At 64.3% G+C, this 56,406-nt stretch carries 53 protein-coding genes and 1 pseudogene (1 of these 54 only partly in view); 22 read left to right on the top strand and 32 right to left on the bottom strand.

The window, feature by feature from the left end; translation table 11 throughout:
* Positions 1–852: 852 nt before the first annotated feature.
* From G3480_RS06410 to G3480_RS06420, 3 genes are all read right to left on the bottom strand, one after another.
* On the bottom strand, positions 853–1,116 hold the full coding sequence (locus tag G3480_RS06410) for a hypothetical protein (protein ID WP_164652872.1): 264 nt from the start codon (positions 1,114–1,116) through the stop codon (positions 853–855).
* 63 nt (positions 1,117–1,179) lie between these two features.
* Positions 1,180–1,437, bottom strand: a complete 258-nt coding sequence (locus tag G3480_RS06415; RefSeq protein ID WP_164652874.1) for a hypothetical protein — start codon at positions 1,435–1,437, stop codon at positions 1,180–1,182.
* Positions 1,438–1,912: 475 nt separating this feature from the next.
* Positions 1,913–2,374 (bottom strand): cytochrome P450 family protein, encoded by a 462-nt coding sequence (locus G3480_RS06420; RefSeq protein ID WP_164652875.1) that lies wholly within the window; start codon positions 2,372–2,374, stop codon positions 1,913–1,915.
* A 333-nt stretch (positions 2,375–2,707) separates the two neighbouring features.
* Here G3480_RS06420 and G3480_RS06425 point away from each other — a divergent pair, with 333 nt between their 5' ends.
* From G3480_RS06425 to G3480_RS06440, 4 genes are all read left to right on the top strand, one after another.
* Positions 2,708–3,262, top strand: coding sequence for a DUF427 domain-containing protein (locus G3480_RS06425; protein WP_164652877.1), 555 nt, complete (start codon positions 2,708–2,710; stop codon positions 3,260–3,262).
* The gene (locus tag G3480_RS06430; protein ID WP_164652879.1) at positions 3,262–3,852 is read left to right on the top strand and encodes a hypothetical protein; all 591 of its coding nucleotides are present in this window, start codon (positions 3,262–3,264) and stop codon (positions 3,850–3,852) included. Before G3480_RS06425 ends, G3480_RS06430 begins: the two co-directional genes overlap by 1 nt.
* A gap of 261 nt (positions 3,853–4,113) precedes the next feature.
* Positions 4,114–4,767 (top strand): 3'-5' exonuclease, encoded by a 654-nt coding sequence (locus tag G3480_RS06435; protein WP_164652881.1) that lies wholly within the window; start codon positions 4,114–4,116, stop codon positions 4,765–4,767.
* Positions 4,760–5,251 carry a hypothetical protein gene (locus G3480_RS06440; RefSeq protein WP_164652883.1) on the top strand — a complete coding sequence of 164 codons (492 nt, stop codon included), beginning with the start codon at positions 4,760–4,762 and terminating at the stop codon, positions 5,249–5,251. Before G3480_RS06435 ends, G3480_RS06440 begins: the two co-directional genes overlap by 8 nt.
* Here the strand turns inward: G3480_RS06440 and G3480_RS06445 are convergent.
* Positions 5,186–5,809: a DUF4184 family protein gene (locus tag G3480_RS06445; RefSeq protein ID WP_164652884.1), complete on the bottom strand. Its 624-nt coding sequence runs from the start codon at positions 5,807–5,809 to the stop codon at positions 5,186–5,188. The genes G3480_RS06440 and G3480_RS06445 overlap by 66 nt on opposite strands.
* Before the next feature lie 305 nt (positions 5,810–6,114).
* On the opposite strand from G3480_RS06445, the gene G3480_RS06450 reads away from it, so the two are divergent.
* The 4 genes from G3480_RS06450 to G3480_RS06465 all read left to right on the top strand — a co-directional run bounded on the left by G3480_RS06450 (position 6,115) and on the right by G3480_RS06465 (position 9,268).
* On the top strand, positions 6,115–6,561 hold the full coding sequence (locus G3480_RS06450) for a DUF29 domain-containing protein (protein WP_164652886.1): 447 nt from the start codon (positions 6,115–6,117) through the stop codon (positions 6,559–6,561).
* A gap of 178 nt (positions 6,562–6,739) precedes the next feature.
* On the top strand, positions 6,740–7,126 hold the full coding sequence (locus tag G3480_RS06455) for an HPF/RaiA family ribosome-associated protein (protein WP_164652887.1): 387 nt from the start codon (positions 6,740–6,742) through the stop codon (positions 7,124–7,126).
* Positions 7,127–7,190: 64 nt separating this feature from the next.
* Positions 7,191–8,195 carry a hypothetical protein gene (locus G3480_RS06460; protein ID WP_240905631.1) on the top strand — a complete coding sequence of 335 codons (1,005 nt, stop codon included), beginning with the start codon at positions 7,191–7,193 and terminating at the stop codon, positions 8,193–8,195.
* A gap of 380 nt (positions 8,196–8,575) precedes the next feature.
* Complete coding sequence (locus G3480_RS06465; RefSeq protein WP_164652891.1) at positions 8,576–9,268, top strand: DUF2202 domain-containing protein; 693 nt, start codon at positions 8,576–8,578, stop codon at positions 9,266–9,268.
* A gap of 141 nt (positions 9,269–9,409) precedes the next feature.
* On the opposite strand, the gene G3480_RS06470 is transcribed toward G3480_RS06465, so the two are convergent.
* From G3480_RS06470 to cobM, 8 genes are all read right to left on the bottom strand, one after another.
* Positions 9,410–10,744, bottom strand: a complete 1,335-nt coding sequence (locus G3480_RS06470; protein ID WP_164652893.1) for a sigma-54-dependent transcriptional regulator — start codon at positions 10,742–10,744, stop codon at positions 9,410–9,412.
* A 10-nt stretch (positions 10,745–10,754) separates the two neighbouring features.
* Positions 10,755–12,323, bottom strand: coding sequence for a sensor histidine kinase (locus G3480_RS06475; RefSeq protein ID WP_338114076.1), 1,569 nt, complete (start codon positions 12,321–12,323; stop codon positions 10,755–10,757).
* The gene (locus tag G3480_RS06480; protein ID WP_164652895.1) at positions 12,313–12,645 is read right to left on the bottom strand and encodes a hypothetical protein; all 333 of its coding nucleotides are present in this window, start codon (positions 12,643–12,645) and stop codon (positions 12,313–12,315) included. Before G3480_RS06480 ends, G3480_RS06475 begins: the two co-directional genes overlap by 11 nt.
* 55 nt (positions 12,646–12,700) lie before the next feature.
* Entirely contained in the window at positions 12,701–13,777 is a 1,077-nt protein-coding gene (locus G3480_RS06485) for a porin family protein (RefSeq protein WP_164652897.1), read from the bottom strand.
* A 133-nt stretch (positions 13,778–13,910) separates the two neighbouring features.
* Positions 13,911–15,749 carry a hypothetical protein gene (locus tag G3480_RS06490; RefSeq protein ID WP_164652899.1) on the bottom strand — a complete coding sequence of 613 codons (1,839 nt, stop codon included), beginning with the start codon at positions 15,747–15,749 and terminating at the stop codon, positions 13,911–13,913.
* A 304-nt stretch (positions 15,750–16,053) separates the two neighbouring features.
* Positions 16,054–17,013, bottom strand: a complete 960-nt coding sequence (gene cbiB / locus G3480_RS06495) for an adenosylcobinamide-phosphate synthase CbiB (protein ID WP_164652901.1) — start codon at positions 17,011–17,013, stop codon at positions 16,054–16,056.
* Positions 17,010–18,185 (bottom strand): adenosylcobinamide amidohydrolase, encoded by a 1,176-nt coding sequence (locus G3480_RS06500; RefSeq protein WP_164652903.1) that lies wholly within the window; start codon positions 18,183–18,185, stop codon positions 17,010–17,012. The genes cbiB and G3480_RS06500 overlap by 4 nt, the downstream gene beginning before the upstream one ends.
* Positions 18,186–18,195: 10 nt before the next feature.
* The gene (cobM, locus tag G3480_RS06505) at positions 18,196–18,990 is read right to left on the bottom strand and encodes a precorrin-4 C(11)-methyltransferase (protein ID WP_476718465.1); all 795 of its coding nucleotides are present in this window, start codon (positions 18,988–18,990) and stop codon (positions 18,196–18,198) included.
* Between the two features lie 205 nt (positions 18,991–19,195).
* On the opposite strand from cobM, the gene tcuA reads away from it, so the two are divergent.
* On the top strand, positions 19,196–20,599 hold the full coding sequence (gene tcuA, locus G3480_RS06510) for an FAD-dependent tricarballylate dehydrogenase TcuA (protein WP_164652907.1): 1,404 nt from the start codon (positions 19,196–19,198) through the stop codon (positions 20,597–20,599).
* Entirely contained in the window at positions 20,586–21,689 is a 1,104-nt protein-coding gene (tcuB, locus tag G3480_RS06515; protein ID WP_164652909.1) for a tricarballylate utilization 4Fe-4S protein TcuB, read from the top strand. The genes tcuA and tcuB overlap by 14 nt, the downstream gene beginning before the upstream one ends.
* A 71-nt stretch (positions 21,690–21,760) precedes the next feature.
* Here the strand turns inward: tcuB and G3480_RS06520 are convergent, their stop codons facing one another.
* Positions 21,761–22,663 (bottom strand): class I SAM-dependent methyltransferase, encoded by a 903-nt coding sequence (locus G3480_RS06520; RefSeq protein WP_164652911.1) that lies wholly within the window; start codon positions 22,661–22,663, stop codon positions 21,761–21,763.
* Positions 22,664–22,859: 196 nt separating this feature from the next.
* Here G3480_RS06520 and G3480_RS06525 point away from each other — a divergent pair, with 196 nt between their 5' ends.
* Positions 22,860–23,411 carry a cytochrome b gene (locus G3480_RS06525; RefSeq protein WP_206171523.1) on the top strand — a complete coding sequence of 184 codons (552 nt, stop codon included), beginning with the start codon at positions 22,860–22,862 and terminating at the stop codon, positions 23,409–23,411.
* Here the strand turns inward: G3480_RS06525 and G3480_RS06530 are convergent.
* Entirely contained in the window at positions 23,408–23,602 is a 195-nt protein-coding gene (locus G3480_RS06530; RefSeq protein ID WP_164652913.1) for a hypothetical protein, read from the bottom strand. The genes G3480_RS06525 and G3480_RS06530 overlap by 4 nt on opposite strands.
* Between G3480_RS06530 and G3480_RS06535 the strand changes: the two genes are divergently transcribed.
* On the top strand, positions 23,596–24,351 hold the full coding sequence (locus G3480_RS06535; protein ID WP_164652915.1) for a cobalt-precorrin-6A reductase: 756 nt from the start codon (positions 23,596–23,598) through the stop codon (positions 24,349–24,351). The two genes, G3480_RS06530 and G3480_RS06535, sit on opposite strands and share 7 nt — an antisense overlap.
* Positions 24,352–24,362: 11 nt before the next feature.
* Here G3480_RS06535 and cobJ read toward each other — a convergent pair whose 3' ends face one another.
* The 4 genes and pseudogenes from cobJ to G3480_RS06550 all read right to left on the bottom strand — a co-directional run bounded on the left by cobJ (position 24,363) and on the right by G3480_RS06550 (position 26,881).
* Positions 24,363–25,175, bottom strand: a complete 813-nt coding sequence (gene cobJ / locus G3480_RS06540; protein WP_420824609.1) for a precorrin-3B C(17)-methyltransferase — start codon at positions 25,173–25,175, stop codon at positions 24,363–24,365.
* A pseudogene (locus G3480_RS29445) lies at positions 25,173–25,523 on the bottom strand (precorrin-3B C(17)-methyltransferase); the annotation flags it as partial. The pseudogene G3480_RS29445 and the gene cobJ, both read right to left, overlap by 3 nt.
* A complete protein-coding gene (locus tag G3480_RS06545; protein ID WP_164652919.1) occupies positions 25,523–26,251 on the bottom strand; it encodes a precorrin-2 C(20)-methyltransferase in 729 nt (242 codons plus the stop codon). The pseudogene G3480_RS29445 and the gene G3480_RS06545, both read right to left, overlap by 1 nt.
* Before the next feature lie 3 nt (positions 26,252–26,254).
* Positions 26,255–26,881, bottom strand: a complete 627-nt coding sequence (locus G3480_RS06550; RefSeq protein WP_164652921.1) for a precorrin-8X methylmutase — start codon at positions 26,879–26,881, stop codon at positions 26,255–26,257.
* A gap of 405 nt (positions 26,882–27,286) precedes the next feature.
* On the opposite strand from G3480_RS06550, the gene cbiE reads away from it, so the two are divergent.
* Positions 27,287–28,495 carry a precorrin-6y C5,15-methyltransferase (decarboxylating) subunit CbiE gene (gene cbiE / locus G3480_RS06555; protein WP_164652923.1) on the top strand — a complete coding sequence of 403 codons (1,209 nt, stop codon included), beginning with the start codon at positions 27,287–27,289 and terminating at the stop codon, positions 28,493–28,495.
* 303 nt (positions 28,496–28,798) lie between these two features.
* Positions 28,799–30,811, top strand: a complete 2,013-nt coding sequence (locus G3480_RS06560; protein WP_164652924.1) for a putative bifunctional diguanylate cyclase/phosphodiesterase — start codon at positions 28,799–28,801, stop codon at positions 30,809–30,811.
* A gap of 63 nt (positions 30,812–30,874) precedes the next feature.
* Here G3480_RS06560 and kaiC read toward each other — a convergent pair whose 3' ends face one another.
* The 5 genes from kaiC to G3480_RS06585 form a co-directional block, all read right to left on the bottom strand.
* Positions 30,875–32,404: a circadian clock protein KaiC gene (kaiC, locus tag G3480_RS06565; RefSeq protein WP_164652926.1), complete on the bottom strand. Its 1,530-nt coding sequence runs from the start codon at positions 32,402–32,404 to the stop codon at positions 30,875–30,877.
* Positions 32,397–32,699, bottom strand: coding sequence for a circadian clock KaiB family protein (locus G3480_RS06570; RefSeq protein WP_164652928.1), 303 nt, complete (start codon positions 32,697–32,699; stop codon positions 32,397–32,399). The genes kaiC and G3480_RS06570 overlap by 8 nt, the downstream gene beginning before the upstream one ends.
* 31 nt (positions 32,700–32,730) lie before the next feature.
* Positions 32,731–33,600 (bottom strand): response regulator, encoded by an 870-nt coding sequence (locus tag G3480_RS06575; protein WP_164652930.1) that lies wholly within the window; start codon positions 33,598–33,600, stop codon positions 32,731–32,733.
* A 261-nt stretch (positions 33,601–33,861) separates the two neighbouring features.
* Positions 33,862–34,191, bottom strand: a complete 330-nt coding sequence (locus G3480_RS29450) for an ATP-binding protein (RefSeq protein ID WP_164652931.1) — start codon at positions 34,189–34,191, stop codon at positions 33,862–33,864.
* A 51-nt stretch (positions 34,192–34,242) separates the two neighbouring features.
* The gene (locus G3480_RS06585) at positions 34,243–35,547 is read right to left on the bottom strand and encodes a cobyrinic acid a,c-diamide synthase CobB (RefSeq protein ID WP_164652933.1); all 1,305 of its coding nucleotides are present in this window, start codon (positions 35,545–35,547) and stop codon (positions 34,243–34,245) included.
* Positions 35,548–35,925: 378 nt separating this feature from the next.
* Here G3480_RS06585 and G3480_RS06590 point away from each other — a divergent pair, with 378 nt between their 5' ends.
* Positions 35,926–36,318 (top strand): cobalamin biosynthesis protein, encoded by a 393-nt coding sequence (locus tag G3480_RS06590; protein ID WP_164652935.1) that lies wholly within the window; start codon positions 35,926–35,928, stop codon positions 36,316–36,318.
* Between the two features lie 21 nt (positions 36,319–36,339).
* Here G3480_RS06590 and G3480_RS06595 read toward each other — a convergent pair whose 3' ends face one another.
* The 6 genes from G3480_RS06595 to G3480_RS06620 form a co-directional block, all read right to left on the bottom strand.
* Entirely contained in the window at positions 36,340–37,155 is an 816-nt protein-coding gene (locus G3480_RS06595; protein ID WP_164652936.1) for an ATP-binding cassette domain-containing protein, read from the bottom strand.
* Positions 37,152–38,177, bottom strand: a complete 1,026-nt coding sequence (locus G3480_RS06600; RefSeq protein ID WP_164652937.1) for a FecCD family ABC transporter permease — start codon at positions 38,175–38,177, stop codon at positions 37,152–37,154. Before G3480_RS06600 ends, G3480_RS06595 begins: the two co-directional genes overlap by 4 nt.
* Positions 38,178–38,336: 159 nt before the next feature.
* Positions 38,337–39,329 carry an ABC transporter substrate-binding protein gene (locus G3480_RS06605; protein ID WP_240905632.1) on the bottom strand — a complete coding sequence of 331 codons (993 nt, stop codon included), beginning with the start codon at positions 39,327–39,329 and terminating at the stop codon, positions 38,337–38,339.
* 6 nt (positions 39,330–39,335) lie between these two features.
* Positions 39,336–39,878 carry a bifunctional adenosylcobinamide kinase/adenosylcobinamide-phosphate guanylyltransferase gene (gene cobU, locus G3480_RS06610; RefSeq protein WP_164652939.1) on the bottom strand — a complete coding sequence of 181 codons (543 nt, stop codon included), beginning with the start codon at positions 39,876–39,878 and terminating at the stop codon, positions 39,336–39,338.
* 349 nt (positions 39,879–40,227) lie between these two features.
* Positions 40,228–43,983 carry a methionine synthase gene (gene metH / locus G3480_RS06615; protein WP_164652941.1) on the bottom strand — a complete coding sequence of 1,252 codons (3,756 nt, stop codon included), beginning with the start codon at positions 43,981–43,983 and terminating at the stop codon, positions 40,228–40,230.
* Positions 43,984–44,169: 186 nt separating this feature from the next.
* Positions 44,170–44,496 carry a cysteine-rich small domain-containing protein gene (locus G3480_RS06620; protein ID WP_164652943.1) on the bottom strand — a complete coding sequence of 109 codons (327 nt, stop codon included), beginning with the start codon at positions 44,494–44,496 and terminating at the stop codon, positions 44,170–44,172.
* Positions 44,497–44,561: 65 nt separating this feature from the next.
* Between G3480_RS06620 and G3480_RS06625 the strand changes: the two genes are divergently transcribed.
* Positions 44,562–45,140 carry a Uma2 family endonuclease gene (locus tag G3480_RS06625; protein ID WP_164652945.1) on the top strand — a complete coding sequence of 193 codons (579 nt, stop codon included), beginning with the start codon at positions 44,562–44,564 and terminating at the stop codon, positions 45,138–45,140.
* Between the two features lie 47 nt (positions 45,141–45,187).
* On the opposite strand, the gene G3480_RS06630 is transcribed toward G3480_RS06625, so the two are convergent.
* A complete protein-coding gene (locus G3480_RS06630) occupies positions 45,188–46,756 on the bottom strand; it encodes a cobyric acid synthase (protein WP_164652947.1) in 1,569 nt (522 codons plus the stop codon).
* A 448-nt stretch (positions 46,757–47,204) separates the two neighbouring features.
* The gene (gene bchE, locus G3480_RS06635) at positions 47,205–48,845 is read right to left on the bottom strand and encodes a magnesium-protoporphyrin IX monomethyl ester anaerobic oxidative cyclase (protein WP_164652949.1); all 1,641 of its coding nucleotides are present in this window, start codon (positions 48,843–48,845) and stop codon (positions 47,205–47,207) included.
* Between the two features lie 316 nt (positions 48,846–49,161).
* On the opposite strand from bchE, the gene cobF reads away from it, so the two are divergent.
* The 6 genes from cobF (at position 49,162) to G3480_RS06665 (ending at position 55,478) form a co-directional block, all read left to right on the top strand.
* Positions 49,162–49,944, top strand: coding sequence for a precorrin-6A synthase (deacetylating) (gene cobF, locus G3480_RS06640; RefSeq protein WP_164652951.1), 783 nt, complete (start codon positions 49,162–49,164; stop codon positions 49,942–49,944).
* A gap of 487 nt (positions 49,945–50,431) precedes the next feature.
* Positions 50,432–51,607 (top strand): hypothetical protein, encoded by a 1,176-nt coding sequence (locus G3480_RS06645; RefSeq protein WP_164652953.1) that lies wholly within the window; start codon positions 50,432–50,434, stop codon positions 51,605–51,607.
* Positions 51,574–52,329: a hypothetical protein gene (locus tag G3480_RS06650; RefSeq protein WP_164652955.1), complete on the top strand. Its 756-nt coding sequence runs from the start codon at positions 51,574–51,576 to the stop codon at positions 52,327–52,329. Before G3480_RS06645 ends, G3480_RS06650 begins: the two co-directional genes overlap by 34 nt.
* Positions 52,330–52,758: 429 nt before the next feature.
* On the top strand, positions 52,759–53,319 hold the full coding sequence (locus G3480_RS06655; protein WP_164652956.1) for an ankyrin repeat domain-containing protein: 561 nt from the start codon (positions 52,759–52,761) through the stop codon (positions 53,317–53,319).
* Positions 53,320–54,188: 869 nt separating this feature from the next.
* A complete protein-coding gene (locus G3480_RS06660) occupies positions 54,189–55,067 on the top strand; it encodes a hypothetical protein (protein ID WP_164652959.1) in 879 nt (292 codons plus the stop codon).
* A gap of 93 nt (positions 55,068–55,160) precedes the next feature.
* Positions 55,161–55,478 carry a BolA family protein gene (locus G3480_RS06665; protein ID WP_164652961.1) on the top strand — a complete coding sequence of 106 codons (318 nt, stop codon included), beginning with the start codon at positions 55,161–55,163 and terminating at the stop codon, positions 55,476–55,478.
* A 52-nt stretch (positions 55,479–55,530) separates the two neighbouring features.
* Here G3480_RS06665 and G3480_RS06670 read toward each other — a convergent pair whose 3' ends face one another.
* Positions 55,531–56,406, bottom strand: partial view of an amino acid carrier protein gene (locus G3480_RS06670; protein ID WP_164652963.1) — the 3' portion only. Its footprint extends 468 nt past the window's final position; only the last 876 of its 1,344 coding nucleotides appear in the window; its start codon lies off the right edge, out of view; its stop codon occupies positions 55,531–55,533.

Below are 56,406 nucleotides of genomic sequence, written 5' to 3' on the forward strand. Positions count from 1 at the left end.
GTCGGATCAGTGTCCGCTTTCAGCTCGGAATGCTGTCCGCTTTGACGTCGGATTGGTGTCCGGTTTGGATCGGAATAGGTGTCCGGATTCGGCCGGAATACTCAAGCACCCACGGATGCCGAGAGGCTCGGTCAGATCACGCGCTGAGCCATCATCACCATGAGCAGAGTGCGCTCGGCGCCCTCCCCCAGGTTGAGGACCCATTGTAGCGCCAGCCGAGCCCGGTCAGGCCACTGCGGATCCGGCGGGTGGCCTCCATAGCCCTTTGAGGATGTGTCCGTCGGTCCATCTTGCCGCCGGCAGCCTCGTTGCTCACCCAGTATAGGTCGGTGACCTCGGGCGCGACTGGGATCGCAACTGCAGTGATGGCTTGATCACAACAATTCGCCGCTAGCCGGCCCTCGCCGTCGAAGATTCTGAGCACAACCGGATAGACGCCGAGGCTGCGGCGATTGTCGGGGGAGAGGCGATAGTCGAGGTGTTGCCAGGCACCAGTGATGCTTTTGGCTCGGCCGATCGCTGGAATCGAGCGCCAAGGCGTCGAGTACCGTCCAGCTCAGGGGTGCCGGCGTACTCAACTCCCAGAGTCAAGCCGCCGGCATTCAAGAACGGGCCTTGATTATCGGACCGCATAGTCGGTTGCGTAGGCGCCGCGCATGGTTCAGGCAAGGCGCGACTCGTTTTGGATTGGTGACGCAGGTCCTGCACTCAGCAAGATCCTGCGTCCATCCCGACCGTTCGAGCAGGCCCTTAGAAAGTGTCCATCAATTGTTTCCCGATGCGAGCGATGCCGCCCGAAATCCCCCCTACCCCCCCTTTGCGAAAGGGGGGAAGTTGTTGATGGACGCTTTCTTAGAACAAGGAGACCTGGCCGCTGATGCCGTTCTGCGTCTGGCTCGAGCCGACGACGTTGAACCCGCCAATCGCATTGCTCTGATCGACGGCGACGGCTTGCTCTTGGGCGAGCAGGTGGGTGCCGAGGTCGATCTCAGGCGCATTGACGATGCCGAAGAAGGCACTGGCGTAGTCGCCCGCGAAGGCGAAGCCGCCGCTCACACCGCTCATGGCGTCCTCATCGAGGGTCCGGTCAGCAGTCAGGTCGGTGATGCTCAACATGGTATTTCTCCTATCGCTTTTCAGTTTGTAGATCAGATGCTTCGGGGCTAGCTGGATGCTGGGTTAGGCGACCTGACCGGCGATGCCGTTCTGGGTCTGATTCGAGAACACCAGGTTCAGTCCACCGATGTTGCTGGATTGGTCGACGGCAACACCTTGGCTCTGCAGCAGGGCATGTGTGCCGAGGTCGATCTCGGGGGCATTGACGATCGCGGTGCCGAACAAGGAATCGAAATCGCTCATGGCGAAACCGCCGCGAACATTGGTCATGGCCACTGCGTCGAGGTCGTGGCTAAGGGTCAGGTCAGTGATGTTCAGCATGATGTCTCTCCGAATGTCTGTTGAATGGTTCTGAAGTCATCGCGCTCTTGTTGCGCTTGCCAGGGTTATTGCAGCTGCTGTGCCAACTTTCGAGAAAGGACCGAGAGACCAGGTGGGACGAAGCTTCGGCGGATGTACCCTGAGAGGGAAGCGATGAAAAGGGGTTATTCTGTTTGCAAGCAGCAGACAGAGAAGAGAAAAGTGTTGGCAGGAATCAGCACCAAGCCGTGAGCCTGGTTATCCCCGCCCCCTGTGATCAGGACTGTGGATAAGCTGTGAGTGACGACGCCAAGATGTGGTCAGCCTTCACGAAGCCATCCTCTGATCGAGGTTTGACCACCGGATCGGCGTGGTCGATTCGGCCGGGTAGCGTCTATCGGCGGCCGTCCTCAGCGCCGCCCCCGCCCCATTCACTCTAGGGCGTGATTAGCGCAGCCTGACCAGAGGCGCCAGCGGCCAGCTGGCGCCCCTGGATCTACTGGGTCCATCTCAAGGAGGGTGGACCTTGCGGGATATCCTCGAAGCTGTCGCCCTTTGCGGCGATGGTGAACTGCCGGCCCGCCTCGGGGCCGCTGGCCTTGGGGTCGGGGTTGAGATAGGCGACTCCCATCCAGCCCGCGGCCAGGAGGTCTGGGGCCTTCAGCCCCGCAGAGCCCTCGCCCAAGGCATCCTTGCTCGCAGCGTAGGCGCGCACGACGATGGTGTCCCCTGGCGTCACCCGCACGGTGGAGCGCAGCACCGAGATGACCTCCATGCGATAGAGCACCTCGGAGCGGTCCCCTTGCCCTGGGGGTATCTGCACCTCTAGCACGCGCACTTCAAGCGCCGCCGCCGCGCCCGCCTTTAGATCCTGTCCCGCCCAGGTATGCCCCGATTGGAGCAGGAATAAGCAGAGGGCCGCGACGGTGACGATTCGAGCCGAATGGATCTGGAACATGGCAATCTCCGCTGCAGTTGACGCCATCCACCGCAGTCTTGAGCAGGCCGCGATAGATCCCACTTCCAGTCTAGTCCAGCGGTCGCGGATCTGTGCTCGCAGCCGCCCCCCCAGCCGGACCCGCTGGACGCCGACCACGACCTTCATCGACGCGGAGCCGGACCTCTCAAGGCATCGCCCTCCTGTCCTGCCATGACCTGGAGCGCACGACCCTGAGGGAGGTGCAGCGGGTCGAGATCATGATCTTCCGAAGGCGGTTCGGACATTCGCGAAGAGTAGGCTGAACAACCACTGCCCGCCGTGCCTAAGGCGGGCGCCACCGTGGAGGGGAACATGGCCATTGATCAAGACACACTCGAGCGTGCCCGTGCCGCCTGGAGGTTCCGGGGTCAAGAGCGCCCGGACTTCGCGCAGACGCCCGCCGAGGGACAGGAATCGGTCTGGGAATATCCGCGCCCGCCAATCTATGTTCCGGATGCGAGGCTGATCGAGGTCTACGCTGGCGATGCCCTGCTCGTCCGGACCCATCACAGCATTCGCGCCCTGGAAACGGGTAGTCCGCCGGCCTTCTATCTGCCGCCCGATGCGCTCAATCAGAGGATGCTGACCCCATCAAAACGCCGCTCTGTCTGCGAGTGGAAGGGCGAGGCGGAATATTTCCATGTGCAGACCGGCACTGGGGTCATCCAAGATGCCCTGTGGCGTTATCCTCAGGCGTTCGACGCAGCGGCCTCCATTGCGGGCTGGTATGCGTGCTATCCCTCACGGCTAGACTGCTTCGTCGCGGGTGAGCCGGTTCGTCCTCAGGCTGGCGGCTTTTATGGCGGCTGGATCACTCAGGATGTCGTGGGACCCTTCAAGGGCGAGCCAGGCACTGGGCATTGGTGATGGACGAGGCGCCGGGTGGGGCTCAGACAGGGACAGGCGCCGATCTTCGCTGCGGCGCTTGGTGGCTCTGGCCCCCGCTGGCCGTGGCGCTGCTGGGCATCGCCAAATGGCTGGAGCTTCGGTACTCGCGGATCACCCTTGACTCGAACAATGCGCTGCCAGCATGGCTCTATCTCGGGGCTCTACTCGCCTTCGTTGTGATCGCCCTGCCCGCGATCAGGCAAGCAAGAACGGCCCTGGAAGGCGCTGGAGCCACTAGGATCGGCTGGCCGCAGATGAAGTGCATTGTGCGCGTCTTCTCGCTGACCCTGCTGATTTCAGCTGTCGTCTTGATCTGTCAGCATATCCCCTACGATGCCCAAGACAGCCTTCAGATCCGGGTGCGGGCTCAGAATATCGCCGACATCAGACAAGGCGGCTCAGCCCGATTCTGGCGTCTGACCACCGATTCTTGGCGCGGTCGCCCGAGTGAGCGCTTTTCGGCCCAGCAGCCAAACCTCATCAACGTGAAGACGGGTGACCTTGTCCCGATCAGGCTTGCAACTGACGTCTTTGGTCGGCGTCGGGTCCTGGCCATCGTCAGCGAGTGAAGGCATCGCGATCTCGGATCCAGATGCGTTGCGTGCTCGCCGCATCCTCGCGGCGGCACAGAGGACAACCGCCATCGTCGAGCAGGCGCAAAGACGGTTCGGTGTCATTGCATGCTGGGTTGGACTCGGACATCGCAAAGCCTCTAGAGATAAGCTGCGGAGTGGTATCGTGCGAGCTTTGGGGCGGGCGTCGCGGCATAGAACGCACCAGGCCGGTATCCGCAAGGCTCACGCAATGAGAACACTGGGGTGATCGTGCTGATGGAAACCATGGCTGTCATCGACTTCGAGACCACTGGGCTGATGCCTGCGTATGGGGATCGAGCAACTGAGATCGCCGCTGTCCTGGTGCGCGACGGGCAGATCGTCGATCGCTACCACAGCCTGATGAACACAGGGCACCGCATCCCGCCCTTCATTGAGCACCTCACCGGTATCACCAACGCCATGGTCCGCAAGGCCCCGCCCGCCGAGCAGGTGATGGCCGAGGTCGCGGACTTCGTCGGTACCCTGCCCCTGGTGGCTCACAATGCCAGCTTCGACCGCAAGTTCTGGGATGCCGAGTTGGAGCGGATCGACCGGCGGCGCAGTCAAGACTTCGTCTGCTCCATGCTGGTGGCCAAGCGGGTCTTTCCCCAGGCGCCGAGCTACAAGCTCGGGGCGCTGATCGACCTCGCCGGTCTCCCGGCCGCTGGACGGGCGCACCGCGCACTGGCAGACGCCGAGATGGCCACGCACCTGACGCTGCACCTGCAGCGGGAGCTGATGCAGAGATTCGGGCTTTCGAGCGTGCCCCACGCCCTGCTTGGCCGGATTCAGAAGACCCCCAAGAACCAGCTGGAGCAATGCGTGAAACGCTCGATCACGTCCACTGGACGCCCTGTGTCCGCCCCCATGAGGTGCTCCGATGTCTGAACAATCGAGATCCGGGAGCGCACCCATGCTCCTGCGAGAGGTGCTGCGAGCGGCGCTGTTGACGAGCGCCCTCCTCTTGCTAACAACGGGACTCAGCCTGGCGGATCCGGTCACAGACGTCGCGACGGTGCTCAGAGAGGTCCGCCAGGACCAGCCGCTGCCCGAACTCCTCTATCTGCAGCGAGCCGCGCCCATGAATCCCGACAGCGGCTACTTCAAAGGCCGCTATGGCGCGATCGACATCAGTGTCGAGACCCACCCGGGCAGCGATCGCGTCGCCGCGATCCTGCTCGAGATTCCGGGACCCGATCGGACACGCCAACTCCTGCCCGCCGTTTCAGAGGTGCTCGGCCCGCCGTCCTCCAGCGACCCCAGGCACGGGATCTATGGATGGGAGTGGCCGGAATTCCGCGCAGCCTCATTGCACTATGCGACGGCTGGTGGAAACGCGGGACTGACGGTCGTCTCGATCTTCTACCGCTGACCAAGCGTTTCGACACCGGACACGGCCGCTGGCGCTGGACTGACGCCGCCCGCGATGCCAAGCCCGGACGGTCCAGGCGATCAGGCCCACCAGCCCCGCCACCAGGCATCCGACCCTCAGCGACTCCCCGGACACGGCAGCCAACCAGCCGTTGACCTCAGACCAAGGCGCCAGCGGCGTCAGGTCGGCATGCATCAGGCTATCGAGCCAGACATGCGAGAGGGTGCCAAGAAAGGCGCCCATGAGCACCGGCAGGCGCGAAAAGTCTTCCGGAACGATAAGCCAGGGCAATCGCACCCACTCGACTTCACGATTCCAGCGCCGCAGGATGGGTCGCCCAAGCAGAGGCGTGATGACCGCGACCGCCAAGGCGATACCGAGCGCGGCCAGGTAGGTGTGGGTCGGACCGTGCAGCCGTTCGGCACCTGTCATCAAGCCCAACAGCGGCTCGATGTCCATGGCGACCTGGGCGAGGCCAAAGGTCAAGAAACTGAAGTGGCGACCACCGAGGGCCTTGAGGGCAAGGCCAGGTCCGAGATGCAGCGGGGTGAAGGGCATGTGCTCAAGATTCCGTCGACGAGGGACGTGCTGAATCATAGGCCCTGTCAGTCTGCACCCATCGCGGAACTGTCACCGAGCGGGCGATCATGGAATCGGAAGCAGGAAGCAGACGCTTAGAAAGCGTCCATCAACAACTTCCCCCCTTTCGCAAAGGGGGGTTAGGGGGGATTTCGGGCGGCATCGCTCGCATCGGGAAACAATTGATGGACACTTTCTTAGAACTGAGCCCGAGCCATCGCCTTTGGCCTAAACTTCTCTCAGGACCAATCTTCAGGTTATACCACCCTCGCTGGGAGGCGCGAATGTCACTCAAGACCTACGACGGCGACATCATCGTCTGGGCCAACGAGCAGGCGCGGCTGTTGCGTGCCGGGGCCTTTTCCCAACTGGATGTCGAGCACATCGCGGAGGAGATCGAGGACGTGGGCAAAAGCGAAAAGCGCGAGCTGGCCAGCCGTATGGCCATCCTCCTGGCCCACCTCCTGAAATGGCAGCATCAGCCGCAACGGCAAGGCAAGCGCTGGCAACGGACGATCAAGGAACAACGCAACGCGCTGGCGATCTGTATCAAGAAGACACCCAGTCTGAAAGCAGCATTGAATGATGGGGATTGGTGGTCAGGCGTCTGCTCGGATGCCGTTGCCAAGGCATCCGATGAAACAGGTTTGGACGATTTCCCCGAATCCTGCCCATGGACAGTGCAGGAGATTCTGGACGCTGCATGGCTTCCCGCGTCGCCCGGAGTCTGACTGGGATGCTCCGACAGCGGGCGAAAGAGATCACCGCAGCCGCCAAGCGCAGCATCGCGTCGCCGCGTGACCGCAGTCGACTCGCGAACCGGCTGATTCGAGTGCAGAATGCGCTCGCGGCGGAACCGCTGTCGTTCGTACTGACAAATCACAACTGAAGCAGGATGAGGAGAACAGCATGCAGGTCCGAATCAATACCGATCGTCATATCGAAGGTCACGAACGACTGACCGCCTGGGCCGGTAGCGTCGTGGAGCAGGCGCTGAGTCGCGTCAGCGACCGCATCACGCGTGTGGAGGTCCATCTCAGCGAGACGAACGCCGACAAGAGCGGTCAACAAGGCCAGCGATGCATGATGGAAGCCCGTCTCGAAGGCCGCCAGCCGATCGCTGCGACGCACCAGGCCGCGACCATGGACCAGGCCGTCAAGGGTGCCGCGGAGAAGTTGAGCGGCGCGATCGAGAGCATCATCGAGCGACAGCGCGATCAGCGTCGTCGTCCAGCTGCCCAGCTCCCAGAGGAAGTCACACCGCCAGAGGAGGAGACACCCCCGGACGAGCAATGAGCCGATCGCCTAAGGCGATTGACAGAAATCGCCTAAGGTCCGATCAACCCTTCCGGGACCCATGATGTTCTTTCGATCACTCTTCCATGATGGTGGCGACGCTCCGGGACGCTACCCCAAGTCGCAGATCGAGGCTGCCATCGAGCGCGCGGTGGACGGCACGGATTCACGACTGCGGCTCCTATCCGGCTACCGCAAACGGCTTCTCGAGCCTGTCGTCACGGCCCTCGACCACGCCGTCGCACTGGTGGACGAACTCCCCGAACCCTTGATCGCCGCGCGCGAGCGCTATCACGAAGAGCCTAAGCTGTCCGCCGTCTTCGCATCCGCAGAATTCATGTTGGAGCAGTTTGGTCGAGACAGGGTGCTAAGGAACTTCCTGGCCGGTCCCGGACGCTACGCCACGCAGGTCACAACGCTACTGCGAGCCGAAAGGATCGAGAAGCACGTCCTGGGGCGGGATCTGGTCGACGGCCAGATGCGCCGCGACGTACCCCAGGTCGCGGTCAACTTTGCCGGACATCACCTTGTGGACCCGTCCGCAGACGAGCTTGAGACACGCCGCTTGCTCAAGCAGCGCGCCTTCGATCAAGTCGTGACGCTCGCCCTGGCGCGCATCGCCTCGGCTCAGGTGGAGCGTGTGGATCTCGCGCGGCAACGCGACCTCCTCAGGCGCAAGCTGGATGCGCTGGAGCGCGGCGATCTCAGCTTCCAGCCGCCGCAAGCAGGGTTTCACGATCGGCGGAGCCTGGTTGCCGAACTCGAGCGGATCACCCATCAGCTGCACCGATTGGGGACTGAGGACAAGGTGCTTCAAGTCCATCTGGAGATGGTGGCCGAGGTGCTGATGGACGCGGGTCGCCAGCTTTGGAGCCGGGACATCAGCCTGCATCTAGACGCCATGAACATCGAACGCCATCCTCGCGATCCCTCCGGACACCGCATCATCCTCCGCGAACTGCATACCGCACAGGGCCGCCCGGCCATCCTCCTGCTGCTCAAGCTGACGCCTTCCGACCTCCCACCGCCCGAGGACTTCCTGACCGCTGCGGAGCGCTATCTGCGCTGAGCATCGCCACAACGACCCAGCGCACTCGGACAATCCTCGGCTAGGCGTCGATCATCGTTTCGTTGCGCCAGTCGTCTTCCGCAGGGTGGACAAGCGCAGCGCAGTCCACCAACGCCGACGCGGGATTCGGTGGACTTCGCGCTCGCTCGTCCACCCGGCCCGACTGATGACCAAGTCCCTCGGCTACCTCAGAACGCATCCCACAGATGCGCCAAGGCCCAGGCTCGACATTTTTGTCGAGACCAACGCCACTTGTCGAACCCGCTTCGACAAAGCCCCCGCAAGCGCTTGATGTCGATACCGAAGCCCTATGGCATGAGAGCTGCTTATCAACACTGGGCATCATCCCACTGGGCATCATCCCAAACGAGGAGAAGAAGATGAGCAGTAAGACCAACATTCTCGCCATTGCGCTGACTGGAGCCTTGGTTGCGACGCCTGTTTTTTCGAAGGGTCCGGGCGGTAACCCGACCGGACCAATCGCACTCAGTGACCTCAACTTCGAAGAGGAGAGCACACTCCTCTTCATGCGCGAAGAAGAGAAGGTTGCTCGAGACGTCTATATCCAGCTGAACGAGGCATGGGGTAAATACAGCCCCGTGTTTGCGAACATTTCCGAGGCTGAGCAAACCCACATGGATGCGGTGAAAGCAATGCTGGACAGATACAACCTTGAGGACCCAGTCGGAGACAAGGCAGTCGGCAGTTTCTTCGACGACGACCTGCAAGTGCTTCACGACGATTTGCTCGCCGACGGACTGGCCTCCTACGAAGCAGCGCTGAACGTGGGTGGATTGATCGAAGAAGTGGACATCGACGATCTCATCGCCGCTATCGAGGAAAGCGACAACGAGGATCTCGACAAGGTTTACGGCAACCTATTGAGAGGCTCCTACAATCATCTGCGAGCCTTCGTCGCCGAACTCGCGCTGCTCGGGATTGCCTACGACAACACTGTCCTGGATGACGACGATTTCAACGCCATCATCAACGGCGAAATGCAGGCCGGTGGCCAGGGCAATGGCGCCGGCGGCAAGGGCAATGGCACCAGTGGCAAGGGTGGGCGCCGCTGAGCAAGATCGCGGATAGCATCACGTGCTCCGGCTTGAGCGAGGGAGCACGCAGATTCCGCGTCGCGAGGAGTCCGGAACCACCACTCCCCTCCGCCTGGATCCAGCATGGACGCTTCCCAAGTCCAATCGCAGGATCCAGGTTCAATCCTTCGGCCGCTGCAAGCCATGCTTGCCCATCTTGTACCTCAATACCCGCTCGCTGATGCCGAGCCGTTCCGCAGCCTGGGTTTGAACCCAGTCGACCTGCGCGAGCGCGGCGCTCAGCATCTCACGCTCCATGGCGTCGAGGCGCTCCTGCAGGGCGCCTTGGTGCACCTGGGGCCCCTGCCGCACCTCCTCGGGAAGATCCTTGGGCTGCAGAACGGTGCCGCGGGCAAGTGTCAGGCTGCGCTGGATGATGTGCTCCAGCTCACGCACATTGCCCGGATAGTCGTGGCGAACGAGCAGATCCATGGTCTCCAGGCCGACACGGGTGGGCCGCCTGGCGTAGCGCTTGAGAAAATGCGCGACCAGCTCGGGAATGTCCTCACGGCGCCGACGCAGCGGCGGCAGCTCGACATCCAGCACGTTGAGGCGAAAGAAAAGATCCTCACGAAAAGCGCCGGTCTCCGCCATGGCGCGCAGATCGCGATTGGTGGCTGCGATCACGCGGGTATCGACCGCGATGTCCCGCTCACCACCGACGCGATGAATGCGCTTCTCCTGCAACGCTCGTAGGAGCTTGGATTGCAGCAGAGGCGGCAGCTCACCGACCTCGTCCAAAAAGAGCGTGCCGCCCCGTGCCAGCTCGAAGCGACCGCGGCGCTGACGGTCGGCACCCGTAAAGGCACCCTTCTCGTGCCCGAACAGCTCGCTCTCGAACAGATTCTCTGGAATCGCGGCGCAGTTGACCTCGACGAAGGGCGCATCCGGCGTCGGCCCGAGCAGATGGATGAGCCGCGCGATCAGTTCCTTGCCGGTACCCGTCTCGCCCTGGATGAGCACGCTCCAGGGGCTGTCGGCAACACGCCGTGCGACGGACAGCGTCTCCTGCATGCTCGGACTGGAGCCGATGATCTCCATCGGAAGAGGCCCGGCAGCCAAGGTCTCGGCCACTTCGGCGACGTCGTCTGCAATGTCGAGATCCTGCTCGATCTGCTGGATCTTCTCGAGCAACTGGGTCAGATCGATCGGCTTCTCGAGAAAGTCGTCCGCCCCAGCCTTCATCACCGTCACCGCAGTGCCGACCTCCCCATAGGCCGTGATCATGATGACTCTTGCCAGCGGATTGCGCGCCTTAATCTCGACCAGCAGCGCATCGCCCATAAGGCCCGGCATCCGGTGGTCGATCAGCGCGAGCTGGGGATGCTCGCGCTGAAACAGCACCAGGGCCTCCTCACCATCCGCGGCAGTGGACACCGCATAGCCTTGCTTCAAGAGGAAGCCAGCCAGCAGCTCACGCTGCATCGGCTCATCATCGGCAATGAGTATCTTCATCGTCTTGGTCTCATCCGTTGGCCGGCATTGGCATCCAGACCTCCGCGGTCAGCCACCCCGGCCTTGGGACGCGCAGGCGCAGATCTCCGTCATGGGCGCGGAGGATGCGTTTACAGATGGCCAGCCCCAGCCCGGTGCCGGTCGGCTTGGTCGTGAACCAGGGCTCCGAGAGCCGCTCGACATCGCTGACCTCGGCCGAGAGTCCCGGATTGCTCAGGGAAAGCAGCACCTGCCCAGCCTCCCGCGCTCCCTGCACCTGGATGCACTCCCCCGAACTGACCGATTCCAGCGCATTGCGCAGCAGATTGTCCACGACCTGCCGCAGCAGGTCAGGGTCGCCGTCCACCCAGAGATCAGAGGGGAGATCCAGCTCAAGGGCGATACCTGAGTCCAGAATGCGCGCCTGATAGAGGCTCAGCTGATCCTCGACGAGCGCATTCAAAGCGACAGGTAGCCGCCGTGGCTGCACCGGACGCGCGAAATCCAAGAGCCCGGTCACCGTGCCGTTGGTCCGCTGAACCGCCTCGCGCAGGAGCGCGACGAGCCGGCGGTGCTCTGAGTTCAGACCATCCGCCTCGAGCTGCAGCCGCTGCAGCCCCATTGCCATCGCGTTGAGGGGATTACGGATCTCATGTGCGATGGCCGCCGCCGCCCTGCCGAGTCCGGCCTCTTCGCGCTGCACGGATAGTCTGCGCTCATAATCCAAGAGCTGACGCTCATGGGCCCGTTGATGATGGTAGAGGAGCCAGGCGCCGAGCACACCAGAGAGCGCCAGCATCACGACGAAACCGAGAAACTCCCACCAAAGCCGCTCGCGCATTGCCAACAGAGGCCCGGCATCCAGGTCGAGGAGCAGCAAGGAGCCGTCGATCATGGCAGTCGCCTGCGCAATGGTTTCGCCCTGTCGAGTCTGACGCAAAGCGACGCTCGGCGGCTCGCCCTCCGCCGCCGCGCCGTCTCCCCCTGCGGCGCCCTCGACCAACTTCACCTTGAGCACAGCCGGCAGCTCCTGCACGGCTTGCAAGGCACGGGAGACGCCTATCGCCTGCTCCAGTGCCTCGATCTGTCTGCTGCCCATGCCCACCAAGATGCAGCCCTCACCGGCCTGGGACGGCACGCCGAGCAGGATCTGGTGCGCCGACTCCAGACGGATGAGGCGACCGAGCTGCGAGCAGTCGAGGGGAAGGTTGGCGTGCCCGTCCTCAGGCCCTTGGACGATCCCGTCCGGGCGCTGGATGCGAATCATGGACAGCCCGGCTTCCTGAGCGAAGGCGGCGAGTTCATCGGCGCGAAAAGGTGCGATACCGTCGAGATAGCCCACGAAACGCGCCGAGCTTTCCAGGAAGCCCGTCAGGATGGTCTCGGTCGCCTCCTCGGCCAAGCGCGCGCCACGCGTATGCAGCACCACGGCATCCGCCAAGAGCCGCGAGTGTTCGCTCGCATCCTCCAAGAACACCCGCTGTGCCTGCCGCGTCTGCAGGAAGAACCAGGCCAGCACCATGGCAAAGAGCAGACCGAAGACCAGCAGATGCCCGATCCAAGGGGCCGGCAGACCAGGTCGACGCGGTTCAGCGACCACCGCGCCCACCACCACCAAAGCCGCGCTCAGCACCGTACATGAGACGCGCCCGCACCCCGGTGCGATCAGCGCCCGAAAGGTCCGTCTGCAACGGTGACAGACGCGCCCCCAGACTGACCCCGTCGGGTCCAGATTCGCGTCCGGGCCAGACGCGAACCAGACTCCCCGCCTTGACGCCTTGCGGCAGCCCTGCCGCGTCGACCAGAAGGATCATTCGCGGTGCGGCGACCTCGGCCTGGGCGTCAAGCGTCAAGGTCACGCGATCACCATCGATCGATAGCACCCGCGCCAGCACAGGCTCCGCCGCCTCTACCGCAAGCATGCTCGCCGCCAGCATGCTCGCCGCCAGCATCCAGACAGCCAGGGACCATGGGCTCCTAATAGGACCAGGCCAAGCCACAACTGCTCACCCATTGTCGAAACGAGCGCGACTCGACCGTCGAGTCGCTCTTCAGCCAAGCAAGCGCACAGAAGCCCTCGACCTCGCCAAGGTCTCGGCGGAGCGCCAAGCTGGCACCGAGCTGATCGTCCGTTCGAGTGTCGCGACGCGGCGCTCGATCATAGGCGGTTCTGGAAAGGCTCAAGCCCAAGCTGAGCCGCCAACTCGCGCGCGGTATCGTCTCGACATCCAGCCCGACACCATGCCGCCAGTAGGCCTGGACGGGCACCGGCGAGTCACAACGCGCAGCCGTTAGGGACAGGCGCGTCGCAACTTCCGGGGCCCAGTCATAGGACAGATCGAGACCGACACCGAACAAGTCATCGTCGCGTCGGGTCGCAAGCCCCATGCCCGCGCTCTCGGACCGACCGGCGCTTGCCCCCGCGCGGCTGGATCCCGGCCGGCCGGACCAAGGCAGAGACGCATTGCGGTAGGCCAAACGGCGCGCCTCGGCCGTCAGCCCGAGCGTCGCGCGCGCATTCAGAATACGGGCGACGCGCGCTGTGACTGCGATCTCGTCGCGCTCATCCGCGGGCACCAAGGCATCCCGGTAGGCCGCGCCTTCGAGTGCCAAGCGCAGCAAGCCCAGTCCTTCCCAGAGATCATGCTGCCAATCCGCGCCCAGCGTAAGCCGGTAGCTGTCGTTGGCCGCCTCATAGTCGCGGTACCAGCCGCCGATCGAGAGTCCGAGATTGGACTCATTCCAGGGTATTGGGCGCGACAGAGTCACTGCATAGCGCGCGAAGGCCAGCTCGGGACCCTCTTGGCTCTGGGCCGGGTTGGTGTCGTATCCCGCACTCAAGTCTAGGCCGAGCTGCAGAGGGTCCGCCAAAATGCTGGTAGGGCCAAAGATCATGCTGTAACCAAGCAAGATCAGCGCCAGGTCAAGCCAACCGCAGCGGTCGCGGCCGCGCGCCCGGCATCGAGCCCGCAGCCGCTTGAGCGCGCGCCGAGTGGGACGCACGCTGTCCGGTCTCGAGAGGACAAGACCGACAACCATGATCACGGATTGCATCACCCAGCCCCCAACGCCCTGGCGCGAACTGGAGCAGCCTAGGCTAGGGGCTAGCGCCCGTCAACGCGATGCCGAGGCGGATGCCGACTGCCGCGAAAAGACACCGCAGGTGTGTTCGAGCCCCGATGGGATTTCAGGGGGCAGCGCGCGCGACGGCCTTGTCGTCGGCAGCGCCGGCCTTGGAGGACAGCTCAGGCTTGTGCGCGCTCGCAATTGCCTGGACCTGTGTTGGGCGCTCGATCCCCGTCGGCAGATCCTTGGGAACCACGGCGAGCAGCTGTGTTATGGGCGCGAGATTGACCTCGCGTCCGCGCACGAACCCCTGATCCTCGACGATGGTGCGGTAGGCCTTGTTGAGCCGGATGGCGCGCTCGGGAGAGGGCAGCAGCGCCACTGAAATGTCTTGGTGCAAGCGCTCGAAGGCATGGGGTCGCGGACGACCCTCGTCATCGAAGAAGCGCGCCTCGAGTTCCGTGTTGACGAGGAAATCGCTGCCCGAGCGCGTCGCCATGAGGAAGTGGCTGTACTCGGGCTGGGCGCCCAGCCCTTCGATCTCGACCACTGGCTCCGCGACCCTGAAGCCGTCCCGCTGGGACCAGTGCCCCCAGCCCTGTCCAGGGGTCTTGGAATCCAGCTTGCGCGCCAAGGCAAAGGTGGTATCGGTCGTGACGCCAATACCACCGTGGCAGCCCATGCAGTAGAGGGTCTCCTCCTGCGTCTGCGGTCTGAGCTGACCGCGCGCGTCTTCGATAAAGCCTTGGTAGACCCAGCCTTGCGCGAAGAGACCCCGCTCGTAGTCGCCTGGGGCCTGCTTCACGACATCATTCTCGGCCTCGCGCCGCTCCGCGTTCTCTCGGTCGGCAATCCCCTTGAGTTCAGCGTAGCTGTACCAGGCGTTCTTGCGCGCGTAGCGGAGTTCCTTCATGCGCGCTGCCGGGCGGACATGCCCCTGGTCGTCGACATCCAGATAGCGCAGGCTTTGCAGCAACTCGGTGCCCTCGGGATAGAGTCCCGCGGCCAGATGCAGCCTACCGGCGCGCTGCGCTTGCGCGGCCATGCCGACATAAGACATGGAGCGGCCCTCCAGGGGCGCCCAGTCGTAGCGAATGACCGTCGCCGTACCGAGTTGGCCGTCCTTGTCCAGATCGACGCCAAGGGCGCGCTCGTCGGCCGGATCGATCGCGACGTCGGCGCGCTTGATCAGCGCCTCGACGATGGCGAGGTTCAGCGCATAGATCTGCGAGTCGAGCTTGCCGTCGGCATCGCGCCGAAAGGCGTCTGCGAGGCGGATCAGCACATCGCCAGCCGAGCCGTTCGTCGGCCAAGAGGTGCCTGGCAGGGGATAGTAGGCGAAGGCGCGCCAGCCGGTTGGGGCGCCCTCTGGATCGAGATCGAAGCCTTGATCGTCGAAACGGAAGTAAGTGTCTGGCAGGTAGCCGTTCCAGGTGCCGTCTTGGTCAAGATCCCAATCCTGCGGCAGCGCTTCCAGGCGCGCCGCGAGGATCAGCCTGCCGTCGGAGGCGCGGTAGTTGCTGCCGCGCACATAGTCGCGCATCCAGCTGTCGTCGATCTTAGCGATCCGCTCCGAGCGATCCTCGAAGAGATTCGACCAAGGGTTCCGCAGTGCAGCGGAGGCCATCTCGAAGGTCTGCTGAAAGCCGCTGTCATCGATGTAGTTAGGGAGCTGCCCGCGTTGATGGCAGAGGTAGCAAGGATTGCGAAGGGCACCGTCGGGGCCGCGCGGCAAGACATAGCACTGCGGCACAACGTAGGCGACCTGATTGCGCAGGCGCGCGTCCCGAACCAGGTGCGCCCGATCGGCCTGAACGGATCGCGCCGCCCCGCTTGGCGCGGCGTTGCCGCCGTCGCGGGCAGCAGACCAACCCAGCCCGGCGAGGAGCAAAAGGGAACAAGCGGCGAGGAAAGCGGCCCTCACACGCAGATGAGAGTTTCCGAGGTCTGCAACACCCATGCGTAACATCCGACACCAACAACCATCAGGGTCGATCCAAAAGCCTGACGGATGGTGAGTGAAATACTTGGCGAGCCGCGCAAGCTACACCACTGTACGCAGAGCAGGTGTGAAGGTTTGATGACAGCGCGGATCGCGCGCACAGCTTGCTGACGAGAAGGCCGCAGGAGCGTCTCCAACTCTCAGGGTCAGAGGCTGTCTGAAAAACCTCGGGGCGACTTTAGACGCCCTTGGCACTGGCGAGAGGGCGAATGAATTCGCCCCTACAGCTCGGGCAATTGCAATATTCAGACAGCCTCTCAGCTCACCAGGGCATCAGCATGCGTATCGGAGCAATGATCACGCCCAGCACGAATGCCAGCACGCAGCAGATAAGGAGGAGGTTGAGCGCCGTGCGCAGGTGATCCGGCCCCAAGTCGGCCGGCCAGTCGGGATCGCCCATGTAGGCCTCATTGATGAGCTGACCCTTGACCCAAACGGGTCCGAGCAGGCGCACCCGCAAGGCGCCGGCGCAGGCCGCCTCGCTCCAGCCCGAATTTGGACTGGGCAGGATGGCGTGATACTGCCAAGCCGAGCGCAGGGCGAGGAGTGGATGGAGCCTCAGGATGGCCGCCGAGAGGGCAATCAAGACGACCGAGAGTCTGGCCGACAGCCAGTTGGCCCAATCGTCACTGCGCGCGCTCAGCCAGCCAAAGTCCAGGTAACGCTCGCTCTTGTAGCCGACCATCGAATCCAGGGTCGAGACGGCCTTCACCAGGATGAGGCCCGGCAGACCGAAGAGACAGAGTGCGAATAAGGGTGTCAGGACGCCGTCCGTCAGATTCTCGGACAGGCTCTCGATCGCGGCGCGGACGATGCCGTCGCGCTTGAGCGGCTCGGTATCACGCCCCACCAGCATCCGCATGTGCTCGCGCGCCTTGGGGAGATCCTCCAGACTCTTGAGCACACGCTGCCCCTGCTCGAGCAGCCCACGCAGCGACAAGAGACTGTAGGCGATGTAGAGATCCCAGGCCGTCGCCAATGCCGGACTCACCAGCAGCAATGCCAAGTGAATCGTCAACCAGGCGACCAGCGCACCCCCGACGACCATCGTCCAGTGGATGACACCGGCCTTGCGGTCATTGCGTCCGCGCTCGAAGAGAAGACGCTCGATGAACTGGCTCCAGCCGCCGATCAAACGCACGGGGTGAAAGCGGTAGACGGGGTCACCGAAGACCACATCCAGCAGACAAGCCCCGATGACCAGGGCGAGATGTTCGTTCATGTCCACTTCCTCTCGAAGCCTTTGACGACCGCAACGGCTGCGAGCCGGCCTGGCGTCAAATCCTGATAGGGTTGGAGCGATCCGCGAAATTCGCCGAGCGACTCCGGCCGCACCGCCACGGCGGCCGCCAAGAGCGCCGCTTGATTCAATATCGCCTCGCGGGCGACCTCCGCGTGCAGCACCCCGCCGCGCGTCAGATCGAGGATCTCGGCCATACCATAGGCCGCAGCGGCGCTCATGGGGTCATGCACGATGGCGAGCACATTCTGCTCAAAGCAGTGGGCATCGCTCGCCTCGAGCTCGGCGCGAGCAACCTCGCGCAAGACCGACTCATCGCAACCATGCCGCCCCAAGGCAGCCGTCAGTGAGCGGCGCAGCTCAGGGCACAGCCCGTTCTGCAACAGCAGGCAGCGGGTCACCGCCGCGTGGGTCGTTCGACCGATCAGCTCGCCAAGGGTATTGTGGCTGCCGGCCCAATGCCGCTCCCAGTCGCCGTCGCGCGCCAGCGGGGCAGCGATGGCGAGCTGATCCGTCCCGGTTCCGGTCGCCAGGCCGCAAGATTGCAGGCTCGGCATCCGCAGGTCCAACACCGCAGCGCTCTTGCCCTCGGTCACCATGGTCGCGGCCCGCACCAGGCACGCTGGCGTGCAGGGCTGGTTGACGAAGACCAGGGTCACGATGGTACCTGAGCCCGACTCCGACGGCGAGACAGGCGTGCCCGAAGCGACCGCGGTCGACCCATGGGCTGCGCGGTCGACGGGTCGGCTGCCGTCCTGGTATTCGTGCCAACCGGCCGGGTCGCCAGCACGGGTCGCATTGCCCAAGACACCGGCGGTTGCAATGACGGACACCGCGAGATCCTCATAGGCGGCTTGGGCAAGTGTCGCGCACTGCATGTTGGCGGCGGTCGCCATGAGTGCGGTTGATTCCGGCGGCAGCTCGCCCGCACCACAGGCGTGGCGATGATAGGCATCGTGACCAGACACCGCGCGATCGCGCACGACGTGGGCGACGCCCTCGCAGCTCTGATGATTGGCGATATGGGTCAGGTCCTCCCGCAGCCCGCCGTTGATGCGGCAGGTGCTGAGGACGCGATGCGGACGCTTGAAGGTCGCCGAGAGGTAGCGACCTTGACGGGTTAGGACATAGCGTTCGGTGTCTTCGAGCTGCATGGAACGGCGGCTAATCCGTCGCTGCACCAGACGAGCGCGCGGGGCGGAAACGGCGCGGAAAGGCGGCGTCGTAGAGTTTGGACGCCTGGGTCCGAGCGCTTGAGCGCGCGCCCAGCGCCGGGCTCACCAAGATCAATGCCTGGCGCTCGACCTTGGCCTCGCGGCAGCGCTCCGCAATGTCTTCGAGCGTCCCGCGCAGCACCAACTCCTCATCGGGCCAGGTCGCCTTGTGGACCACGACCACGGGCGCTGTCGACTGCCAGCCGGCAGCGATGAGATGATCCGCCACCGCCTGGATGCGCTCGATCGACAGGAAGATGCAGAGGGTGCAATGGTGCGCCGCCAAGGAGGCGAAAGACTCGCGCTCCGGCATCTGGGTCCGCTCGGAGAGTCGGGTGAAGATGACGGTCTGGGTGACCTCGGGCAGGGTCAGACACTCTCCGGCCGCGGCGGCCGAGGCCATGGCGGAGGAGACCCCGGAGACGATGCCGACCGGAATCCCCGCTTCGTCCAGCGGACGGGCCAGCTCGGCCAGCACGCCGTAGAGGGTAGGGTCTCCGGTCTGCAGCCGCACCACGGTCTCGTGGCGCTGAGCCCGCTCCAGCAGCCAGGCTGTCACCTGCTGAAGATCCATGGACTTGGAATCCGCGATCTCGCAGCCCTCGGGCGCCCACTCGAGCACGGTTTCGGCCACCAGGGAGCCCGTGTAGAGGATGGCGCCTGCGTCCGCGAGCAGCCGCGCACCGCGCACCGTGATGAGATCGGGCGCGCCAGGTCCAGCGCCGACGAACCAGACCTTACCCACGAGCGGTGTGCCCATCGTCAGTGCCGCGCCGGCGGCTCGGTGAAAGGGATTCTTGCATGAGGTGATGGACCTTGCGTATTGTGCGTCGATAGAGTTTGCGCCGATAACCTTTGCGGCGATAAAGCCAACTATTCTTCTCAGCTCCACGAGTCCTTGTCAAACGCCCCGTCTCGTTCGCCATCATGCCGGGTGGCCATCCACGCTGATGCCTGATCCAAACCCTTTGGGCGCCACCCCCGATGTGCTGGTCATCGGCGGCGGCACCGCAGCGCTGTGCGCGGCCATCGCGGCGCGCCGGGCCGGCGTCTCCGTGCGCCTGCTGGAGCAGGCCCCGCGCGGACTCCGGGGCGGCAACACCCGGCATTCGCGTAACCTGCGATTCATGCATGTAAAGACGACCCCGCTCTCGACAGGCCCCTATCCGGAGACGGAGTTTTGGGCCGATCTAGAGCGAGCCACGGCCGGCACCATAGACGCAATACTGACCCCATTGCTCATCCAAGGCTCGGAAGACATCACGGACTGGCTCGAAGGGGCCGGCGTGCATTTCCAGTCTCACGCGAGTGGCGTGCTGCCGCCCTCGCGCAAGACGGCCTTCCTGCTCGGCGGCGGCAAGTCCATGCTCAACGCCCTCTACACGACCGCCGAGCGCCTTGGTGTGGTCTTGAACTACGCCACCGAAGTCCAGGATCTCAGCATCCGCGACGGCCGGCTGGAGCAAGTGACCATCAGCTCCGGCGGCCATGTCCACACCCTCAGCCCAAGGGCCGTCATCGCCTGCTGCGGCGGCGCCCAGGCCAGCCGCGACTGGCTGCGCACCCACTGGGGCGACGCGGCCGAGGGTTTCATCAACCGCGGAACACCCTACGCCGAGGGCAAGGTCCTGCGCTCCATGCTCGCTCAAGGCGCCGTGTCGGTCGGCGACCCCGAGCACGCCTACCTGGTCGCGGTCGATGCGCGCTCGCCCGACGACGACGGCGGTATCGCGACCCGTGTGCGCTGCATGCCGGCGGGCATCGTCGTCGATGTCAGGGGGCGACGCGCCTACGATGAAGGCGGCGACACGGCCTCGACCCGCTACGCCCTCTGGGGACAGCGTCTGGCGCGCTTTCCGGGACAGATCGGCCACCTCATCCTGGACGCGCGCGGCGTCCGCGCGGCCCCGCCCTCGCTCTACCCGCCGCTCAGCGCGGCGAGCGTCACGGCGCTCGCCGAGGTCATGGGTATCGATCCCGTCGCGCTCGCGGCGACGGTGGCGGACTACAACGCGGCCGTCCGTGCGTCGGATGATCCTGGGGATACGGCCGCTTGGCACAGCGTCGGGCTGGATCCCCCCAAGTCCGGACATGCCCTGCCCCTCACCGAGCCACCCTTCGCTGCCTACCCCATGCGGCCCGGAATCACCTTTACCTACCATGGGGTCGGCATCGACGCTCAGACCCGCGTGAGACTGACCAAGGGTGGAGCGATGGAAAACCTCTTCGCCGCCGGCATGATCATGGCGCCGAATATCATCCCGCGCGGCTATGTCTCAGGGCTTGCGCTGACCATTGGGATCGTCTTCGGGCGCCTTGCCGGGCAGGAGGCCGCGCGCCATGCCCAGCGATGAGCGGCGCACTGAAGCCCGCCGCGTGCTCGGCATCTGCAACGCCTGCGGCTACTGCAACGGCCTCTGCGATCTCTTCGAGGCCGCCAAGCACCGGCCGCGCTTAGCGGACGGCGACCTTGCGCACCTGGCAAACCTCTGCCACGGCTGCCGCAGTTGTCTCTACGCCTGTCAGTACGCACCGCCGCACGGCTTCGCCGTCAATGTCCCGCGCGCCTTGGCTGAAATGCGCCACCAAAGCTACGCCGACTACGCCTGGCCGCGCGCCTTCGCCGGCCTGCTCGAGCGCGGCGTCCTGACTGCGGTGATGGTCGGTCTCGGCGCGGTCGGACTCCTGCTCGCCCTCGTCCTATGGAGCCTCCCCCACGACATCCTCTTCGCGCAGCACACCGGCCCCGGCGCCTTTTATCGCATCATGCCCTGGGGCTGGATGCTGGTCCTGGGACTGCTGCCGCTCGCCTGGTCGATGCTCGCCTTCGGGATGGGTCTGCACCGTTATTGGCGTGCCGCTCGGACAGAAGCTGTCACCCTGACGCTGCGCGCCCTCTTGAGCGCGCTGCGCGATGTCCTACTCCTGCGCAACCTGAGCGGCGGCGGACCGGGCTGCAATGACCTGGACGAGCAGCCCTCGCACAAGCGGCGGTGGATCCATCAAGGCATGGTGCTCGGACTCTTGCTCAGCTTCGCGGCAACGGGCGTCGCAACTTACTATCATCACGCGCTGGGGTGGGAGGCGCCCTACCCGCTCACCAGCGCACCTGTGGTCCTGGGCACCCTGGGCGGCCTGCTGATGTCCGCCGCGATCGCCGGACTGCTCTGGCTCAAGCGGCATGGAGACCGGGAGCCTACCGCAGCGGTCGCACTCAAGGCGGACTACGCCCTGCTGGTCTTGCTCTTGTCCGTCGCCCTGACGGGATTGGCCCTGCTGCTCTGGCGCGAGACGGCCGCCATGGGGCTCCTGCTGGCAATCCATCTCGGGAGCGTACTCGCGTTCTTCTTACTCATGCCCTACAGCAAGCTGGTCCACGCCGGGTACCGCTTCATCGCCTTGCTGGTCGAGGCCAGTGAGCGGACGCGGCAGCGAGATGAGTGAGACCAATCGCGGCAGCCGCATCCAGGCGCGGTGCCGGATCGGGCCTTCAAGACGGCGGTTTGACGTCAGACCTAGCCTGGCTTCGTCGCGCTGACCAAGACGTAGTCTAGGCCGCTGTAGACGCTGCTCGCGTCGAAACGCAGTGCAAAATACGCGGCCAGTCTGGCGATCGGATGCAGGCGCCGGACGGTCTCTGGGTGCTGCTGGAGATAGGCATGCAGCGGCGCGTAGACTTGATCGCGAATCGACTCCACACGGACATCCTCGAATCCGCGCAAGGTCAGCAGGGAATGGTAGGTCGGTCGGGTGTAGGTATTCGCCTCCGGAATGGCGAACTTGCTGGCCACCAGCCACCAGGACAGCCCCTGCCTCAAACGCGCCCAGACACCGCTGACCCTGGGCATCGGCAGGATATCCGCCGTGACCAGGCGCCCGCCGGGGCGCAGCACACGCCAGGCCTCGCGCAAGAAATCCTCCCGAGTCACGAAATGAAAGGCGCACTCGACGGCGACGACCTTGTCGACCGAGGCATCCTCGAGCGGCATCTGGGTCGCCGAGCCCTGACGCAGGTCGAGGCGATCGCCAAGCCCGGCCGCCTCGACCCGCTGACGCGCCACAGCCACTTGCGAGGCCGTCACATTGAGCCCAATGATGCGCTCCGGACGGCACTGACGCGCCCACAGCAGGTCCTGGTCGCCAAAGCCGTAGCCTACGTCCAGGACCTGATCGCCAGCGCCCATGTCCGCGCTGTCCGCGACCAGCATCGCCAGGGCGTCACAGGCGCTATCCAGGTCCTTCGCGTCCGGCCAGTATCCCAGGTTGAGATAGAGCCCCTTCTCCGTGGGTGAGCCGGTCGAGAGCAGGTCGTAGACACCCACGACGCCCAGCCGTTGGAAGGGATTGAAGACCCAATTGAGGTAGCCGAGCGCGCTTTGCAGCCGGCTCGGTGAGGGTTGAATGCTGGTGGTCACCATGCCCGGGGCTCCGTTCGGTTGAAGACCCCCAAGCAATTGAGGCACGACCGCGAAGCATCAACCAAGACATGATGAATCCATGTCTGAGCAAAATGCTGCCCTTTGCCCGCAGCGCGTATAAGATAGGCGCGCGGTCCAACTCGGACCCGAGCTTTCCAACCCTCTCCATCCCTGTATTGAACACGAGGTGACAACCTTGGCCACCATCCCGCGCTATACCCTACTGCAGCGCCTGCTCCACTGGCTGATTGCACTCATCGTCTTCGGCCTGCTCGGTGCCGGCCTGGCCTTCTGGGCACTCGGCTACGGCGGACTCAAGGACCTGCTTGGTGAAGAGACCACCAACACGCTCTACATGGTCCACAAGAGCTTCGGCATCTTGCTCCTGCTGCTCACCATCCTGCGCATCGTGCTGCGCCTGCGCACACCGCCACCGCCCTATGACCCGCCGCTCGGGGCTTTGGAGCGTCTGGTCGGCGGCGGCATCCATCTGCTGCTCTACGTCTTCCTGATCGGTCTGCCGATCGGCGGCTGGATTGCGACCGCGGCCTCCGGCTACCCCATTCAGTTCTTCGGCATGACGCTTCCCGGGATCATCGGTGAGAACAAAGAACTCGGCGAAATGATGTTCTTCTACCACGGGATCGGCGGCTTGATCGTCGGGGTCCTAGTGCTGATCCATATCGCCGCTGGCATCAAGCATTGGCGGCTCAAAGATGGGATCATGACGCGGATCAGCCTGCCTTAACCGCTGCACCTGGCATGGCTCCGCGATGTCAGGTCTGCCGTGGCGCCGAGCGCCACGGCCATGCGCCCAGACCGATTCCCGCCAACCCGCAGCACCAGCCCCTTCACCGCAGACCGCGCTGCGACGCCCAGCACGGCGACATATCGCAACAAGGCCAGGGTGCGCCACCAGTAGCTATCCCCGCATGACATCCCGCATCCTGATTCTCGGCGGCACGACCGAGGCCTATGGGCTCGCCGACGCCCTCGCCACCACCCCCACACTCAGCGTCATGACGTCACTCGCCGGACGGACGGCCAATCCGCGCCTGGCGGCCGGCGAGACACGCATCGGCGGCTTCGGCGGTGTCCCAGGCTTGACCAAGTATCTGCGGGATGAGGGAATCCAGGCGGTTGTCGACGCGACCCACCCGTTCGCCTCGGGCATGGGCTGGAACGCGGCCGAGGCTTGCCGCTTGGAAGGCGTCCCGCTGCTACGGCTCGAGCGTCCCGCTTGGGTCGCCACCCCAGGCGATCTTTGGAGCCCTGTCAATGATTGGGACGCGGCAATCGACGCCTTGAGGGAGACTGCTGCGAAACGGGTCTTTCTCGCCGTCGGCCGGCAGGAACTCACCCCCTTCGCCAGGCTGGACGACATCTGGTTTCTGATCCGTGTGGTGACGCCCCCCGACCCCATGCCGCCCTTTCGTCTGTCGGAGTTGCTGCTCTCGCGTGGCCCCTTCGATCTGGAGCGCGAGCGCAGACTGCTCGACGCACAGCGTATCGACACCATCGTCTGCAAGAACAGCGGCGGAGAAGCGACCGCGGACAAGCTGGTCGCGGCACGCGAGCGCGGGATCCGCGTCATCATGCGCGAGCGCCCCAAGCGACCCCAAGTCCCGCTGGCGCGAAATGTGACGGAGACTCTCGCGTGGATCGAGCGGACGCTCAGGCGGCGTTAGGCTGACTGGCGTCAGTGCTCCGCGGGCTCGCCGTCCGGATACCAGCGTGGGGTGTAGACCCAGGCGCCGCCGTCGCTGTCATTGCCGCGCGGGAACTGGCGCGTCAGGGACGAGCCGATGATGACGACAGTGCGCATGTCCACCTGATCGGGCCGCACCTCACCCAGGGTGGTCGTCAGCACCCGCTCAGCCGGACGCCCCACGTCGCGGCCGAGCACCACCGGGGTCGCGGGCAGCCGATGTCGTCTCAGGAGTTCCAGCGCCTGACAGAGCTGCCAGGGCCGCGCCTTGGAGCTGGGGTTGTAGAGCGCGATGACGAAGTCACCTTGGGCGGCATGCTCCAGCCGGCGCTCGATCTGAGACCAGGGCTTGAGATTGTCCGACAGCGAGATGATGCAGAAGTCATGACCGAGCGGCGCACCGACCCGAGCGGCGGCGGCTTGAGCGGCGGAGATACCCGGTAGAATGGCGAGGTCGACGTTGCGCCAAGCGGGCTCGTCGGACTCATCCAGTGCCTCGACGACGGCCGTCGCCATGGCAAAGATGCCTGGATCTCCGGAGGAAACCACGACCACGTGCCGCCCCTCGGCCGCAAGTCGGAGCGCTAAACGCGCCCGCTCCATCTCGCAGCGGTTGTCTGAGTCGAGAATGCGCTGCTCTGGGCGAAGGTTCCCGGCCATGCGCACGTAAGTGGTATAGCCGACGATATCCTGAGCGCGGTCCAGCTCATCCCGCACGGCGGGCGCCATCAACTCCGGGGCACCAGGTCCAAGGCCGATCACCGCGAGCCGACCAGGTCGCGGCGCTGGCGGCGCGGCGCGCAGCGCCTGCTCCAGCGCTCGGGACAAAGCGTCAGCACCCTGCCCTAGACCAAGGACAGGCGTCACGCTCGAAGCATCCGCGGCGACCGCGACCACGACGAAGGCGTGCTCGCGGCTGCCTAGTGCCGGTGCCAGGGCCATGACGAGCGGCTCAAGTGCCCCGACGAAGATGACCGGGCGAGCGGCGGCAAGCGCAGCGCTCAGGAAGTGTGTCAGGCGGCCCGGGTCGCCATCCGCCGGCACAGGCTCCAAGCCCCAGTCGGGCAAGGCCGCCCGCAAGCGCTCGGCGATGTCCGTGCCCGTTACGTCGGCAATGATGAGGAGCGGCACAGGCCCACCTAGGGACGCCATCAGCCCTTCCACCGCTCGCCCGGAATGAGCACCATGGAGAAATAGGGCACGCTCTCGGGTGAGATCTCACCGAACGGCAGGATGCGCTCGCCGTCCATGGTCGCGCGCTCGACGTAGAGCGCCCGGTCCTGGAGCCCGAGGTCGAAGATGACCCGGCGCACCTTCTCGAAGTTGCTGCCGAGCTTCATGATGGCGGCCGCCTCGACGCCGCAGAGCATCTCGGCCAGGGTCGCTTCCGGCAAGGTCGCGGCCAGCACCTGGAGCCGTTGGTCACGATAGACCAGCGGCGTGCGCAGCACAGAGGCACTGGCCACCACGGAGCAGACACCGGGAACGACCTCCGTCTCGAAGCGCTCGGCGAGCCGATCGTGCAGGTACATGAAGGAGCCGTAGAAGAAGGGATCCCCCTCGCACAGGGCCGCAACGTCGCGCCCGGCCGCGAGGTGCTCAGCCACCTGCTCGGCGGCCTCGTCATAGAAGGCGCGCATCACACCCTCGTAGTCGTATGGCGGATCCGGCTTCTTTCCGGTGATGGGATAGACCAATGGCAGACGGATTTGATCCGAGCGCAGATGCGGCTTGACGCTCGTCAGGGCATTGCCGCGCTTCGCCTTGCCGACATAGTAGGCAACGACGGGAGCATCACGCAGATAGCGCAGCGCCTTGAGGGTAATCAGCTCTGGATCGCCCGGGCCGACGCCCAGGCCAAGTAAACGCCCCTTCTCCATGACTCAGCCATGCTCCCGCCCGAGGGCGTTCACGGCCGCTGCCGCCATGGCACTACCGCCACGGCGCCCGCGGAGCGTTACGAAAGGCACGCCTCGGCTGTCCTCGGCGAGCGCCTCCTTGGACTCGGCGGCGCCGACGAAGCCAACCGGAAAGCCAAGGATCAGCGCCGGCTTGGGCACGCCCTCGTCCAGCATCTCGAGCAGTCGGAAGAGCGCGGTCGGGGCATTGCCGACAACGACGATGGCGCCTTCCAAATGCGCACGCCACAGCTCGAGCGCTGCCGCCGTCCGCGTATTGCCGAGCTTCTTCGCGAGATCAGGGACGCTCGGGTCCTGCAGGGTGCAGATGATCTCATTTGCCGCCGGCAGCCGTGCCCGCGTGATGCCTTCGGCAACCATGCGGCTGTCGCACAGAATCGGGGCACCAGACGCCATCGCGGCGAGTCCAGCCTGGCCAGCCCCCGGCGAGAAGCGCAAATCGTCGATCACATCCGGCATGCCGCAGGAGTGAATGACACGAACCGCCAGCGCTTCGAGATCATCCGGGATCGGCTCCAGATTCGCCTCGGCGCGAATGATGGCAAAGGATTGGCGATAGATGTCGTGGGCATCTCGGACGTAGTCGATCATTGCGAGTCTCTGTCACGCGGCAACGCGCAATCGCTCGGAGCAGCGCTGCTGTCCGAGTCGTGGCCCTGGCCGGAAGTCAAGAAAGAAGGGAGGGATTTGCTTCAACAAGCAGAGCAGTATAATTGCAATGTTGCTGCGCGGCCAATGGCGGCGCCAGCACCAACCACCCCACTCAACCCCGAGGGTCGATGAGCAAGTGCGAAATCCACCACTGGCAGCAAGGCGCTCGGTGGACTGCACGATGTTTTTCCACCCGTAGGGCTAGGAGCACAGTCTCCTGATCCGAGCACTCCCCCTGATCCGAGCACCCCTCATGCCCAAGGCCCGACTGACTGCACACGACCTCACACCCTATTTGCAACCTTCTGCGATTCTTCAACCTTCAGTGCCTTGGGGTAAGACGCCATGAGCCTCTGGCTCACCATCGTCGGTATTGGCGAGGATGGCCTGACCGGACTCGGCGAGGCGGCGCGGCAGGCTGTCTCGGAGGCACGCATCCTCTTCGGCGGCGAGCGGCATCTCGCCATGATTCCCAGCCAAGCACAGCAGCAGCGGCTGCATTGGCCCAGTCCCTTCAGTGCGGCCTACGAGCTATTGCTGGCGCATCGCGGCAGCCCGGTTTGCGTCCTCGCCAGCGGCGACCCCATGCTCTTCGGCATCGGCGGCAGCCTCGCCTCACGCGTGCCAGCGGATGAGATGCGGATCATGCCCGCCCCCTCGTCCATGTCCCTGGCTGCCGCGCGCATGGGTTGGCCACTTCAGGACGTGCAGCTCATACCGGCCCACGGACGCCCGCTCGAGCGCGTCAACCTGCACCTGGCACCCGCAGCCCGCCTGCTGGTCTTGTCGGCCGACGGCGAGAGCCCAGCTCAGTTGGCCGCGCTCCTGACAAGCCGGGGCTATGGCGGCAGCCGGCTCATGGTCTTCGAGCGCGTCGGCGGCCCGGCCGAGCGCCGCATTGAGGGGACAGCCCTCGCGTGGCAGCAGCCGCCATGCGAGGCGCTCAATCTCATCGCGGTGGAGTGCGTCGCGGACGCCCAGACCAAGCCGCTGTCGCGACGCGGCGCCCTGCCCGACGACGCCTTCGAGCACGACGGTCAGCTCACCAAGCGAGACGTCCGGGCCGCCACCCTGGCCCGACTCGCGCCCCTTCCGGGCGAGCTGCTGTGGGACGTCGGCGCCGGCTGCGGCTCAATCGGCATCGAGTGGATGCGCGCGGACCTCGGCTGCCGCGCCATCGCCGTGGAGCCCAACGCCGCCCGACGCTCACTCATCGAACGCAACTGCAGGAACCTCGGCGTGCCGGATCTCACGTTGGTCGCCGGACGGGCACCCGAGGGGTTGGAAGGTCTGGAGCCACCGGATGCCGTCTTCATCGGCGGCGGCCTGACGGCCGAGGGCGTTGCCGAGCACTGCTGGCAGGCACTCAAGCCAGGCGGGCGGCTGGTCGCTAACGCCGTGACCATCCAGAGCGAAGCCTTCCTCGTCACCCTGCGTGAGCGCATTGGCGGCGAGCTAACGCGAATCTCAGTCGCCCACGCCAGTCCGCTTGGTCGCTTCGATGGCTGGCGGACGGCAATGCCGGTGACGGTATTGACGGCCGAAAAGGCCTAGAATCCTTGAGGGCGCAAAATGCTTGCAGATGAGTCGAATTTCGATGAAGCGTCCGACCATCCAAGGCCGTCGGTATCGGTATCGGTATCGAACCGACGATAGCGATCCCGATGGCATAAGTCATCTTGGATACTCCAGCTGTATTTCACCTAGGTATACTGACGCGCCTCTTTGGCTCACTCTTGGGAGTGATGCCTTTGACGCGATCAGCCCAGCAACTGCAGCACCCTTTCGTTGAGCCTCGGACCTCGACCCCACCTACGCTAGGGATCAGTTGTGGTCACACCCTATGCGGAGACGCAGTTGGACCCAAGACGAGCGCACACCCTAGACAAGAGACCGCATCAGTTCCGGCCAATTGAAGGGGCCGTAACGACCCTCCTCGTCCTAACCCTACTGACCGGTTCGGTGCTCCCTGCTGCATTGGCGCAGACGACAGACGCGATCACAGCGCCAGCCAAGGATCCCCGAGCGACGGCCACTCAGATCACTGATGCGCCTTGGCGCCAGGCAACCCTCTCAGCCGTGAAGCATCCCTGCACCCTGGCCGCCCTCGTCCTGCTCGGACTTGGCGGTTTCAGTCTGCACCGAATCCTGACACTTTCTGCCCGTCTGCAGGCTGCTCAGCACTCCCTAAGCGAACACAGCCTGGCCCTCAATGACATCGAGTACCAGCACCGACAGACCCATGCCGCACGGCGTGCGACAGAGGCGGCGCTCGAGGAGAGCCGCCACAATTTCTCCTGCTTGGTACAAGAGAACCAAGCTGGCATCCTCGTTCTCGACGCAGAGGGCACCGTCCTCTATGGGAACCCCGCCGCCTCACGGCTCTTGTCGATCAAGTCAGAACAGCTCCTTGGCGCCCCCTTCGGCATCCCGTCGGTGAGCAATTTCGAGACCGAGTTCAACGTGAAGCGTGCCGACGGCAGCCCAGGAGTCGCCGCAGTCTCGGCCACCGAGACCCGGTGGCAGGATCGCTTCGCGTATCTGGTCATGCTCTACGACATCACCGAGCGCAAGCAAGCCGAGGAGCAAGTGCGCCATCTCGCCTTCGAAGACAGCCTGACCGGACTGCCCAACCGAGGCCTCTTCTTCGACCGTCTGGAAGAGGCGGTGAAGCGCATGCGTCGCGATCGGCATGGTTTCGCGCTGATGTTCATGGATTTGAACAACTTCAAGGGCATCAACGATACCCTCGGCCACGCGACCGGCGACGATCTGCTCTGTGCCGTAGCGCAGCGTCTATCCGCAACCATGCGCGCCTCAGACACCCTCGCGCGCATGGGCGGCGACGAGTTCACCGCCATCTTCCCCGGCGTGACGACGCTGCGGGCCGCGACCGAAGTCGCACACAAGCTCCTCGAGCTGTTCGAGCGGCCGTTCCAACTCGCTGATCGGGAACTGAGCATCGGGACCAGCATCGGCCTGAGTCTCTGCCCCCTGCATAGTCGAGACCCGCGGGAACTCCTGCGCCAGGCCGACAGCGCTATGTATGACGCCAAACGCCAAGCTGGGAGCGGCTTCAGTGTCTATCGCACGGACATGACCCAAGTCCAGAAGTCACGCCTGGAACTGGAGCAGGAACTGCGCGAGGCCTTGTTGCACGAGCAATTCGTCCTCTTTTTTCAGCCCCGGACGGACCTGCGCAGCGGGGCCTGCGTCGCCGCCGAGGCCCTGCTGCGTTGGCGTCATCCAGAGCGCGGTCTGGTCGCCGCCAATGACTTCATGCCGATTCTGGAGAGCACGGGGCTGGTCGTCGAGGTGGGCCGGCAGACGCTGTCGATGGCCTGCCGGCAAGCGCTTCGCTGGCGCGAGCAGTGCAAGCGCCAAGTGTCGGTGGCGGTCAATGTCTCGCCGCTACAGCTCGAGCAATCTGATCTGGCGAAGGACATCGACAGCGTACTTCGCGACTCGGGCATCTCCCCAGACGCGCTGACCCTGGAGATCACCGAGACCGCCATCTTTCACAACAAGAGTCGCTCGACCGAAACACTGACTGCGCTCATGGACCTTGGCGTGCAGATCCATATCGACAACTTCGGCAGCAGCTATACCTCGCTGGAGATGCTCAAGCTGCCGCCCATCTCTGCGGTGAAGATCGATCGCGTCTTGGTCGCCGGCCTGAGCGAAAACCGCGCGGATCGGGCCTTGATCGAAGGCACCATCGCCGTTGCCCATGGACTCGACAAGCGGGTCATCGCTGAGGGCATCGAGACCGAGGAGCAGCGGCGCATCCTCGTGGAGTTGGGATGCGATGAAGGACAGGGCTATCTGATCGGGCAGCCGGTGCCGGCCGAGCGTCTCGCCCTCTGCTGATCCCGGGCGGCCGCACCAACGCGCGCAGCGAGGATCACGCAACCCCGAGATCGCCGAGAGCCATCAGTCGCTCGGGGAAACATCCTTGAACAGCTCTTCCATGCGCTCCAATTCACGTTGCGGGATGTGTTGCGGATGTCCGGCCAGGATGCCCGAGACGCTGCGGAAGGCATGCCCGATGTGCATACCGGTGCCGTCGATGTTGAACTCGCGGATGCTCTTATCGTGCGGCGAACCGCGCATCTTCAGCACCGTGAGTCCGCGCTTCATCTCGCCGAGCATCTCGACGTAGCGCAACAGGATGATGGAATCCGTGATGGTCGAGATGTGCGCCTCGGTCACCGATTCGCCGCCGAGAAGCCGCTCCGTGGTGGCCGTGAACAACCCCGCGACCTCAGTGTCCTTGATAAAGGATGTCAGGCTGATAACGAATTCGCGAAAGCCCTTGACGGTCGAAACCCGCTCGAGCGCCGACAGGCTGTCAACGGCGACGCGGTTTGGACGAAAGTCGTCGATGGCCTGCTTGATCGCGATCAGGTGGTCTTCGAGCCCGCAAGATTCCGGATAATTCGCGATGATCTTCAGTAAGCCACCCTGCTCATAGGCCTCGTAATCACGCCCCCAGCCGGATGCATTGCGCATCAGCTGATGGCGGCTTTCCTCGAACGCGAGCAGCAAGCAGCGCTCGCCGCGGTCGGCGCCACCGGAAATGAACTCGGTGGTCATCAGGGTCTTACCGCAACCCGTTGCGCCAGAGACCAGCACGATGGAGTCACGAAAAAAGCCCCCGCCGCACATGGCATCGAGTTCGGCGTTGCCGGCGCTGATCCGCACGTTCGAGGAACGCTGCCTCAGCTTGATGGCCGACAGCGGGATGACGACGATGCCCTGCCCCTCCATGACCGTGAAGGGATACTCGCCCTTTTGATGCGTGGTGCCGCGAAACTTGAGCACCTCGGCGGTGCGTCGACGCTTCTCGCCCTCAAGCACATTGCGCAGCACAATGACATTGTCGGTAACGAACTCCTCGACACCGTGGCGCGCGATGGGGCCATACTCGTCGTCGCGCTCGGCGGTCATGAGCGCGGTAACCCCCATCTGCTTGAGTGCCACGGTCAGCCGAAACAGCTCGTTGCGGATGATGCTGACGTTCTCGAATTGGTTGAAGATGGCACCCAAGGAGTCGAGCACGACACGCGTAGCGCCAACCGCCTTCACCGCCATCTCGATGCGCACGATGAGCGCGCCGAGGTCGTAGCCGCCGGTCTCGATCACCGGCTCGCCCGGCTCCGGCGAGGCGTCGACGAACATCCAGGCACCAGCCGCCTCGAACGCGGCGACGTCCCAATCGAGCGAGGCGACATTGCGCCGGATGTCCTCGGCACTCTCCTCGAAGGTGATAAAGACGCCGTGCTGGTCGAATTGCCGCACACCCTCCACCAGGAACTGCGCCGCAAGAATGGTCTTGCCGCTGCCGGCGGTGCCGGCGATCAGTGTGGTACGGGCTCGGGGCACACCGCCGTCGGTGACGATGTCCAGACCCGGAACACCGCTGGGCAGCTTTTCAACTTGGGGGGTTCGCACTCTACTCATGGGCGTCTCCGTCGTCGTTCAGGATCGGGAAGATATCCAGTCCCGATAACACCCGCTCTTTGTCGGATAGGTCACCGATGATGCGCCGTAACGGCGGCGGCAGTTGTTTGATCAGGGTCGGGGTGGCGATGATGCGTTGGCGCTCGCCCTCCTCCGGGTCTTCCATCAGATCGACCACCTCCATTTCGTAACGCCCCTGCAGCTCATCTGCGCAGATGCGCTTGAGATTGGCGATGGCGCGTTCCGCCTGCGGCGTATGACCGGTAATGAAAAGACGCAATGTGTAATTGCTCATATGGCATGTTCTCGATTCATGGCCGGATTCGTCATTCCTCTACGCTCCGGATGCCCATGCTGCCAACATAGTAGCGCCGGTAGTAGGACGCGAGGTAGCCCATCAATTCGAGGATCGTGATACGACCCTCGCTCACCAACAAGCGTTCCTCCGCGGGGCCAACGGCCGGGGTGAGCGCAGCCAGCGCCGCAGTGTGCAGGTCGACCAGGTCGCGGGGACTCGCCCGCACAAAGCCAAGCCGGTCCGCCAACTTGCGCAACTGCTCACTCACCGGGTGCTCCACCTGATAGACCTGGCGCTCGGCAGCGGCGGCGAGGATGCCGCCGTAGGCATCGCGAATCTCGGCAAAGAGCTTCGCATCGCTCTCCCGCAAGGGCCGCAGCCCGAAGGCACCCGCGCTGACCTTGAGCTTGGTGCCGGCGTCGATGCGGTCCATCGCCAAGGCCTCCCGCTCACGTTCGGCCGCTTGCAAACGACGACGCAACCGATTGCGCTCCCAGGCGAAACGCAGCGTTCTTTGGACCAGCGCCGCATCGTTGAGCCAGTCCTTTTGTATGAAGTCCTCCGCGCCGAGGCTCAGGGCCTCGAAGCCGAGGCGATCATCATCAAGGCCGGTCATCACCACGATCGGCAACCCCGGCGCCATCTCCAGCAGTCGCGCGAGCCCATCCAACTCCTGGCTGTCGGGCAACCCGAGATCCAGCAAGACCAGATCAAGACCGCGCTGACCCTGGACCTGATTCAGCTGAGCCTCTGCTGTGGTCAGGCATTCCGCCGCATCGACGTCGATGCCCGAGCCGGAGAGGATCAACTCGATCAAGCGCAAATCGGCTGGATTGTCCTCGACCACCAGCAACCGCAGCGGCGCAGTGGCGTCATATCGTGCAGCGGGGCTAGACATGATCAACTCCGGAACCTACGCGGGCACTTGCCCCAAGACGTGATCGGGCAAGGTGATTGGACTTCTAATTTGGCAACCTCTGCGCCTTGCGTCAGTCTCGCGGCGGCAATCTAACGACGGTGAACCAAAAGCCTTCGATCGACTTGATGACGCGCGCGAACTGCTCGAAATCCAGACCTTTGGTGACCTAACAACTCGCTGGCAGCCGTTAGCGGCGCAGGATGTCAAGAAGATGCGCTCGCAGCAAGGAACAGGCCGCGACTATACACCCGATACCTCACCGCCACTAAGACTCCGCTGCTCAGGGCGGCAACCCCAGGGAGCGTCGTGACACGCCGGCGACGCATCGGGCAGACAAAACGAAAACAGGCTCCCGTTGCCGGGCTCCGACGCGACCCAGATGCAGCCGCCATGGTGCTCGACGATACGCAGGCACAGGGCCAGGCCCATCCCAGCGCCGGCGATACTGCTTGAATGCAGCCTCAGCCTTGGGTGGACGCGCCTACCTTGCAAGGCGCCCCGCTGGAAGGATGGCCACGCCCGCCAACCACCAGCCCTCTGAACGAGGCGCATCGCGCGAGTTTTGCCCATCCGAGATCCGGACGACAGGTCTGTTGTTTCCCGGAAATCACCTTATCAGCCTCAATCCGGCAGGAACAGGGCCGCGGCCGCCTCAGGTGCCGACGGGAAGTAGAGGTGGAGATAGCTGGCCCGCACTGGCCCCTGACGATAGAAGGGCTCGCCCGCCTGACCGTCCCGTTGCCGTGTGCCGAAGGCGGCTGGCTGAACCTGGGCCTGCATCGTCGAGTGATGAAAGCTATGCCCGCGCAGACAGCCCTGGGGCAGCTCAAGCGACTGCATCCCAAGGCCCGCAAGACGCTGCTGCATGCGCCCTTGCCCCGGCAGAAGCCCCGCAAGCTCGGCCTCGACGCCAGCCTTGTCGATCAAGCGCTCCAGCAGATAGAGCATGCCGCCGCACTCCGCGTACATGGGTCGGCCGGCAGCCACATGCGTTTGCAGTGACTCCTTCATGGCGACATTGGCGGATAGGGCCTGGAGGTGCAGTTCAGGATAGCCGCCAGGCAGGTAGATGGCGTCCGCTGTCACCTCGCAATCAGCCAGGGGCGAGAAGAAGCTGAGTTCGGCCCCCAAGGACTCCAGCAGCCTCAGATTGTCCTCGTAGATGAAGGAGAAGGCGGCATCTCGCGCGACGGCAATGCGCCGCCCGGCGAGCAGCCGGGGCAACTCGGTCCACTCCGCAGGTGCGTGGAAGGCGACTGCCGCCGGCAGCTCGGCCAAGGCCGTCACGCCGATGCGATCCGCGGCGGCCTCTAGGCGCTGCTCTAGATCGGCGATCTCAGCGGCCTGTACCAGCCCCAGGTGACGGCTCGGCAGGGCCGCTTCGGCCAGGCGCGGGAGGCTGCCCAAGTAGGAAACCGAATCCGGAATCCCCGCGCGGAGCATTTCCTCATGGCGCGCACTCGCGACCTGATTCGCCAAGACGCCGCGAAACCTCAGCACGGGCCGATAGCTCGCCAGCCCCAGCGCGATCGCCCCAAAGGTCTGGCCCATGCCGCGCGCATCGATCAGGGCCGCCACCGGGAGCCCAAAGGTCTCGGCCAGATCCGCACCCGAGGGTGTGCCATCGAAGAGCCCCATGGCGCCCTCGACCAGAATGAGATCCGCCTCCCCCGCAGCCTGGTAGAGCTTGCGCCGACACTCCGCCTCGCCGACCATCCAGAGGTCGAGCGGACCAACCTCCGCGCCGCTGGCCCGGCCGAGGATCATGGGATCCAGGAAGTCTGGACCGGTCTTGAGCACAGCAACCCGGCAACCCAGCCGGTGGTGATAGCGGGCAAGCGCCGCCACCAGGGTCGTCTTGCCCTGCCCAGAGGCGCATGCGGTGAGAAAGAGCGCCGGGCAGTGGCGTGTGGATTGATCAGGCATGATTGAGCCTATCGGCCTAGAAACAACAGCTTAGAGAGCGCCCATCAATTATTTCCCGCTGCGAGCGATGCCGCCCGAAATCCCCCCTAGCCCCCCTTTACGAAAGGGGGGAAGTTGTTGATGGACACTTTCTTAGCACGTGCCCATCAATTATTTCCCGATGCGAGCGATGCCGCCAGAAATCCCCCCTAGCGCCCCTTTGCGAAAGGGGGGAAGTTGTTGATGGACGCTTTCTTAATCACTCAAGAATGCAAAGCTCGCAAAGGATTTCAAGGGGGTGACGCGCGCGGGAATGCCCATCCGAAGGGCGACCCTTTGCGTCTTTGCCGTTCCATTTCCCGGACTCAGGTCGAGACAACAAAGGCGGTTGGAATCAGCATGACTCAGAGCATCCCGGTCTGCATCGGCGTCGGCTGTCAGCGGGGAACCGCGCTTAGCACGCTTGAAGACGCCGTCGACGCGATCCTGGCGGAACTCGGGCCAGTCGAGGTCCGCTGCATTGTCAGCCACCAGCGCAAGGCCGAGGAGCCGGCGCTGCTCGCACTGGCGCGCAAGCGCGGATGGGTGCTCCAATGCTTCCCATCCGAACAGCTGGCTGCCGTCGCCGTTCCCAATCCTTGCGCGCGGGTCGGCGTCGAGGTCGGGACGCCCAGCGTCGCCGAGGCCGCAGCGCTGCTTGCCGCCGGGAGTTCTGAGCTGCTTGTCGAGAAGCGTCGCCACGTCGGAGCCGACGGCAAGGGCGCGACTCTGGCCGTCGCGCGCTGTCGATAAGGATGCGAACTCCATCGCGCGTCAACCCTGAGTCATCTCCGACTTGCCCTCCCGAGGCTCACACGCCCAGGGCAGCACATAGTCCAGCCCTTCATGCACGCCCGTGATGGCACGAATGCCGTAGACGCTGCGCAGGTGTTGGGCGGTCAGCACCTGCGCTGGAGCACCAAGCGCGATCCCCGCGCCGCCATCCAGCAACAGCAGTTGGTCGCAGAAGCGGCTTGCCAGCGTCAGGTCATGCAGCACCAGAATGAGGCTCCCGCCCTGGTTGCAGTGTTCGCGCAGCAGCGCCATGACCTGGATCTGATGCCTGGGGTCCAGCGCCGCCACTGGCTCATCCGCCAGGATCAGCGGCGCCTGGACCGCCAGCACGCGCGCCAGCCGTGCCCGCGCACGCTCGCCGCCCGACAGCTCGGTCACCTTGCGATGACGCAGGTGCTGAATGTCGGCGGCCCGCAAGGCGGCATCGACGGCCGCGCGATCCTCGGCGCCTGGCGTCCCAGCACCACGCCACCAGCTCCCGCGATAGGGGTGTCGGCCGAGCGCGACCAGGTCCTGAACGGCAATCGGCCATTGCACGGCATCACCCTGGCTGAGGTAGGCGATCCGGCGCGCCCGCTCCCGCGCCTCGACCCGAGCCAAGTCTTGACCATTCAGCCGGATGCGACCGCGATACGGCAGCAGCTGCGCGATCGCCTTCACCAGCGTGCTCTTGCCGGCACCATTGGGGCCAATGAGTCCCAAGAGTTCGCCCTCGCCGACCTTCAAGGACAGGTCGCGCACGCAGGCCTTGCCGCCGAGCACGACCTCGAGCCCGGAGACCTCGAGCAGACTCACAGCAGATCCCTCCGCGAGCGCAGCACCAGACCGAGAAAGAAGGGGGCGCCGATCAGGGCGGTGACCACCCCGAGCATCAGCTCGCGCGGCGTGTCGAGGAGTCGCACGCTGATATCGGCGGCCAGAACCAGCACGGCACCACCCAAGGCACTCGCGAGGAGGAGCCGTCCAGGGCGATAGGCGACGAAGCGCCGCAGCAGGTGCGGGACCACCAAACCGACGAAGCCGATGGTCCCGGTGACGGCGACCGTGGCACCGACGCTGAGGGCCGAGCCGAGAATGATGAGTCTGCGCAGCCGGCCCAGGTCGACGCCGAGCGTCGCGGCCTCGGCCTCACCCAGACTGAGCACATCGAGCGCGGGCGCGGCCATGAAGAGCAGGCCAAGCCCGATAAGGACGAAGGGCAGACAGAGCCACACCTCCTCGAAGCTGCGATCGCTGATCGAGCCTAGCAGCCAGAGCAGGATGTCCTGCACCCCGCCCGGATCGGGTGCCAGGTTCAGGGCCAGCGAGGTCAAGGCCCCGGCCAGGGACGACAGGGCGACGCCGGCGAGGATGAGGGTCAGATTGTTCGAGCCGGCCCGTGCGAGGGCATAGAGCAGCAGGGTCGCCAGGAGTGCGAAGGTCATGGCTGCCGCCGGCAGTATCCAGAGACTCATCGCACTGATGCCGAAATAGAGCGTCAAAACCGCGCCGAGTCCCGCGCTAGACGAGATGCCGAGCAGCCCAGGCTCGGCCAGCGGGTTGCGCAGGAGCCCCTGCAGCGCGGCGCCGGACGCGCCAAGCGCCAGCCCGACCAGCCAGGCCAGGGCCACCCGCGGCAGCCGGATCTGCTGCACGATCAGTCGGTGTTCCTCGGGCCCGGTGCCGAGCAGGCCGCCCACCACCTCGCCGAGCGACAGCGGTGCGCTGCCGAAACGCAGCGAGACCAGACTCAGCGCCAACAAGAGCCCGACCAGAAGCAGATTCAGGGGCAAGGGCCGGCGCCGAGGAAGTCCATCCGAATGAGCGGTATCGATCATGCTTGGGTCCAACCGCACACCCGGAGGGAGCGACGCCCCGCCGCGACGGGCGCGCGATCGCGGCGGGGCGCCGCTCCCACGTCGCTTTGCCCGAAGGCCGCGCGGTGCCAGATCGCGCAACTGGGCGGTGTGATGATCAGCGCCGAATAAGCCAAGCCCTCAGTCTCCCAAGTCTGCTGCGGCGCCAAGCGGCAGCCGATCCAAGTGCGCGGCGATCTGCTCCGCCGCGCCAATCAACTCAAGACCGCCGCATCCCCAGGCATTTCCCGGAATGCGGATGTTGGGAGTGCGCGCCAGCAGGGTCCGGAACAGCGGATGGCGGCCATAGGCCGAGCCGGTCTTGGAGCGGCTCCGATCGAAGTAGCCGAGCAGAAAGACATCCGGCGGCGAGGTGATCAGCTGCTCCAAGGGAAAGCGGCCCCAGCCGGACAGCCCCTGCTCCCTGGCCAGATTCTGCAGACCGAGCCGGGTGATGACGTCGTCGACATAGGTGCCCTGCCCCGCCGTGCCGCCGTTGGGGCGCAGATAGAGCATGCGGTATGGCCGCTGCCGCTCGGCCAGGGCGCGCATCCGTCGCTCGGCCTCGGCGGCCTTGGCCTCGCCGACCGACTTGCGCCCGATCTGGGCGGCGATCTCGCGCACCGCAGCCAGGCTGTCCTGCCAATTGCGTGGATAGGGGGCAGAAATAGCGCGGATCCCTTGGGTGGCGAGCAGATCGGCGTGCCGTCTGGCGGTCCAGCCGAAGTAGACCAGGGCGATGTCCGGCTTGAGATGGAGCAGATCCTCGACGCTGCCGCGGTTCGCCGGATAGCGTCGCGCCTGCTCGGCGACCGGCGACACCTGCGGATCCTGGCTTTGGCGCGAGACAGAGAGGATCTGCTCCGGTGCGGCGATCTTGAGCAGAAGAAGGTCCGAGCAAAGGTCGGTGCTCACGACGGTCGGCAGCGCGGCCTGAGCCGAGCAGGCGCAAAGCGCGAGGACGAGGGCGAGCGCGGTGGGAGCGCCGCGCCGACGCGACCGCTCGGTCAGCACAGTGCCTGTCGCGCCGAGGCGGCGCTCCCACATCTGCGCAGCGCAGACGCCGCGCCAACGGTGGAAGGGCTGCGCCTCCCACAGAGGCGCGTCGCGCGGAGAGATGCTGATCCTGCCCAAGGCCGATCAGTCCAGAGGCGACCCGAGCCGGGCAAGATCGAGGACATGGCCGCCCGCAACCAGATAGACCGCCGAGCAGCGGGCACCGAGCCGTCGCGTCAAGCCGCCGAGCCGGTCGCGAAACTGTCGCCCCATCGGATAGGCCGGGATAACGCCCCAGCCGGTCTCCTCGGCCACCAGGATGACCGGCCCCGAGCAGCGCGCCAGCGCCTGCAGCAGCCGCTCGACCCGATCCGCCCAGGCGGCGTCATCCAGTTCGAGCAGATTGGCGACCCAGGTGCCGAGCGAATCGACCAGGAGGCAGTGATCCGGGCTGGAGTGAGTCTCGATCTCGCCCTCCAGCGCCGTCGGCACACAAAGGGTCAGCCAATCCGCCGGCCGGCGCACGCGATGCGCCTCGATACGCGCCATCCAATCCGCGTCGTCCCGGTCCTCCCGCGCCGTCGCCACATAGACAACCGCCCGCCCCGACTCAAGCGCCAGCCGCTCCGCCCACTCGCTCTTACCGCTGCGCGCCGGCCCCGTCACCAACACAGCAGCAGACCGCAAAGCCCCCTCACGCATCAACCACAAGCCTCACAAGCCCCTGACAACTGACAACTGACAACTGACAACTGAACTCCGCGCACGAGCGCAACCTCGGCGCGAGACGGACGTACCCATCTTGCAAGGCGCTGAGCGGGGATGATGGGCACGCCCGTCGACCCTCAGCGCTTCGAACAAAACTCACCGCGAGGGCTTTGCCCATCCTACAAGACCAGCGAGCCGGCCCCGTCACCAACACAGCAGCAGACCGCAAAGCCCCCCTCACGCATCAACCACAAGCCTCACAAGCCCCTGCCAACTGCCAACTGACAACTGACAACTGACAACTGACAACTGACAACTGACCACCGATTCAAACATCATACCCAAGCACCGGCGCCAGCCAGCGCTCGGCCTCGGCGACCGTCATGCCCTTGCGCGCGGCGTAGTCCTCGACCTGATCCTTCTGGACCTTGCCGGTACCGAAGTAGCGCGCCTGCGGATGCGAGAAGTACCAGCCAGAAACCGCTGCCGTCGGCAGCATGGCGAAGTTCTCGGTCAGGGTGATGCCGATGCGCCGATCAGGCTCCAGCAGCTCCCAGAGGGTGCCCTTCTCGGTGTGGTCCGGGCAGGCCGCGTAGCCGGGCGCGGGACGGATGCCGTCGTATTTCTCCGCGATCAGCTCTTCGTTGCTCAACGCCTCGCCCGCCGCATGCCCCCAGTAACGGGTGCGCACCAACTGATGTAGACGCTCGGCGAAGGCCTCGGCCAAACGGTCGGCCAGGGCCTTGAGCATGATGGCGTTGTAGTCGTCGTGATCAGCCTCGAAACGCGCCAGGTGGGCGTCGATGCCCACGCCGGCGGTGAGTGCGAAGGCGCCGATCCAGTCGGCCTGTCCAGCGGGTGCGATGAAGTCGGACAGACAGAAATTGGGCTGATTGCGTCCGGCATCGCGCGGCATCTGCTGACGCAGGTGGTGGAGCACGGCCATCGGCTCACCGCGCGATTCTTCGGCATAGAGCGCGATATCGTCGTCCCCCGCGGCATTGGCCGGGAAGAAGCCGAACACGGCGCGCGCCTCCAGCCAGTGCTCGCCCACCAGGCGTTCCAGGAGGGACTGCGCGTCGGCGTAGAGCTTGCGCGCCTCCTCGCCGATGACCGCGTCGTCGAGGATGTCCGGGAAGCCTTTGTGCGCCAGCTCCCAGGCATTGAAGAAGGGTAGCCAGTCGATGTACTGCACCAGGTCTTCCAGCGGGAAGCCTTTGATGGTGGCGATCACACCGCCGCCAGCTGGCTCCAGCTCAAGGGTCCAAGGCGCGGATTCACGAAACCCGGAATCGAGCACCGCTGGCCTTGGCGGCCTGTAGCTCGCCCAGTCGACTGACAGGCGATTGGCGCGCGCCGCCGCGATGGGCATGGACTTGCGCACCGCCCCCCTGCTCTCGCGCTCCGTGCGGACGCGCGCGTACTCCTCGCGGATCGCGTCGACATAGGGCCCGCGCAGCTCGTCGCTCAGCAGATTGGAGGCGACGCCCACCGCCCGAGAGGCGTCCGGCACGTAGATGACCGGGGCCTCGCGCTGCGGGGCGATCTTGATGGCGGTGTGGACCTTGGAGGTCGTCGCGCCGCCGATGAGCAGAGGCACATCCAAACCTTGTCGCACCATCTCCTTAGCGACATGCACCATCTCATCCAGCGACGGGGTGATGAGACCGGAGAGTCCGATGATGTCGACCTTTTCCTCGCGCGCACGCTGCAGGATCGTGTCCGCCGCCACCATGACGCCGATGTCGATCACCTCGTAGCTGTTGCACTGCAGGACCACGCCGACGATGTTCTTGCCGATATCGTGCACGTCGCCCTTGACCGTCGCCATGAGGATGCGGCCGTTGCTCTTGGCGGCATCGCCAGAGGCTGCCTTCTCGGCCTCCAGGTAGGGAAACAGGTAGGCGACCGCCTTCTTCATGACCCGCGCCGACTTGACCACCTGCGGCAGGAACATCTTGCCCTCGCCGAAGAGGTCGCCGACATGGTTCATGCCGGCCATCAGCGGCCCCTCGATGACCAGCAGCGGGCGCCCGAGCGCCTGACGCGCCGCTTCGGTGTCCTCGTCGATGTAGTCGGTAATGCCCTTGACCAAGGCATGCTTGAGGCGCTCCTCGACCGGCCAACTCCGCCACTCCTGCTCCTCCGGGCGTGCCTCCACCGAGCCGTCGCCCCGATACTTGTCGGCGATCTCGAGCATGCGCTCGGTGCTGTCGTCGCGGCGATTGAGAATCACATCCTCGACCGCCTCGCGCAGTTCGTCCGACAGGTCGTCAACGATGGCGAGCTGGCCGGCGTTGACGATGCCCATATCCATGCCGGCCTTGATGGCGTGGTAGAGGAAGACCGCGTGGATCGCCTCGCGCACCGGATTGTTGCCGCGGAAGGAGAAGGAGACGTTGGACACGCCGCCGGAAATCAAGGCGTGGGGCAGCGTCCGCTTGATCTCGCGCGTCGCCTCGATGAAGTCGACCGCGTAGTTGTTGTGCTCCTCGATGCCGGTGGCGACCGCGAAGATGTTCGGGTCGAAGATGATGTCCTCGGCCGGAAAGCCGACCTGTTCGGTCAGCAGCTTGTAGGCCCGGGTGCAGATCTCGACCTTGCGCGCCCGGGTATCGGCCTGCCCGACCTCGTCGAAGGCCATGACGATGACCGCCGCGCCATAGCGCCGGCACAGCCGCGCCTGCTGAAGGAACTTCTCCTCGCCTTCCTTGAGCGAGATGGAGTTGACGATGGGCTTGCCCTGGACGCACTTGAGCCCAGTCTCGATGACCTCCCACTTGGAGGAGTCGATCATCACCGGGACCTTGGCGATATCGGGCTCGGCCGCGGTCAGGTTGAGGAAGCGCTTCATGGCGGCGACCGCGTCGAGCAGCCCCTCGTCCATGTTGACGTCGATCACCTGGGCGCCGTTCTCGACCTGCTCCAGCGCGACGCTGAGGGCGGTGTCGTAGTCGTCCTCCTTGATCAGGCGCTTGAAGCGCGCCGAGCCGGTGACGTTGGTGCGCTCGCCGACGTTGACGAAGAAGGACTCGGCGGCAATGTTGAGCGGCTCCAGCCCGGAGAGGCGGCAGGCCGGCGCGATGCTCGGCTTGGCGCGCGGCGCCATGCCGTCGACCGCCTTCGCCATCGCACGGATATGGTCCGGCGTGGTGCCGCAGCAGCCGCCGATGATGTTGAGGAAGCCGTTCCGCGCCCAGTCGGCGACCTCCTCCGCCATCTGCTCCGGCCCAAGGTCGTAGCCGCCCAGCTCATTCGGCAGACCCGCATTCGGATGCGCCGAAATCAGGCACTCGCCGATGCGCGACAGCTCCTCGACGTAAGCGCGTAGCTCGTATGGACCCAGGGCGCAGTTGAGGCCGATGCTCAGCGGCTCGGCGTGCCGCAGCGAGTTGTAGAAGGCCTCCGTCGTCTGGCCGGTCAATGTGCGGCCGGACTGATCCGTGATGGTGCCCGAGAGCATGATGGGCCGCTCGACACCGTCCTCGTCGAACACCTGCTTCACGGCGAAGACCGCCGCCTTGGCGTTCAGGGTGTCGAAGATCGTCTCGATGAGGATGATGTCGGCCCCGCCCTCGATCAGTCCGCGCGTGGACTCGGCATAGGCGGCGACCAGGGTGTCGAAGTCGACATTGCGCTTGCCGGGGTCGTTGACGTCCGGCGAGATGGAGGCGGTGCGGTTGGTCGGGCCGAGGACCCCGGCCACGAAGCGCGGCTTCTCCGCCGTGCTGTAAGCATCGGCCGCCCCCCGAGCCAAGCGCGCCGCAGCGACGTTGATCTCACGGGCCAGCTCCTCCATGCCGTAGTCGGCCATGGCGATGCGGGTGCCGTTGAAGCTGTTGGTCTCGATGATGTCGGCACCGGCCTCGAGATACTGCTCGTGGATCCCCCGAATCACATCCGGGCGCGTGAGCGCGAGCAGGTCGTTGTTGCCCTTGAGGTCGCTGGGCCAGTCCGCGAAACGCTCGCCGCGATAATCGGCCTCGGTCAAGCCATGGCGCTGGATCATGGTGCCCATGGCGCCGTCGAGGATGAGGATGGATTCGGCTAGACGCCGATGCAGCAAGGAGGCTGAGTCAGACATGAGTGCTCGCGGATTCTGGTTCTGGACGACGCATCCAAGCAACGCTGGACCGGCGGTAGATCAGACGACGCGCGGTCACGAGCATGGAGGCATGGTGTGAGGAAAGGCCAGTCAAAGTGCCTTTCGCGCTGGAAGCAAGGGGCTTCGCGCCGAGGCGTGCCATGCGAAATGGCCGTCTCGGTGGACCTATGACGCCCGTTCGGCGTTGCGATAGGGCTCGCGCTGCTCCTGTCCGTCCCAGACCCGAGGCCGTTCCAGCCACTTTTGGATGAACGCCCAGGAAGCGCTGTAGCCATCGTGTGGGAGGCGGCACTTAGAGCAGTCTTTACGCCTGAGCCCGTGCTTATCGGTATAGACCCGATAGGGTCCCGGACAGGCGTATGCGATCAGAGGACAATAACAGAAAAGGCAGTTGAATTCTCGCTTGACCCCTTGGTGACAAGGGTAAAAGGGGCAGCTGAGGTTGGTGAAGCCCTTGTAGGCTGGATCCCTGGTGGTGTCTTTGGGCTGCATCTTTGATTCAAGCCATTGGTTATACTGGTCGCGAGACCTGATCTACCATCATGAGAGGTATCGACATGAGCCTGGCAGCGCAAGCCCTTTACATGACTGTGGACGACTATCTGGGTGCCGAGCAATCGAGCGACATCCGTCACGAGTATGTCGCCGGCCAAATGTTCGCGATGGCCGGCGCTGGCGAGGCGCACAACCGCATCGCTGGCAACCTATTCTTCCACTTGAGATCAGCCACGCGCGGCACGCCCTGTGGCGCCTTCATCAGCGACATGAAGGTCCGGGTCGAGAAGCACGATGCATTCTATTATCCAGATGTGCTCCTGGCCTGCGACCGCGACGACAGCGCATCCATCTACAAGCAGTCGCCCTGCTTGATCGCCGAGGTCCTGTCACCCTCGACCGAGGTCATCGACCGCCGTGAAAAGCTCGTCGCCTATCGATCACTCCCCTCACTGCGCTATTACATGCTCGTCAGCCAGGAGCGCCACCGGGTCGAGTTCTACAGCCTGGGAGATGACGGGATCTGGCGACACCAGGTCTTCGAGCAGGAGGGGGAGCTTCAGGTGCAGTGCGGTGATCTCGACATTCGCTTCTCACTGGCGGATGTCTACGAGGACGTGGAACTCGCACCTCAAGGATAGAGCAGCCCCTGGACGCAGGCCGCCTGACCTTGCGGCCACGCCCCTGCTCAGCGCGCCAGTTCCAGGAGCGCGTCCAGATCCAGACAGGCCTCGCAGTGCTCGGCCAGGTCGTCTAGGGCCGCCTCGACCCTGGCCTCGAAATCGATGGTCGCCGCCTGAGCGCCGACCTGCTCGAGCCAGTGCGCCCTAAAGGCATCCGCGCCAAAGATGCCATGCAGATAGCCGCCCATGACACGCCCGTCTGGGGTAATAGCCCCTTCGGGGCGCACCCGTCCGGCGCCATCGTCCAGCAGCATCCAGGGACGCTCCAGCCCGGCACCCGTCGTGCGCCCCATATGCATTTCGTAGCCACTGATGCGGCAGCCGCTGCGCTGCTCCTGGGCATCGATCTCGATCAGCCGCTTGTCCGCCCCGATCTCGGTCTCGATATCGAGCAGCCCAAGCCCAGGCGTCTCGCCTGGCTCGCCCTCGATGCCCTGGGGATCGCGCACCAGGCGCCCAAGCATCTGATAGCCGGCACAGAGCCCGACGACCCGGCCGCCGCGACGCACATGGGCCTTGATGTCGATGTCCCAGCCCTCGCGGCGCAGCACCTCGAGATCCGCCCGTGTCGCCTTCGAGCCGGGCAGGATCACCACATCCGTCTCGGCGGGGATGGGATGCCCCGGATTGATCCAGCGCAGGTTGACGCTCGGCTCCGCGGCCAAGGGATCCATGTCATCGAAATTGGCGACCCGTGATAGACGCGGGATGGCGACATTGAGCGTCCCGCCCCTGGTCTCTGCGGGGCGCTCGAGCGCCAGCGAGTCCTCGGCCGGCAACCGATCCGCCCCTTCGAACCAACGCACCATACCAACGAAAGGCCAACCCGTATGTTCGGTAATGGTCTCGCAGGCGGGCTCGAAGAGCGAGAAATCGCCGCGAAACTTGTTGACGATGTAGCCGACGACACGATCGCGGTCGGCCTGGTCCAACAGCAGCCAGGTGCCCACCAGGGAGGCCATGGTGCCGCCCTTGTCCAGATCCCCAACAACGATGACCGGCACGCCCGCACGCTCGGCGAAGTGCATGTTGGTGATATCGCAATGGCGCAGATAGATCTCCGCCCCGCTACCCGCGCCCTCGACCAGCACCAGATCCGCCTCGGCACAGAGGCGCTCGAAGCTGTCGAGCACAGCCGGCATCAGCCCCTGGCGCATCTCGTGATAGACGCGCGCCGGGCAGTTTCCAAGCGAACGTCCGCGCAGGACGACCTGCGAGCCGACGTTGGTCTGCGGCTTTAGGAGCACAGGGTTCATGTGGATTGATGGGCGCACCCCGCAGGCCAGCGCCTGGAGGGCTTGGGCACGCCCGATCTCGCCGCGCGGCTGCTCGCCGTCCGGTCCTGGAGGCGCGTCGGTATCCAGCGTGACGGCCGCGTTGTTGCTCATGTTCTGCGCCTTGAAGGGACGCACCACCAGTCCGCGTCGGGTATAGGCGCGGCAGAGCCCGGCGACCAGCATACTCTTGCCGACGTCCGAGGCGGTTCCCTGAATCATGAGCACGCGGGCGCGGCGCGGACCACTGTCGCGCAACGGGGGTAAATCAAGCTTAATCGTGGGTGCGGAATCGGACATGGACGGGAAGCATCGTTGGCAGTTGGCAGTTGGCAGTTGGCAGTTGGCAGTTGGCAGTTGGCAGTTGGCAGTTGGCAGTTCAGGCTGTCGGCATGCGCGGCGCTTGTCCAGCATTGCGTTGCCTAATTGAGGCGCTGTCGTCCATCGGTGGATTTCGCTAGGAGCCTGTCCGACTTGGGGGGATCGAAGCGAGGAAGTGGGAGAGCGAGGCCATTTCGTTCCGGTTTTGAGGCGCATAGTGGTTCTATGTAACGAAAAAGCGGGGCGAAAGGGACCCTTCTCCCGATTCCGCAGCCGATTCATCCTAAGTCGGACAGGCTCCTAGGCTCATCCACCCTCGCCAGTTGCAGAGGTGGTCCTCTCAAACAGACACGGGGTCTGCACCCAAGGGTGCAGACCCCGTGTTCTCGCGGATGGCTCGGAGCGAATCCGAACCAAAGAGAGCGGATCAGGCGTTCTCGTATTCCTTGATCTGCTCCTCGGTCATCTGCTGGTCTCCGCCGCCGCAAGCCTTGGGACCACCGCACGCCTGTGGCGCCGCGCCGACCGCGCTGACCGCCGGACGCTTGGCCGGCGGCGCCTTCTTCCAGGAATTGTGATCCGGCTCGACAATCTTGGTCCTGGACTTGTCGTAGTCGAACTTGATGAACTTCTTGAACAGCGGGCCCCAGTAGTTCTGCTTGCCCAGCTGATAGAAGCGACGCTCCATGGCGCTCTTCAAGAACGCCTTGATACAACCGATCAGGTACTTACGGCGGAAGGGATCCTTCACCCAGGGATACTGGAAGAACATCCGCTTCATGTAAAAGCGCCGGTAATTGGCCATGACGCCGTCGAGCAACTCGGCGCGGTCGATGTTGTCGGGCTTCATGATCGGCGAGACGAAGTTGTACTTCGAGTAGTCGAAGACCTCGACCCTGTCGCCCATTTCCGTGAACATATCGGAGAAGGGCCAGGGGGTGTACATCGACCAGTTGGCCATGTCGGCGCCCCAGTCCATGACCATCTGATAGGTCTCTTCGAGCGTCTCGCGAGTCTCGTTCTCGAGGCCGACGATGAACTGCGCCTCGGTGACGATGCCGTTCTGTTGCAGCAGCTGAATGGCGCGCTTGTTTTGTTCGATCGTCGTCTCTTTGACGAAGCGGTCGAGGTTGAGCTGAGCGGCGGCCTCGGTACCGAGTGAGATGTGCACCAGCCCGGCCTTGCGGTAGAAGGGCAGCAAATCCTCGTCACGCATGACGTCGGTGACACGGGTGTTGATGCCCCAATGGATGCCCAGGTCGCGGTCGATCAGCTCCTGACAGAACTCGACGAACTTCGCCTTGTTGATCTGCGGCTCTTCGTCGGCAAGGATGAAGAAGCCGACGCCATGAACTTTCACCAGCTCCTCGATCTCGTCGACCATGCGCTTGGGATCGCGCACGCGATAATCACGCCAGAACTTCCATTGCGAGCAGAAGCTGCAGGTGAAGGGGCAGCCGCGCGCCATGTTGGGGGTCGCAACCGGAACGCCGAGCGGGATGTAGATGTACTTCTTCCACTCCAGGATGCCCCAGTCCGGCCAGATGGAATCGACATCTTTGATCGAAGGCTCTGCCGGCGTGGCCACGACCTGGTTGTCTTCGCCTAAGAAGGCGAGTCCGTTAATCGTCTCGCGCTCGGCCGGCCAGCGGCCCTCGTCGATGGCGCGCACCAGATTCAAGGTGACGGCCTCGCCCTCACCGCGGACGATGACGTCGATCCAGGGGGCCTCGGCCAGCACCTGCTGGAACATGAAGGTGCCGTGGATACCGCCGAGCACCCTGACCGCATTCGGGCACTCCTCCTTGGCGATCTGCAGGACACGCTGCGCGGCATAGATCATCGGCGTCATCGCCGTGGTCGCGACGATGTCGGCCTTGGCGTCGCGGATCGCCACGCGCAGCTGCTCCTCGTCCAGCTTGTCCACCAGGGCGTCGACGAAGTGATAGTCCTCGTAGCCGCCGGACTTCAGGTAACCGGCAATATAGGCGACCCACGCTGGCGACCAGTTGCCAGCGATATCAGCGGCACCGGCGCTATAGTTTGGGTGGACAAAAAGGATTCGCATTGTCAGCTCCGGGTTTTCAAGAACAGTCGGGCATGGACGCGCTAGTGTAGAAGCAGCACCTTAGCCACTGATGAGGATGCGTCAGTCCCGCCGGCTTAAGCAACCTGTCAGTAGATAGGGTTATTCGGCATTTCCGACTGGGATAAGCGAAATCGAGATCAAGTCGCCGATAATACCAACGACTCGGTAGAATCGCCATGCTGATAGTCATCACCGACCAGGCCCGGACGCGCACCGGCACCACCCACGCGCGCTACCCCTGTCGCTTGCGCGGCGGAGGTCACGGCAGAGCCCCATCGCAACATCCCGAGAAACCATGAAGAAGCTGTACCTCATCGGCATGGGTCCAGGCGGACCCCAGTACCTTACCATCCAAGCCATCGAGACACTCAAGCGCACCAACGTCTTCTTCATGTTAGAGAAGGAGGGCCAGGGGAAGGAAGAGCTGCTACAGATGCGCAAGGACATCCTGACTCACTATTTGGGGGAATCAGGCTACCGTGTCGTCATCGCGACCAGCCCCCCGCGACGCATGACGGCCGAGGGCTACAAGGCCGGCGTCAAGGTCTGGCACGACGAAAAGCGCGCCCTCTTCGAGCGTCTCCTCACCCAGGAGTTGGACGACGGCCAGAGCGGAGCCTTGCTGCTCTGGGGTGACCCGAGCATCTATGATCAGACCGTCAGCCTCATCGCCGAGCTGGCAGCATCCTCCGCGGGCGAGTTGGACTTCGAGATCATCCCAGGCATCACCTCCGTTCAAATGCTGACCGCCAGACACAAGATCCCAATGAACCGCGTCGGCGAGAGCATCACCATCACCACAGGCCGCCATGCCGAGACCTGCGACCCGGCCGATCTTCAGAATGCCGTGGTCATGCTCGACTACAACGCCTCCTTCCAGCGCTTCAAGGGCCAGAATATGGATGTCTACTGGGGCGGCTATCTTGGCTGCCCAGACGAGGTCCTGGTCTCTGGCCCAATCGACGAAGTGACGGATGATCTGTTAGCGACCAAGGCAGCCGTGCGCGACAAGAAGGGCTGGCTCATGGACATCTATCTGCTGCGCCGTCGCGAGACAGACGACAGCAAAGCCTCCTAGTGCTGCGGGTTAGAAGTCGCGAGGCCGTTCTTGGCCATTGTCGTTGTCGTTGTCGTTCTCGTTGTCGAAATATTCGCTATGTCGAGACCGCGATCACGATTACGACAACGACAAGGCACCCGTCTCGGAACTTGCGCGGCGACGCACTAGGCCACCCATGCCGTTCATCGGGCAAGAGGACCGATTGAGCGCGACCACAACTGATCTCTAGCGTCGGTTGGGCCGAGGTACGGGATCCAACGGAAGGCTGCATGTTGGCCCGCCTAACGTCGGCCCAAGGATCGCTGGCAAGCGCCCGTCGCCTATGGCCGCACCTGGAGCCTTGAAATGCCGGATCTAGGGTCAGCGTACTGTGCTAGCATCCTCGACGGGATGCGCGCGGGTATTTCGCTGTAAAATGGCCGGCATCCTGCTCGATGGCGCTCCTTCAGTGCCGCATGCCAAATCATTGAGCAAAATCCTTCTGTCAGAGAGGCGTTGGTCAAACGTGCGTTTGAAAGCCACATTGTGCTGTATGGCGATCTCCGGGCTGCTGCTCACGGGCTGCGCCGGAACCCCAAGCAACTATTCGTCGAACCCCGAACTCAGCTCGGCACCCTTGCCCGGCGATTTCGACCGACTTCCCCAGACCACGCTGCCGGGCGCAACGCGCGATGAGGTCAAGCTGCTGGCCATGGGGGCCGCGCGCAACAAGGGCTGGAGCATCACCAAGACAGGCTCCGACCGACTCATCGCACAGCGCAATGCGGATCCGAGTCTGCTCGACTCCTACGGGACCGGACCACTGCCAGGATCAACGCTGGAGGTCACCTCCTTCTTCGTCCAGCAAGGCAGCAATCTCAACGTCGCGACCAAGGCCGAGGTCGTCTCCCCCGCGATCTCAGGTCAGCCGGTGCGGCGCACGGATGTCACCGAGACCTATCGTGATACCTTAGAGCAGTCGCTGAACTCCCTGCGCACGACCTGGTCGAGCAACCGCGGGCGCGTGGCACGCGCGACGCCACCTGCGCAAGGCTGGGCAGACCCTTGGGCCGGAACTCCCTACGCGCGCCCACCGAAGACGGAAGAGCCGACTGACGATGCCCCCGCACCCGAGGTTGCAAGCACACCCGCACCAGCGGCCGAGCCCGCCGCAGCGACGCCCGACGTTGCGGAGCCCCTCCCGGAATATCGCCCTGAGCCGGAGAGGAGAGCCGCAGAGCCAGCATTCCAGACTCAGCAGACGACTCCAATGACAACGCCGACCCCAGAGGTCGCGGAGACCCAGATCTCGCCTCAAGTCCAGCCATCCTACACCCGGCCACTCCCAGAGCCACGACGGCCCCCACCGAGTGCCGCACCCGTTATCGACGCCACGGCCGCCCTCGACACCCGCTACCGCAGTGACTACGGCAGCCCGATCGGCAACGATTACGGCGCCCCGACCAGCGTCGCGCCACGTGAGAACATGATGGCACTGCCGCAAAGCAGCACCGGCTCGGCCGGCGTCACCTCAGCCGCCTACGCAGAGCAATATGCCCGTCAGCGCGGCTGTCAGGTCTCTGCTTCAGGGTCACAACTGATCGAGTCGCGCCAAGACGGGGAAGTGCACAAGGTGCCCTGCGAAGGCAGCGATAGCTTTCTCATCAAATGTCAGAACGGAAGCTGCCAAGGCCTCCTCTGAGCCCGCAGACAAGGCTTGCCCCAAGGCGCCGGGCGTCTCGCAGCGCGTCGGCGCGTCTCTGCCTTGTCGCGCTGCTCGCCCTGCTGATACCGCCTTGGGCGCTCGCCGGCGCACCACCGAACGTCATGCTGTTCGGCGCGCGACTTGACGATGCCCGAGCTTTCGCGGTGGACAGCGCCGCCAGCCGCGGCTGGCGGATCCTCTCTGCGACCTCAGGCGCGGCCGTCTTCGAGCAAATCCTCGCGGGTCACGACGAAGACGGCGTGCTGATTGCCGAGCGCGTGCTGCGCATCTACGCGGACTTCGCGGAGGACTCGGATGGGTCCCGCGTCAGCCTCCGCGCCGAGGAAGTAGAATGGCCTGGCACTGAGAATGAGTGGCGATCAGACGTCACCGAGCACTATTCCGAAAACCTCATGAAGGCACTGGCGTCGCTGCGCGGCAAGTGGGACGCGCGCGGCACCGGGCCCGACAGAAGCACGGCCATCCGGCCCCGGATGGGGCATTTGACATCAGAATCTCGGCAGCGCGCGCCCGCAACGGTCGGTATTTGGGCCTACGCCGCGGAGCGCTATGCCATGACGCGCGGCTGCTCCTTGACAGAGCAGGCCACCAAACTCGAGGGATCCGGTCAAGGTTGGGAGCAGCACCGCGTCTTCTGTCAGAACGGCGTCCAGATGCTCGTGCAATGTCGCTACGGCGACTGCACGACCCATGAGTAGCAATGTCCGCCATGATTGCGCCCCGCCTAGGAGCCTGCGTCGGCGAAATCAGGACGCCCTAAGAAAGCGTCCATCAACAACTTCCCCCCTTTCGCAAAGGGGGGCTAGGGGGGATTTCGGGCGGCATCGCTCGCGTCGGGAAGCAATTGATGGACACTGTCTAAGCGTTGCATCCGACTCGCATGGATCCGCACCCCGCGACCTCGAATCCTTGGGGGCGCAAAATGCTTGCAGATGAATCAAATTTCGATGAAGCGTCCGACCATCCAAGGCCGTCGGGATCAGGATCAGGATCAGGATCGGGATCGAACCGACGATAGCGATCCCGATAGCGATCCCGATGGCATGACTCGTCGGTCTGAGGCGAAGCCTCGCTAGCCTTTGCGCATTCTCATTGGCGGGAAAAGGCGCGCGAAGGAGAATGTGCCCATGAAAATCACACAGAATCTCATTCTCACCCTGATCGCGGTCGCGCTGTTCAGCGGATGCGGTCGCTCGGGCGATAGCACAACGATCGCCGCAGGCGGAGCGGCGCTCCTCGAAGTGGCCGAGCAGGGCGATCTCCAGACACTGAATCAGCTCTTGGCGCAACACCGCCAGCCCGACGTGCGTGACAGTTGCGACTGGACCCCGCTCATGAAGGCCGCCCTCTACGGCCATCAAGAGGTCGTAGAGCGGCTCATCCAAGCCGGAGCGCAGGTCGACGCGGCCGACAAGGGTGGCTACACGGCGGTCATGCTCGCCGCCTCCAACAACCACGCTCAGGTCGTCGACCTGCTGCTGAAGCAGGGCGCCATGGCAGACCACCAGGAGTCCACCAAGGGCTGGACGGCACTGATTTGGGCCGCCAAGCAGGGACACACCAAGGCCGTCTCGGCCCTGCTCGCGCAGGGTGCCGATCGGACACTCAAGGACTACGACGGTAAGACGGCCGCTGACTGGGCACGCCAAGAGGGTCACAGCGAGGTCCTCGAACTCCTGCAGGGCTGAGCACCGCCCCTGGCGTCGCCACAACAAAGCGACGCCCAATCACGCCATCGCTCACCCGAGATTCGGGAGTTGGGGCTCCAATGGCACCAATGTCACGAAGAAAAGCCTAGGACTGTCTTGCCTCACCACCTATCGGTTTTATATAGCCAGGGCCTCCAGCCCTGGCAAACCAGGCCAGGATGGCCTGGCTATACGCAGGCTTGGAGCGGCTGTTCCGGTTGATGTCGGGAAACCGATAGGTGTTGAGCTGTCTTGCGCGGACTTCCCGTCCGCCGAACCTCTGCGAAGAACAGAAAACCTAACCCTTGAGAGACTGTCTGGAAATCATCGTAGAGGCCCCTAGGAGCCTGTCCGACTTGGGGGGATCGAAGCGAGGAAGTGGGAGAGCGAGGCCATTTCGTTCCGGTTTTGAGGCGCATAGTGGTTCTATGTAACGAAAAAGCGGGGCGAAAGGGACCGTTCTCCCGATTCCATAGCCGATTCATCCTAAGTCGGACAGGCTCCTAGGATCCTTGAGGGCGCAAAATGCTCGCAGATGAGTCAAATTTCGATGAAGCGTCTGACCATCCAAGGCCGTCGGGATCGGGATCGAACCGACGATAGCGATTCCGATCCCGATGGCGATCCCGATGGCATGACGCGTCGGTCTGAGGCGAAGCCTCCCTAGGAAAGTGACCATCAACAACTTCCCCCCCTTTCGCAAAGGGGGGACAGGGGGGATTTCGAGCGGGGTCGCTCGCATCGGGAAACAATTGATGGGCACTTTCTGGGAGTTTCCAGACAGCTTCTGAGCGCGCTGCCGATCCGCCAACTCAACCGTTCAGGAATTGATACTTGGGCTTGACTACGGACCCAGTTATGCTTCAGGCATGCCAAGCCTGAGAGAAAAAATGGCGGAGAACGGGTTCGAGTCGAACGATGACTACGAATTCCAGCTTCGCTGCCTCCTGGAGAGCCCAAGCAGGGGCATTCGCACCCTCAACATCGCCGGCGAGGGCGAGCGCCGCAAGACAGCCTTTGCCAACGCCCTGGCGCGCTCGCTGGATTTTCCGCACCTGCTCTATCACGACTTCACCGACGAGAGCCCACCGCTGCCGGACGTCATTCTCCCGCCCAGCCGCGACGAGCTTGGCCGCGAGGAGCCGCCGATCGAACCACTGGATCAGATCCTGAGCGAGGCCTGCGCCCAGAGCGAAGGCGAGCCGACCGTGCTGATCCTGGACCAACTTCACGCAGCGGACTTTCGCGAGCACATCCGCATCCATCGTCTCGTCTCCAGCTGCTACTGGGACGTCAAGGACGGGCGCTATTTCGCCAATGCGCGCCATCTGCTGCTCTTCCTGATCTCGGAGGAACCGCTCTATCACGCCCTGCAAAAAGAGAGCTTCCGGGTGTGGATCAATCGTGCCTCGGAGCGGCATCTGGACTACCGCCCCACCGAATTTGGACTCACGTCTCAAGCCCAACCGCTCTTTGATGCCCTCGCCCAGCTGTTTCGAGAACTGGATGCGGCACCAACCCGCAGTGAGTTCGCGCGCATCCTTTCTGACCTGCAACTCCATGTGCGCACAACCGAGCACTTACAGCTCAGTCTGTTCGGACGTACCGAAGGCCTCGAACGCGCTGCCATCGCATCGCCCGAGCATCAATCACGCTTGACCAGCGTCGTCGACGCGGCGCAGACATTGCTGGTTACGGAGCACATCGAGCTGTCCGGCTCGCCTGACCACAAGCGCGACCCGGAATAAGAAAAACAATTTGAGTTTGGGAGAGCCGGGGCAAGGAAGTCGACCCGGCTCCTAGCATAGCCCCCACATGGGGCACCACGCGGAGGAAGAGCCATGAATCGAAAGCAGCGCATCGAGAGCCAAATCAAGGAAGCGCTCCAGCCAATGTATCTAGACATCGTCGATGAGAGCTATATGCACTCCGTGCCTCCGGGCTCGGAATCGCACTTCAAGCTCTTGGTAGTCAGCGACACCTTTGCCGACATGCCCTTGGTCGAGCGCCATCGGCGCGTCAACGCAATGCTCAGCGAGGAACTGAGAGCCGGGTTGCACGCCTTGACGATGCACACCTGGACTCCCGAAGAATGGCAGGAGAAGGGAGGGGTTCCAGAATCCCCCCCCTGCCAGGGCGGCTCCAAGGCGACTGCATAGCGCAGAAGACGCAGAGACCGCCGCCAAGCGGCGGTCTAGAGGAGCCTGTTGGTCAAGCAGGCTTGCTCGCGAAATGATCCCGAGTCAGTTTGAAGACCACCGGACTCAAGAGCAGCAGTGCAACGAGGTTCGGCAGCGCCATCAAGGCGTTCAAGGTATCCGCCACCAACCAGATAAAGTCGAGCTGGGCCATGGCACCGAGAGGCAGCGCCAAGACCCAGAGCACGCGAAACGGCAGAACGGCGCGCTCACCGAGCAAATACTCGGCACAGCGCTCACCGTAGACGCTCCAGCCGAGCGTGGTGGTGTAGGCAAAAAGCACCAGCCCGAAGGTGACGATGTAGGAGCCAACGCCAGGCAGCCCGGTCTCGAACGCCAGTGAGGACAGGGCGGCACCCGTCTCACCCGAATCCCAAACACCTGAGACGAGGATGACGAGGCCGGTGATGGTGCACACGATGATGGTATCGATGAAGGTCCCCAGCATGGCAATGGTCCCCTGAGTGACCGGATTGCTCGTTTGCGCCGCCGCGTGAGCAATGGGCGCGCTGCCCAGACCGGCCTCGTTCGAGAAAACACCGCGAGCGACACCGAATTGGATGGCCGCGGCCAAGGTCGCACCCGCGAATCCCCCCGTCGCGGCAATGGGATTGAAGGCGTGGACGAAGATGAGTTCGAAGGCCGCGCCAATCTGATCAGCACTGAGCGCCAGGATGACGAGACCACCGCTGACGTAGATGATCGCCATGAAGGGCACGAGCGCGGCCGAGACCTCGCCGATACGCCGAATGCCGCCGATCAGAACGATTGCCGCAAAGACCGCCATCACCACGCCAGTGATCCAGACAGGGACGCCGAAGGTCGTCTCAGTCGCATGCGCGACGGAATTGGCCTGCACTGTATTGCCGATTCCGAACCCGGCGAGCAG

This window comes from Thiorhodococcus mannitoliphagus (genome assembly GCF_010915725.1).
Classification (GTDB): domain Bacteria; phylum Pseudomonadota; class Gammaproteobacteria; order Chromatiales; family Chromatiaceae; genus Thiorhodococcus; species Thiorhodococcus mannitoliphagus.

What these genes read in the sequence shown, in the direction of transcription:
- G3480_RS06410 (WP_164652872.1), bottom strand. Translation starts at nt 1,116, where the DNA reads ATGTTGAGCATCACCGACCTGACTGCTGACCGGACCCTCGATGAGGAC.
- G3480_RS06415 (WP_164652874.1), bottom strand. Translation starts at nt 1,437, where the DNA reads ATGCTGAACATCACTGACCTGACCCTTAGCCACGACCTCGACGCAGTG.
- G3480_RS06420 (WP_164652875.1), bottom strand. Translation starts at nt 2,374, where the DNA reads ATGTTCCAGATCCATTCGGCTCGAATCGTCACCGTCGCGGCCCTCTGC.
- G3480_RS06425 (WP_164652877.1), top strand. Translation starts at nt 2,708, where the DNA reads ATGGCCATTGATCAAGACACACTCGAGCGTGCCCGTGCCGCCTGGAGG.
- G3480_RS06430 (WP_164652879.1), top strand. Translation starts at nt 3,262, where the DNA reads ATGGACGAGGCGCCGGGTGGGGCTCAGACAGGGACAGGCGCCGATCTT.
- G3480_RS06435 (WP_164652881.1), top strand. Translation starts at nt 4,114, where the DNA reads ATGGAAACCATGGCTGTCATCGACTTCGAGACCACTGGGCTGATGCCT.
- G3480_RS06440 (WP_164652883.1), top strand. Translation starts at nt 4,760, where the DNA reads ATGTCTGAACAATCGAGATCCGGGAGCGCACCCATGCTCCTGCGAGAG.
- G3480_RS06445 (WP_164652884.1), bottom strand. Translation starts at nt 5,809, where the DNA reads ATGCCCTTCACCCCGCTGCATCTCGGACCTGGCCTTGCCCTCAAGGCC.
- G3480_RS06450 (WP_164652886.1), top strand. Translation starts at nt 6,115, where the DNA reads ATGTCACTCAAGACCTACGACGGCGACATCATCGTCTGGGCCAACGAG.
- G3480_RS06455 (WP_164652887.1), top strand. Translation starts at nt 6,740, where the DNA reads ATGCAGGTCCGAATCAATACCGATCGTCATATCGAAGGTCACGAACGA.
- G3480_RS06460 (WP_240905631.1), top strand. Translation starts at nt 7,191, where the DNA reads ATGTTCTTTCGATCACTCTTCCATGATGGTGGCGACGCTCCGGGACGC.
- G3480_RS06465 (WP_164652891.1), top strand. Translation starts at nt 8,576, where the DNA reads ATGAGCAGTAAGACCAACATTCTCGCCATTGCGCTGACTGGAGCCTTG.
- G3480_RS06470 (WP_164652893.1), bottom strand. Translation starts at nt 10,744, where the DNA reads ATGAAGATACTCATTGCCGATGATGAGCCGATGCAGCGTGAGCTGCTG.
- G3480_RS06480 (WP_164652895.1), bottom strand. Translation starts at nt 12,645, where the DNA reads ATGCTTGCGGTAGAGGCGGCGGAGCCTGTGCTGGCGCGGGTGCTATCG.
- G3480_RS06485 (WP_164652897.1), bottom strand. Translation starts at nt 13,777, where the DNA reads ATGCAATCCGTGATCATGGTTGTCGGTCTTGTCCTCTCGAGACCGGAC.
- G3480_RS06490 (WP_164652899.1), bottom strand. Translation starts at nt 15,749, where the DNA reads ATGGGTGTTGCAGACCTCGGAAACTCTCATCTGCGTGTGAGGGCCGCT.
- cbiB (WP_164652901.1), bottom strand. Translation starts at nt 17,013, where the DNA reads ATGAACGAACATCTCGCCCTGGTCATCGGGGCTTGTCTGCTGGATGTG.
- G3480_RS06500 (WP_164652903.1), bottom strand. Translation starts at nt 18,185, where the DNA reads ATGCAGCTCGAAGACACCGAACGCTATGTCCTAACCCGTCAAGGTCGC.
- tcuA (WP_164652907.1), top strand. Translation starts at nt 19,196, where the DNA reads ATGCCTGATCCAAACCCTTTGGGCGCCACCCCCGATGTGCTGGTCATC.
- tcuB (WP_164652909.1), top strand. Translation starts at nt 20,586, where the DNA reads ATGCCCAGCGATGAGCGGCGCACTGAAGCCCGCCGCGTGCTCGGCATC.
- G3480_RS06520 (WP_164652911.1), bottom strand. Translation starts at nt 22,663, where the DNA reads ATGGTGACCACCAGCATTCAACCCTCACCGAGCCGGCTGCAAAGCGCG.
- G3480_RS06535 (WP_164652915.1), top strand. Translation starts at nt 23,596, where the DNA reads ATGACATCCCGCATCCTGATTCTCGGCGGCACGACCGAGGCCTATGGG.
- G3480_RS06530 (WP_164652913.1), bottom strand. Translation starts at nt 23,602, where the DNA reads ATGTCATGCGGGGATAGCTACTGGTGGCGCACCCTGGCCTTGTTGCGA.
- G3480_RS06545 (WP_164652919.1), bottom strand. Translation starts at nt 26,251, where the DNA reads ATGGAGAAGGGGCGTTTACTTGGCCTGGGCGTCGGCCCGGGCGATCCA.
- G3480_RS06550 (WP_164652921.1), bottom strand. Translation starts at nt 26,881, where the DNA reads ATGATCGACTACGTCCGAGATGCCCACGACATCTATCGCCAATCCTTT.
- cbiE (WP_164652923.1), top strand. Translation starts at nt 27,287, where the DNA reads ATGAGCCTCTGGCTCACCATCGTCGGTATTGGCGAGGATGGCCTGACC.
- kaiC (WP_164652926.1), bottom strand. Translation starts at nt 32,404, where the DNA reads ATGAGTAGAGTGCGAACCCCCCAAGTTGAAAAGCTGCCCAGCGGTGTT.
- G3480_RS06570 (WP_164652928.1), bottom strand. Translation starts at nt 32,699, where the DNA reads ATGAGCAATTACACATTGCGTCTTTTCATTACCGGTCATACGCCGCAG.
- G3480_RS06575 (WP_164652930.1), bottom strand. Translation starts at nt 33,600, where the DNA reads ATGTCTAGCCCCGCTGCACGATATGACGCCACTGCGCCGCTGCGGTTG.
- G3480_RS29450 (WP_164652931.1), bottom strand. Translation starts at nt 34,191, where the DNA reads ATGGGCAAAACTCGCGCGATGCGCCTCGTTCAGAGGGCTGGTGGTTGG.
- G3480_RS06585 (WP_164652933.1), bottom strand. Translation starts at nt 35,547, where the DNA reads ATGCCTGATCAATCCACACGCCACTGCCCGGCGCTCTTTCTCACCGCA.
- G3480_RS06590 (WP_164652935.1), top strand. Translation starts at nt 35,926, where the DNA reads ATGACTCAGAGCATCCCGGTCTGCATCGGCGTCGGCTGTCAGCGGGGA.
- G3480_RS06600 (WP_164652937.1), bottom strand. Translation starts at nt 38,177, where the DNA reads ATGATCGATACCGCTCATTCGGATGGACTTCCTCGGCGCCGGCCCTTG.
- metH (WP_164652941.1), bottom strand. Translation starts at nt 43,983, where the DNA reads ATGTCTGACTCAGCCTCCTTGCTGCATCGGCGTCTAGCCGAATCCATC.
- G3480_RS06620 (WP_164652943.1), bottom strand. Translation starts at nt 44,496, where the DNA reads ATGCAGCCCAAAGACACCACCAGGGATCCAGCCTACAAGGGCTTCACC.
- G3480_RS06625 (WP_164652945.1), top strand. Translation starts at nt 44,562, where the DNA reads ATGAGCCTGGCAGCGCAAGCCCTTTACATGACTGTGGACGACTATCTG.
- G3480_RS06630 (WP_164652947.1), bottom strand. Translation starts at nt 46,756, where the DNA reads ATGTCCGATTCCGCACCCACGATTAAGCTTGATTTACCCCCGTTGCGC.
- bchE (WP_164652949.1), bottom strand. Translation starts at nt 48,845, where the DNA reads ATGCGAATCCTTTTTGTCCACCCAAACTATAGCGCCGGTGCCGCTGAT.
- cobF (WP_164652951.1), top strand. Translation starts at nt 49,162, where the DNA reads ATGAAGAAGCTGTACCTCATCGGCATGGGTCCAGGCGGACCCCAGTAC.
- G3480_RS06650 (WP_164652955.1), top strand. Translation starts at nt 51,574, where the DNA reads ATGTCAGAACGGAAGCTGCCAAGGCCTCCTCTGAGCCCGCAGACAAGG.
- G3480_RS06655 (WP_164652956.1), top strand. Translation starts at nt 52,759, where the DNA reads ATGAAAATCACACAGAATCTCATTCTCACCCTGATCGCGGTCGCGCTG.
- G3480_RS06660 (WP_164652959.1), top strand. Translation starts at nt 54,189, where the DNA reads ATGCCAAGCCTGAGAGAAAAAATGGCGGAGAACGGGTTCGAGTCGAAC.
- G3480_RS06665 (WP_164652961.1), top strand. Translation starts at nt 55,161, where the DNA reads ATGAATCGAAAGCAGCGCATCGAGAGCCAAATCAAGGAAGCGCTCCAG.